This is a genomic window from Kitasatospora indigofera (assembly GCF_014655955.1).
Lineage (GTDB): Bacteria > Actinomycetota > Actinomycetes > Streptomycetales > Streptomycetaceae > Kitasatospora > Kitasatospora indigofera.
In genome coordinates this window covers 1-57671 of sequence record NZ_BNBO01000025.1, presented here as the reverse complement: position 1 = coordinate 57671, position 57671 = coordinate 1, and the positions used below count along the sequence as shown (strand labels likewise).

47 protein-coding genes and 1 pseudogene (1 of these 48 running past the window's edge) are annotated in these 57671 nt (G+C 75.5%); 25 read left to right on the top strand and 23 right to left on the bottom strand.

Translation table 11 applies throughout. The features are described 5' to 3' along the window. Window positions 1-514, bottom strand: partial view of a polysaccharide deacetylase family protein gene (locus IE329_RS40785; RefSeq protein ID WP_229927634.1) — the 5' portion only. It extends 431 nt beyond the left edge of the window; the window shows 514 of its 945 coding nt (coding positions 1-514); it begins with the start codon at window positions 512-514; the stop codon falls past the left edge of the window. Between the two features lie 504 nt (window positions 515-1018). On the opposite strand from IE329_RS40785, the gene IE329_RS21560 reads away from it, so the two are divergent. From IE329_RS21560 to IE329_RS21550, 3 genes are all read left to right on the top strand, one after another. Next, window positions 1019-1291: a hypothetical protein gene (locus tag IE329_RS21560; protein ID WP_190212579.1), complete on the top strand. Its 273-nt coding sequence runs from the start codon at window positions 1019-1021 to the stop codon at window positions 1289-1291. Window positions 1292-1841: 550 nt separating this feature from the next. Next, complete coding sequence (locus IE329_RS21555) at window positions 1842-2564, top strand: sugar transferase (protein ID WP_229927633.1); 723 nt, start codon at window positions 1842-1844, stop codon at window positions 2562-2564. A 206-nt stretch (window positions 2565-2770) separates the two neighbouring features. Then, a complete protein-coding gene (locus IE329_RS21550) occupies window positions 2771-3277 on the top strand; it encodes an NUDIX hydrolase (protein WP_190212578.1) in 507 nt (168 codons plus the stop codon). 428 nt (window positions 3278-3705) lie between these two features. On the opposite strand, the gene IE329_RS21545 is transcribed toward IE329_RS21550, so the two are convergent. Next, a complete protein-coding gene (locus IE329_RS21545) occupies window positions 3706-4095 on the bottom strand; it encodes a PTS-dependent dihydroxyacetone kinase phosphotransferase subunit DhaM (RefSeq protein ID WP_229927642.1) in 390 nt (129 codons plus the stop codon). Between the two features lie 529 nt (window positions 4096-4624). Between IE329_RS21545 and IE329_RS21540 the strand changes: the two genes are divergently transcribed. The 4 genes from IE329_RS21540 to IE329_RS21530 all read left to right on the top strand — a co-directional run bounded on the left by IE329_RS21540 (window position 4625) and on the right by IE329_RS21530 (window position 7792). Next, window positions 4625-4864 carry a DUF397 domain-containing protein gene (locus IE329_RS21540; protein WP_190212633.1) on the top strand — a complete coding sequence of 80 codons (240 nt, stop codon included), beginning with the start codon at window positions 4625-4627 and terminating at the stop codon, window positions 4862-4864. 901 nt (window positions 4865-5765) lie between these two features. Further along, window positions 5766-6260 (top strand): hypothetical protein, encoded by a 495-nt coding sequence (locus tag IE329_RS21535; RefSeq protein WP_190212576.1) that lies wholly within the window; start codon window positions 5766-5768, stop codon window positions 6258-6260. 80 nt (window positions 6261-6340) lie between these two features. Then, a complete protein-coding gene (locus tag IE329_RS42055) occupies window positions 6341-6424 on the top strand; it encodes a putative leader peptide (RefSeq protein WP_373311250.1) in 84 nt (27 codons plus the stop codon). A gap of 177 nt (window positions 6425-6601) precedes the next feature. Continuing rightward, a complete protein-coding gene (locus tag IE329_RS21530) occupies window positions 6602-7792 on the top strand; it encodes an acyl-CoA dehydrogenase family protein (protein WP_190212575.1) in 1191 nt (396 codons plus the stop codon). A 158-nt stretch (window positions 7793-7950) separates the two neighbouring features. On the opposite strand, the pseudogene IE329_RS21525 reads toward IE329_RS21530, so the two are convergent. Further along, window positions 7951-8995, bottom strand: a pseudogene (locus IE329_RS21525) (aminoglycoside phosphotransferase family protein); the annotation flags it as partial. 635 nt (window positions 8996-9630) lie between these two features. On the opposite strand from IE329_RS21525, the gene IE329_RS21520 reads away from it, so the two are divergent. Continuing rightward, entirely contained in the window at window positions 9631-11112 is a 1482-nt protein-coding gene (locus IE329_RS21520) for a DNA-binding protein NsdB (protein WP_190212574.1), read from the top strand. 195 nt (window positions 11113-11307) lie between these two features. Here IE329_RS21520 and IE329_RS21515 read toward each other — a convergent pair whose 3' ends face one another. After that, a complete protein-coding gene (locus tag IE329_RS21515) occupies window positions 11308-11670 on the bottom strand; it encodes a PAS domain-containing protein (RefSeq protein ID WP_190212573.1) in 363 nt (120 codons plus the stop codon). Window positions 11671-12196: 526 nt separating this feature from the next. Here IE329_RS21515 and IE329_RS21510 point away from each other — a divergent pair. Next, window positions 12197-13675 (top strand): HEAT repeat domain-containing protein, encoded by a 1479-nt coding sequence (locus IE329_RS21510; protein WP_190212572.1) that lies wholly within the window; start codon window positions 12197-12199, stop codon window positions 13673-13675. 220 nt (window positions 13676-13895) lie between these two features. Here the strand turns inward: IE329_RS21510 and IE329_RS21505 are convergent, their stop codons facing one another. Beyond that, window positions 13896-14744: an undecaprenyl-diphosphate phosphatase gene (locus IE329_RS21505; protein ID WP_229927641.1), complete on the bottom strand. Its 849-nt coding sequence runs from the start codon at window positions 14742-14744 to the stop codon at window positions 13896-13898. Window positions 14745-15095: 351 nt separating this feature from the next. After that, a complete protein-coding gene (locus IE329_RS21500; protein ID WP_190212570.1) occupies window positions 15096-15785 on the bottom strand; it encodes a class I SAM-dependent methyltransferase in 690 nt (229 codons plus the stop codon). Between the two features lie 397 nt (window positions 15786-16182). Here IE329_RS21500 and IE329_RS21495 point away from each other — a divergent pair, with 397 nt between their 5' ends. Next, a complete protein-coding gene (locus tag IE329_RS21495) occupies window positions 16183-16770 on the top strand; it encodes a DUF4396 domain-containing protein (RefSeq protein ID WP_190212569.1) in 588 nt (195 codons plus the stop codon). A gap of 147 nt (window positions 16771-16917) precedes the next feature. Here the strand turns inward: IE329_RS21495 and IE329_RS21490 are convergent, their stop codons facing one another. Further along, entirely contained in the window at window positions 16918-17469 is a 552-nt protein-coding gene (locus IE329_RS21490; RefSeq protein ID WP_190212568.1) for a PadR family transcriptional regulator, read from the bottom strand. Window positions 17470-17593: 124 nt separating this feature from the next. Between IE329_RS21490 and IE329_RS21485 the strand changes: the two genes are divergently transcribed. Further along, a complete protein-coding gene (locus tag IE329_RS21485) occupies window positions 17594-18349 on the top strand; it encodes an alpha/beta fold hydrolase (protein ID WP_190212567.1) in 756 nt (251 codons plus the stop codon). 27 nt (window positions 18350-18376) lie between these two features. On the opposite strand, the gene IE329_RS21480 is transcribed toward IE329_RS21485, so the two are convergent. The 5 genes from IE329_RS21480 to IE329_RS21460 form a co-directional block, all read right to left on the bottom strand. Continuing rightward, window positions 18377-19237: a 5-oxoprolinase subunit C family protein gene (locus IE329_RS21480; RefSeq protein WP_190212566.1), complete on the bottom strand. Its 861-nt coding sequence runs from the start codon at window positions 19235-19237 to the stop codon at window positions 18377-18379. Further along, the gene (gene pxpB, locus IE329_RS21475) at window positions 19234-19812 is read right to left on the bottom strand and encodes a 5-oxoprolinase subunit PxpB (protein WP_229927631.1); all 579 of its coding nucleotides are present in this window, start codon (window positions 19810-19812) and stop codon (window positions 19234-19236) included. The genes IE329_RS21480 and pxpB overlap by 4 nt, the downstream gene beginning before the upstream one ends. A gap of 89 nt (window positions 19813-19901) precedes the next feature. Beyond that, window positions 19902-20678, bottom strand: coding sequence for a LamB/YcsF family protein (locus IE329_RS21470; protein ID WP_229913083.1), 777 nt, complete (start codon window positions 20676-20678; stop codon window positions 19902-19904). A 150-nt stretch (window positions 20679-20828) separates the two neighbouring features. Continuing rightward, entirely contained in the window at window positions 20829-21440 is a 612-nt protein-coding gene (locus IE329_RS21465; protein ID WP_229927630.1) for a hypothetical protein, read from the bottom strand. Between the two features lie 169 nt (window positions 21441-21609). Continuing rightward, entirely contained in the window at window positions 21610-22641 is a 1032-nt protein-coding gene (locus IE329_RS21460; protein ID WP_190212565.1) for an IPT/TIG domain-containing protein, read from the bottom strand. 125 nt (window positions 22642-22766) lie between these two features. On the opposite strand from IE329_RS21460, the gene IE329_RS21455 reads away from it, so the two are divergent. Further along, window positions 22767-23120, top strand: a complete 354-nt coding sequence (locus tag IE329_RS21455; protein WP_190212564.1) for a hypothetical protein — start codon at window positions 22767-22769, stop codon at window positions 23118-23120. Here IE329_RS21455 and IE329_RS21450 read toward each other — a convergent pair. Beyond that, window positions 23095-24585: a pyridoxal-phosphate dependent enzyme gene (locus IE329_RS21450; protein WP_190212563.1), complete on the bottom strand. Its 1491-nt coding sequence runs from the start codon at window positions 24583-24585 to the stop codon at window positions 23095-23097. The genes IE329_RS21455 and IE329_RS21450 overlap by 26 nt on opposite strands. Before the next feature lie 396 nt (window positions 24586-24981). On the opposite strand from IE329_RS21450, the gene IE329_RS21445 reads away from it, so the two are divergent. The 4 genes from IE329_RS21445 (at window position 24982) to IE329_RS21430 (ending at window position 33110) form a co-directional block, all read left to right on the top strand. Further along, window positions 24982-26529, top strand: coding sequence for a hypothetical protein (locus IE329_RS21445; RefSeq protein WP_229927629.1), 1548 nt, complete (start codon window positions 24982-24984; stop codon window positions 26527-26529). A 43-nt stretch (window positions 26530-26572) separates the two neighbouring features. Continuing rightward, window positions 26573-27445 (top strand): hypothetical protein, encoded by an 873-nt coding sequence (locus tag IE329_RS21440; protein ID WP_190212562.1) that lies wholly within the window; start codon window positions 26573-26575, stop codon window positions 27443-27445. Between the two features lie 121 nt (window positions 27446-27566). Next, window positions 27567-32156: a coiled-coil domain-containing protein gene (locus IE329_RS21435; protein ID WP_190212561.1), complete on the top strand. Its 4590-nt coding sequence runs from the start codon at window positions 27567-27569 to the stop codon at window positions 32154-32156. A gap of 162 nt (window positions 32157-32318) precedes the next feature. Beyond that, window positions 32319-33110: a phosphodiesterase gene (locus tag IE329_RS21430; RefSeq protein WP_190212560.1), complete on the top strand. Its 792-nt coding sequence runs from the start codon at window positions 32319-32321 to the stop codon at window positions 33108-33110. Window positions 33111-33134: 24 nt separating this feature from the next. On the opposite strand, the gene IE329_RS21425 is transcribed toward IE329_RS21430, so the two are convergent. Further along, window positions 33135-33458, bottom strand: a complete 324-nt coding sequence (locus tag IE329_RS21425; protein ID WP_229927640.1) for an ArsR/SmtB family transcription factor — start codon at window positions 33456-33458, stop codon at window positions 33135-33137. Between the two features lie 253 nt (window positions 33459-33711). Between IE329_RS21425 and IE329_RS21420 the strand changes: the two genes are divergently transcribed. After that, on the top strand, window positions 33712-34803 hold the full coding sequence (locus IE329_RS21420; protein WP_190212558.1) for an NADH:flavin oxidoreductase/NADH oxidase: 1092 nt from the start codon (window positions 33712-33714) through the stop codon (window positions 34801-34803). Here the strand turns inward: IE329_RS21420 and IE329_RS21415 are convergent. Both IE329_RS21415 and IE329_RS21410 read right to left on the bottom strand, forming a co-directional pair. Then, on the bottom strand, window positions 34779-35201 hold the full coding sequence (locus IE329_RS21415; protein ID WP_190212557.1) for a hypothetical protein: 423 nt from the start codon (window positions 35199-35201) through the stop codon (window positions 34779-34781). The two genes, IE329_RS21420 and IE329_RS21415, sit on opposite strands and share 25 nt — an antisense overlap. 193 nt (window positions 35202-35394) lie before the next feature. Then, window positions 35395-36090: a FadR/GntR family transcriptional regulator gene (locus IE329_RS21410; RefSeq protein ID WP_190212556.1), complete on the bottom strand. Its 696-nt coding sequence runs from the start codon at window positions 36088-36090 to the stop codon at window positions 35395-35397. A gap of 286 nt (window positions 36091-36376) precedes the next feature. On the opposite strand from IE329_RS21410, the gene IE329_RS21405 reads away from it, so the two are divergent. The 3 genes from IE329_RS21405 to IE329_RS21395 all read left to right on the top strand — a co-directional run bounded on the left by IE329_RS21405 (window position 36377) and on the right by IE329_RS21395 (window position 39912). Continuing rightward, window positions 36377-36916, top strand: coding sequence for a gluconokinase (locus IE329_RS21405; protein WP_190212555.1), 540 nt, complete (start codon window positions 36377-36379; stop codon window positions 36914-36916). 2 nt (window positions 36917-36918) lie between these two features. Beyond that, entirely contained in the window at window positions 36919-38316 is a 1398-nt protein-coding gene (locus tag IE329_RS21400) for a GntP family permease (RefSeq protein WP_190212629.1), read from the top strand. Window positions 38317-38577: 261 nt separating this feature from the next. Beyond that, on the top strand, window positions 38578-39912 hold the full coding sequence (locus IE329_RS21395; RefSeq protein ID WP_190212554.1) for an MFS transporter: 1335 nt from the start codon (window positions 38578-38580) through the stop codon (window positions 39910-39912). A 66-nt stretch (window positions 39913-39978) separates the two neighbouring features. Here the strand turns inward: IE329_RS21395 and IE329_RS21390 are convergent, their stop codons facing one another. The 5 genes from IE329_RS21390 to mmuM form a co-directional block, all read right to left on the bottom strand. Next, on the bottom strand, window positions 39979-41574 hold the full coding sequence (locus IE329_RS21390) for a glycerol-3-phosphate dehydrogenase/oxidase (protein ID WP_190212553.1): 1596 nt from the start codon (window positions 41572-41574) through the stop codon (window positions 39979-39981). A 229-nt stretch (window positions 41575-41803) separates the two neighbouring features. Next, window positions 41804-43339, bottom strand: coding sequence for a glycerol kinase GlpK (gene glpK / locus IE329_RS21385; RefSeq protein WP_190212552.1), 1536 nt, complete (start codon window positions 43337-43339; stop codon window positions 41804-41806). Window positions 43340-43445: 106 nt separating this feature from the next. Further along, window positions 43446-44165 (bottom strand): MIP/aquaporin family protein, encoded by a 720-nt coding sequence (locus IE329_RS21380; RefSeq protein ID WP_190212551.1) that lies wholly within the window; start codon window positions 44163-44165, stop codon window positions 43446-43448. Between the two features lie 682 nt (window positions 44166-44847). Next, window positions 44848-45612, bottom strand: a complete 765-nt coding sequence (locus tag IE329_RS21375; RefSeq protein WP_190212550.1) for an IclR family transcriptional regulator — start codon at window positions 45610-45612, stop codon at window positions 44848-44850. A 292-nt stretch (window positions 45613-45904) separates the two neighbouring features. Beyond that, on the bottom strand, window positions 45905-46906 hold the full coding sequence (gene mmuM, locus IE329_RS21370) for a homocysteine S-methyltransferase (RefSeq protein WP_190212628.1): 1002 nt from the start codon (window positions 46904-46906) through the stop codon (window positions 45905-45907). Window positions 46907-47269: 363 nt separating this feature from the next. Here mmuM and IE329_RS21365 point away from each other — a divergent pair, with 363 nt between their 5' ends. The 5 genes from IE329_RS21365 (at window position 47270) to IE329_RS21340 (ending at window position 54659) form a co-directional block, all read left to right on the top strand. Next, on the top strand, window positions 47270-48199 hold the full coding sequence (locus tag IE329_RS21365; protein ID WP_190212549.1) for an NUDIX hydrolase: 930 nt from the start codon (window positions 47270-47272) through the stop codon (window positions 48197-48199). Beyond that, window positions 48196-49299, top strand: a complete 1104-nt coding sequence (locus IE329_RS21360) for a serine/threonine-protein kinase (protein ID WP_190212548.1) — start codon at window positions 48196-48198, stop codon at window positions 49297-49299. Before IE329_RS21365 ends, IE329_RS21360 begins: the two co-directional genes overlap by 4 nt. A gap of 100 nt (window positions 49300-49399) precedes the next feature. Then, the gene (locus tag IE329_RS21355) at window positions 49400-50392 is read left to right on the top strand and encodes a hypothetical protein (RefSeq protein WP_190212547.1); all 993 of its coding nucleotides are present in this window, start codon (window positions 49400-49402) and stop codon (window positions 50390-50392) included. Window positions 50393-50403: 11 nt separating this feature from the next. Beyond that, a complete protein-coding gene (locus IE329_RS40780; protein WP_229927628.1) occupies window positions 50404-52518 on the top strand; it encodes an adenylosuccinate synthetase in 2115 nt (704 codons plus the stop codon). A gap of 122 nt (window positions 52519-52640) precedes the next feature. Next, window positions 52641-54659 (top strand): acetoacetate--CoA ligase, encoded by a 2019-nt coding sequence (locus IE329_RS21340; RefSeq protein ID WP_190212546.1) that lies wholly within the window; start codon window positions 52641-52643, stop codon window positions 54657-54659. A gap of 155 nt (window positions 54660-54814) precedes the next feature. Here IE329_RS21340 and ptsP read toward each other — a convergent pair whose 3' ends face one another. Further along, entirely contained in the window at window positions 54815-56485 is a 1671-nt protein-coding gene (gene ptsP, locus IE329_RS21335; protein WP_190212545.1) for a phosphoenolpyruvate--protein phosphotransferase, read from the bottom strand. A gap of 191 nt (window positions 56486-56676) precedes the next feature. Then, window positions 56677-57126 (bottom strand): PTS sugar transporter subunit IIA, encoded by a 450-nt coding sequence (locus IE329_RS21330; protein WP_190212544.1) that lies wholly within the window; start codon window positions 57124-57126, stop codon window positions 56677-56679. Window positions 57127-57671 lie beyond the last annotated feature (545 nt).

Here is a 57671-nt window from a genome sequence, read left to right as displayed (position 1 = left end):
CCCGGAGCTCCTGGAGGCTGCGCCGGCGGTCCGGGTCGGGCAGCGACTTGAGCCGGGGGAGCAGCTGGGACGGCCGGTCGGTGCAGATCGAGCGGGCCCGGCCGCCGTGCCGGGCGAGGAAGGCCGCCTCGTGCCACCAGAACGGCCGGTCCGTGCCGATCAGCTCGGAGATCACGAACGCCGCGGCCGGGATGCCGCGCCGGGTCAGTTCGGGCAGGGCGTGGGTCAGCACACTGCGGTCGGCGTCGTCGAAGGTGATCAGCACGCTGCGGGGCGGCAGCGGCCGCTGCTCGGCCACGGCCCGCTGGACGGCCTCCAGCGACACCGGCACGGCGAGCCGGCGCAGCCGGTCCAGCTGGGCGCCGAAGGACCGCGGGTCCGTCACCCCGTGGTAGGCGAGGACGGCCAGCCGCTGGGCCGCCCGGGCCCGGTAGAGCGGCTGGACGGGTGCGAAGCGCAGCCAGTCGCCGGGCCGGCCGGGGTGCGGGCGGTGCCCGTCCGGGCGGTCGGGCACGGCGACGGGCCGGCCGGCCCCGGCGGGGCGCACCGGATCGGGGCCGGCCGGTTCGGGGCGCGTCGGAGCGCCGACCGTCGGGCCGGCCGGCCGTGACCGGCCCGGCGCCCCGGTCAGCCCGGTCAGCCCGGAGAGGCCGAGCGGCGCGAACGCCGACGGAAGGCCTCTGACCCTCGTGGTCTCGGAATACGACACGGTTCCCCCTCGATCGCCCACGCGGCGTGGCGGTACCGTCGGAGGACTGAGCCCGGCCTCCGACACCTGGGCGCGGCGGCTCCGCCCCCTGGTTCTCCGGTCCTCGGCGGGGACTCCCAACCCGTACCGCGGACGGCTCCTGGATCGCTCGATGTAGGGGAGACCGATACGGGCCGAGGATGGTTGTACCGTCCGGGGCCCGATTTTCGGACGGGTCCGGCGGGGCCGTCGTGACGCGGGCGGACCCGTGCGGGAGTGCCGCGCCCGCAGGGGCTGCTCCCGGGGCCGGGCGGATGTACCTTGGGTCTCATGGCAGACGCGGACCATGATCACTCCCTGACCCAGCCGCTCTCCCGGGCCGCCCGGCTCTGGAGCGGCGGGGCCCTGCACCGCCACCAGCTCCCGCTCACCGTGGTCGGCCTGGCCTGCCTCGCGGTCGGGATCGTGGTCGCCGTGGCCGTCCCCGACACCGACGGGCCGGCCTGGGTGATGGCCGTCGCCGGCTGCCTGGCCGCGGGCGTGCTGCTGCTCGGCCGGATCGCCTTCACGGTGCTCCGCCACGGGCGCGGCGTGACCCTCTGACCCCACTGCTCCGACGGCTCCCCGCGGGCCACTCCGACGGGGACGGCCGACGGCCGGCCGGGGACGTTCTGTTCGCACCAGGCGGGCGGGATCGCCGGGAAGGCAGCAGAACCGGCCGGATTCCGGACGGTCTCCGCCCTTCTGCCCTCTCCTTCGGCCTCGGCGCCGCGCCTCCCCCTACGGTGAAACCGCTCCCGCGCACCGACCACCGTCGGGCCGACCGGCCGACGGCGCGGGGGCGGGCACCGCGAAGGGGGAGCGCGATGGGCACGACCGGGCCGGACGGCCACCCGCTTCCCGGGCGCCGCCACCTCCGGACGGCCACCGCCACCGCTTCCGAGCCGGCGGGCCCCGTGTCTGACCGGCCGGGCCGGCGCCGGGCGCCGCAGCCCGGGCCCGTACCCCTGACCGCGCACCCCTCCCGGGCGTACGCCCCGGACCGCCGCGCGTACGCCCGCGCCGTCCGGCCCCGGGCTGTCCGGCCCCGCGCCGCCCGCCAGGCCGCCGCCCGCCCCCTGGCCGGGACGGCCCGCTCCGTCCGGACCGGCCGATGAGGCGGGCGGCGGACCTCGCGATCACCGCACTGGCCGGGATCACCGCCATCCCGTTGGGCCTGCTGATCGCCCTGCTGATCCGCTGCACCTGCGGCGGCCCGGTACTCGTGCGGCGGCCCGGGACGGGACGGCACGGCCGGCCGTTCGAGGTCCTGGCCTTCCGTACCACCCGTGCGGCGCGCGTCCCGGGCGGGCCGGCCGCCTCCGGCACCACCCGTCTCGGTGCCCTGCTGCGCCGCACCGGCCTGGAGCAGCTCCCGCAGCTCTGGAACGTCGTCCGGGGTGAGATGGGGGTGATCGGTCCCCGGCCCGACCCGCCGGGGCAGGCCCCGGGGCGGTCACCCGGCCCGTACGGCCGGTACGACGTCCGGCCCGGCCTCACCGGCTGGGCCCAGGTCAGCGGCCGCGCCGCGGTCAGCCGGTCGCAGCGTGCCGCCCTCGACCTTTGGTACGTCGAGCACCGCTCCCTGCGGCTCGACCTGCGGATCCTGGCCCGCACCGTGAAGCTGCTGCTGCGACCGGGCGGCGGCCCGGTGGTCGTCCCCGCGACCCCGCCGGCAGCCACTCCACCCGCAGCCACCCCACCGGCAGCCACCCCACCCGCAACGGCAACCGGGTCCGTCACCGTGCCACCGCTCCCGGGGGCGTCCCGGCAGGCCGCCGGGCCACGCGTGCCCCGGGCCGACCGGTCGGAGGAGAGCGCCGGTCCCCGCTGCTGACCCGGCCCGTTGCCGACCCGGTCCGACGCTGCCGGGCGGGCCGGCGCCGGCCCGCCGACGTCCGGCCGACGGGTGGCCCAGGCCGGTGGAACGGAGGGCCGGGCATGACGGCAGGTCAACCCGGCGCCGCCCGAGCACCCGGCCCGGCCCCTGCCCTCGAAGCGGCGCCGGGCCCTCGTGCGCCGGCCCGGGCGTAGGGTTCGGGCATGGCTATTCCTCAGTTTCTGGCGGACCTCCGCTCGGTGGTGGGCACCCGGCTGCTCTGGCTGAACGGCGTCGCGGCCGCGATCGTCGACGACGACGGGCGGATCCTGCTCGGTCAGCGCGCGGACGACGGCCGGTGGTCGATGATCGGGGGCATCCTCGACCCGGGCGAGCAGCCCGCCGACGGGCTGGTCCGGGAGGTGTTCGAGGAGGCCGGGGTGGTGGTCGTGCCCGAGGTGCTGGCCTCGGTCACCGTCTCGCCGGTGGTCGAGTACCCCAACGGCGACCACAGCCAGTACCTCGAACTCACCTTCCGCTGCCGGATGGTGGGCGGCGAGGCCCGGGTCAACGACGACGAGTCGCTGGACATCCGCTGGTTCGAGCCGGACGCCCTGCCCGAACTGGAGCCGCGGATCCTCAACCGGCTCCGGCACGCCCTGGACTGCAAGGGCGAGACGGCCTTCGTCCTGGACGGTGCCCCGGAGGTACTGGCGGGCCGGCTGGACTGACCCGCAGGGCCGTCGGGCGCGGCGAAGCGTCCGGCGGCCCGATCCCGCCCGCGGTCGGTGCCGCACGGTGAAGAACCGCGGTGGCGCCCCGAGCCCGGTGCCGTGGTGGCGCGGTCCGACCCGGCGGGGCCTGGGCCGGGTCGGTGCGGGTGGAGCCGGCTCTGCCGGTGACGACGACGCGCATGGCTGAGGAACCCCCCTCGACCGCCGGAGTCCGGCGGGGAGCCGGTCTCTGCAGCCGATAGTAGCCGCGCGGTCACCCTTGGTGGGGTGGTTCGCCGAGAACGACGGCTCATCGCCCCTGAGCGCCGGGGCCCGGCCCGGCCCCGCCGCGCCCGGCGCCGATCCCGTCCGCGGGCCGGACGTGACACCCGGCCGGACGTGACGGGCCCTCGCGAGCCGTCCGGGCCGGTCCGGGCCCGCCCGGGTCAGTCCTTGCGCTGCCGGTAGGCCTCCTCGGCCGCGTCGAGCACCGCCGAGAGGTCCCCGCCCGCCGTGGCGGTCGCCACCGCGGCGACCGCCCCCTCCACGAAGGGCGCGTCCGCGAACCGAACGGGGAAGGGCAGACCGTGCTCGTCCGCCGCCGCGAGCAGGGCGCGGACGGTGCCCACCGCGCCGCCCAGGTCGGCGAGCACCACCACCCCGTGGCCCTGGTCGACCCGCCGGGTGGCCGCGGCGACCAGCACCGCGCTGATCCCGGGGCCGTCCGCGAGGCCGCCGCCGGTGGTCGCCACCGGGGCCGGGTCGGCGGGCCCGGCCAGGGACCGTGCCAGCGCACCGGCCGCGGCGGCCAACTCCTCGCTGTGCGAGACCAGCACGACCCCGACCCTGCCGTGCGCCGGGGGGCGGCCGCCCGAGGGCTTGGGGAGTTTGGCGGGCGAGGACGGCGCGCGGGGGGCCGGGGTGTGGGCCGAGGGCGCGTCGGAAATGGGGATGACGTCGGCGCGGGTGCCGTCCCGGCGGCTCATCGGCTGCTCCTGGGGAAACGGGTGAGCGGGCTGGCGTGCGAGGGCGGGGAGCCGGGGCAGGTCCTGCCGGCCCCGGTCCGGTCTCACTCTGTCAGTCGGCCGGGCCGCGCGGGCTGAACCGGGCCCGTGTGTTCGCCTCGCCGAGGCACCCTGACGGCCCGTCGGCGCTCGTCCCCCCGGCCGCCGCACGGCTGCCGGCCGGCCGCGACCGGCGCCGGACGCCTAGCACAGTCGGTGCGCCGCCGTGGCCGGGTCGGGCCTGCGGCCCCCCGGCGGGGGCGTCCTGACCGGGAACCGCGTCCGGGCCGGGTGGTCTGGCTACGCTGGCCTCCGGACGACGTCGGGAGGAGACGCAGTGACAGCCAACAGCGGTACCAGCGTGGACACGGCCGGTTCGACGGAGGTCTTCGCGCAGGGGCAGAAGCCCCGGCCGGACCTGGCGGGGGCCGTCTGGCAGTCCAGCAGCCAGGGGGTCGGCGACGTGCAGATCGCCTTCGTGGACGGGTACATCGCGATGCGGGACGGCCGCCGGCCGGACGGGCCGGTGCTGGTCTTCACCCCGGGGGAGTGGCGGGCCTTCGTGCTCGGCGCCCGCGACGGCGAGTTCGACCTGACCTGAGGCCCCGCCCCCCACCTGGGCCCCGGCCGCTCGAAGGCCGGGGCTCCGCGGCGCGAGGGGTCCCGGGAGGCGCCAGGGGCCCAGGCCGGCCGGGTGGCGCGAACCGCCGGAGCGGCCGGTTCCGGAAGGGCCGTCGCCCGCCGGCTGCCCCGGAACGGACCGCTCCGGTCCGGCCGTCCCGCTCGGCGCGGCGCGCGAACACGTCGCAAAATCTCCCAAAACTGGCGGAGAACGGCGCCGGAACGGGGCCGTGACCGAGCTGCGGCCCGGTTGATGCCGACACGTCATATTTTCCGTTGACTGTTCGACAAAGTCGATTCAGAGTGAGAGCAGGCAGACGCCGTGCCCACCGCCCCCACGCGGCCAGACACGGCGCCTGCTGTGCTCCCCGGCGGCGACGCCGGGCTCCTCCCGATGAATCCCCATCACACCAAGGTGCGTCGGCCGGTCCCGACCCCGCTAAGGGTCGGCAGTCGCTGGGAGGATGGAACCGGACATCCGAGAGCTACTCGGAAGTACGGCTCCGGTTTGCCCGGGGCCCGCACGCCCCCACGCGGCGGAGTCCCGGGCAGATCCGCGAGTGCGACGGGCCTGGGCCCCGCGAACCTGGTTCGTGTGTTGTTCGAGCTGTTGGCTTGTGAGTGCAGCTGGTGTGTGCGGCGACCGGCGAAGCTGGATGCTCTGCTGTTCGGCACGACGGTGTGCACAGTGAGGGATACGCGTGTGGGGTCGCGTGGCGACATGCCGCCCCCCGGAGGATGGAACCCAGAACGGCTGTCGTGCTGAACCGAACGTAGCCCGGACGGTTGCTCAGAGTCAACATTGGTCTCTGAGCGTGGATCTCCACATGCTGTCCGACCCACCTCGTGAACGTGGTGTGCCGGGCACGTACGATGTTGCCATGTCTTTTCTCCGCCGTCGCTCCGGCCAGCCCGCAGGCCCGGACTTCGACGTGCTCGCGATGGATCCGGGCGACTGGCCCGGTGATTTCGGCGCCGCCATGATGGCCGGCCCCGACGGCTCCTGCCAGGGGATCTTCCTTCGCTACGACCTGTTCGGCGGCCGGGGCCCCGCAATGTTCATCGGGAATTTGCCGGAGAACTCGCCGGCCCGCGACACCGGGGACAGCGTGCCCTTCGAGGTCCGCCAGTTGCTCGCGGCCCTGGAGAACAACGAGCCGGTGGATTTCGTCTCGGCCGAGGACTTCCCGGTGATGCTCGGGGACGACCTGCTGATCGTGAAGAAGGTCAAGGTCAGCGAGGAGCGGGTGTTCTGCTCGCAGTTCGGGCGCAGCGACGGCGTGCAGGTCACCATCGCCTCCTGGGACCGGCCGATTTCGGACGATCTCTACCAGTTGCTCAAGCCGCTGCCCGCCGACATGTTCCAGCAGGGCTGACCGCGCGGGACGCCTCCGCGCCGGCCGGTGGGCCGGGGTGTGCTTGACGGTTTCGATCATCGCTTCGTACAGTCGCGAACATGTCGTGCCGTCCCCTGCTGCTGACCCGTCGCAGGCATCTCGACCTGCGGCGAACCGCCAGCGCGGCGTGTCCGGGCAGATGAGGGGGATTCGTCCCCCGTCGGCGGCTCAAGACCGGCTGGAATCGACCAGTCGGCCCTGACCTTCCGGGGATCCTCGTGCCGAGGCCGTCCCGGGCCGCCGCATCCGGTTCCCGCACGCGCGTAGAGCGTGCCGCCCGCATTCTGCCGAGCCACGCTGCCGCCCGGAGGCACCCCATCATGACCACCACGACCGCCGACCAGTCACCCGCCGACGGGCCCTCCCCGGTGGCCGAGGCCTTCGCCCGGCTGCCCCGGGTCGTCGACCTGCTGGCCGCCCGGGCCGAGGAGCACGACCGGGACGCGACCTTCCCCTACCAGGGCATCGAGGCGGTTCACGAGGCCGGGCTGCTCACCCTGACGGTCGGCCGGCGGTTCGGCGGCCCCGGCGGAAGCTTGGCCGAAATCGTCCGGGTGCTGGCCCAACTCGGGCGTGGCGACGCCTCGGTGGCGGTGGTCACCGCGTTCACCCTGCTCCAGCACGCCGAACAGGCCCGCAGCGGAGGCTGGCCGGCGGCCGGCTACCGGCGGCTGCTGACCGAATCCCGTCGCGGCCCGGCGCTGGTGAACACCCTGAGAGCGGAGCCCGGGCACCCGGCCGGGCTGCCGGCGACCGTCGCCCGGCGGGACGGCGACGGCTGGCTGATCACCGGCCGCAAGACCTACTGCACCGGCGCCGAGGCGCTCGCCTGGATGGCCGTGACGGCCCGCACCGACGAGCCGGTGCCCCGGATCGGCACCTTCCTGGTCCGCGGCGACAGCGCCGGCATCGAGGTGGACCCGACCTGGGACCAGCTCGGCCTACGGGCCAGCGCCAGCCACGACGTCCTGCTGGACGGCGTCCGGGTGCCCACCGACCTCGCGCTCGGCCTCGGCGGCCGGGAGAATCCGGCCGCCGGCGCCGAGGCGGCCCTCACCCGGGCCTGGCACGACCTGGCGCTCGCGGCGGTGTACCTGGGAGTGGCGCGCGCCGCCCAGGACTGGCTGGTGCGGTTCCTCAACCAGCGCACTCCGGCCAATCTCACCGAGCCGCTGGCCGCGCTGCCGCGCTACCGCGCGGCGCTGGGCGAGATAGAGGCGCTGCTGATCGGCGCGGAGGAGCTGGTGGGCGGCCTCGCCCCGCGCGTCGACCTCGCCGAGCCGGACGCCGTGGCCCGGACCGGGCCGGCCCAGCTGCTGGCCTCCCGCGCGGCGATCTCGGCGGTCCAGCAGGCCGTCTCGCTCACCGGCAACCCGGGTCTGAGCCGGCGTCACCCGCTGGAGCGCTACCTGCGCGACGTGCTCAGCGGGCGGGTGCACTTCGCCCCCGACGAGGCGGTGCTCGACGCTGCCGGCCGGTCCGCCCTGGACCGCGGCCCGGCCCGGGCCTGAGCACGGCCGGCCGGGCGGCGGGCGGCCCGACGAGGGCCCGCCCGGTGCGGACCGGCCCGGCGGCCGCCACGGCGACGGCCTGCCCGGTGCTCCGCCCGTCGCTCCGGCCCGCGGGTACGGGTCCGCCGGTGTCCGGCGCTTGGCCGGTCCGCCCGCGGTCAGCGGGTCCCCACCGCGGCGCGGACGGCCCGGCGGGCCAGCGCGGCGTCGTCGTACAGCCGGCGGATCATGATCCGCTGCTCCTCGCCGGCGCCCGGCACGTCGTAGAGCCTGATCTCCCGCATCAGCACCAGCACCAGGTTGACCAGGAACGCGTCCCGGGCGAGGGTCCCGCCGGACTGCGCGAGCTGGCTGATCTGACGCCGCGCCGCGGTGTCCCCGGACAGCACGCTCCACAGCACCGCGAGGTCGTAGCCGGGCAGGTACCAGCCGGCCTGCTCCCAGTCGACCAGCACCGGGCCGGACGGCGCCAGCAGCATGTTGCTGAGCAGCGCGTCGCCGTGGCAGAGCTGCAGCGGGGTGTGGCTGAGACCGTGCAGCAGCCCGCGGAGGTCCCCGGCGTCCCGGTCGGTCAGCTGGCCGACGGAGTGGAAGCGGGCGATCTCCATCTGGTAGTCCAGCGGCGTGTGGAAGACGTCGGTCGGCGGCCGCCACAGGTTGAGGGTGCGGACCGCGCCGAGGATCGCCCGGATCTCGCCCGGCGTGGGCGCGTTGACCGGGTGCCGCTCGCGGGCCGCGGGCCGGCCCGGCACCCGCTCCACGACCAGCACGCACCGGTCGTGGTCGGCGGCCACCAGCCGCGGCAGCCGGACCGGCGGGCGGTGCCGGACGAACGCCCGGTAGACCGCGACCTCGTGGTGGAAGTCCGCCACCAGCTGGTCGAACTGGTCACCCCGGACGGCCTGCGGGGCCAGGCACTTGGCCACCACCGGAGCGCGTCCGATGGTGCCCGCCACCAGGATGTGGCGGCTGCCCTCGCGCAGGACCTGCCGCGGGGTGAACGCGGGACATATCCGCGCGATGTTGGCCAGCGCGGCCCGGACCGCCGGGGTCTGCAGGGCGGCCGGGTCGATCCGCTCGGCGACCAGGGGCTGGACCGGCCGGCCGCGCAGCATCCGCTCGCCCGGCCGGACGGGGGCCTGCCGCGGGACCCCGCCGTTCAGGGCGGAGTCGGGGGCGCGCAGGCCCAGAGCCGTCCGGCCGGCCTGCCCCCGGGCGTCCGTGGAGCGGCCGTCGGTGCCGCGGGCGGCCGCGGGGCGGCTCTGCGGCACCGGCTTCGGGCCGGGACGGGTGCCGGCCGCGGTGGGGGGACGCAGCGCGGGGCGGGTGGCGGTCGGGGCGGGCGAGGTCGCTGAGGAGTACATGAGGGGTGGGTGATCCCTTCCTTGCCGTCGGCGGGCTGGCCCCCGCTCTCGCGGGGGAGGGCTGGCGGTGCGCTTCCTGGTGCGTCGCCTGCCCCGCTCGGTGCGGTCGTCTGGAGCGCGGGCGCCGGGCACGGACGGAGGGCCTGGACCCTTCCGGACGGCCGCCGGGGGTCCGTCCGCGTCCTGGGGAAACGTGGTCGGTCCGACTGCCGCTGCCGTGCCCGGCGCCCCCGCGCCACCCGGCCGCGCCACCCCCTCGGGAGAGGTCCCGGGGGCGCCGCCGGAGTGGTCGGGGGAGCGCCCCTGGCCTGCCGGCGGCGCCCCCGACCCCGAGGGCGGGGTGGCGCACCTCTACATCACACCGAGATGCCACTGGCACACCATGTGGCGGACCCTGGCGAAGCCTGGCGAATGCTCGCTTGGCACATGACACCGCACTAGGGTCGAACCAGCCGAGGAACCTGGGGGCTTCACGTGAGCAGGGAACCCAACACACGACTGGCCGACCTCTTCGCCCTGACCGGATGGTCCAAGGGCGAGCTGGCGCGGCTGGTGAACCGGCGGGGTGCGGCGATGGGACAGCAGCAACTGTCCACCGACACCTCGCGGGTGCGCCGCTGGATCGAGCAGGGGGAGATCCCCCGCGATCCGGTGCCGCGGGTGCTGGCAGCCGTGTTCACCGAGCGGCTCGGCCGTGTCGTCACCACTGAGGACCTCGGTCTGGAACGACACCGGCCCTCCAGGTCCACGACAGCGCAGTCGGCAGAACCCTGGGAGCCGGATCGAACGGCCGCGGTCCTTACCGAGTTCACGGGAATGGACCTCATGCTCAACCGACGCGGATTGGTGGGTGCGGGCGCCGCACTCACGGCGGGAGCGGTCGTCGCCGACTCCCTCCAGGGCTGGCTCACGGGGGAGGCGGTCGCGTACGCGGCCGGCCGGCCGGGGCCCAGGCAGGTGGTCACCCAGGCGGGCGCGCGGCCCGTCGTGGACGTGTACGAGTCCGGCCAGGTCGGCTTCGACGAGGTGGAGGCGCTGGAGCGCTCGGTGGAGGTGTTCCGCGCCTGGGACGCCTCGCGCGGCGGCGGCCTGCAGCGCAAGGCCGTGGTCGGCCAGCTGAACGAGGTCGGCGGGCTGCTGACGCACCGCCACGCCCCGGCGCTGGACCGCCGGCTGTGGATCGTCGCGGCCAACCTCGCGGTGCTGGCGGGCTGGATGTCGCACGACGTCGGCCTGGAGCCGACCGCGCAGAAGTACTTCGTGATCGCCGCCCAGGCGGCCAAGGAGGCGGAGGACCGCCCCCGGGCCGGCGAGGCCATCTCCCGGGCCGCCCGGCAGATGATGCACCTCGGCCGGGCCGACGACGCGCTCGACCTGATGCAGGCCGCCAACGCCAGCGGCGGCGGCGAGACGCTGCCCAGGACGCAGGCGATGCTGCACACCGTGGAGGCCTGGGCGCAGGCCGCGCTGGGCCGCTCGCAGGCGACCCGGCGGGTGCTGGGCGAGGCCGAGGACCTCTTCGTCCGGGACAACGGCGAGGCCCTGCCGTCCTGGATGCAGTTGTTCAACGAGGCCGAGCTGCACGGCATGCAGGCGCTGGTCTACCGGACCCTCGCCGAGCACGACCCGAGCGCGGCGCCGCTGGCCGTCCGGCACGCCAAGCTGGCGATCGACCTGCGCTCGCGCAACGGCCGGGAGCGCTCGGCGCTGCTGGACCGGATCACCCTGGCCTCCGTCCACTGGCTCTCCGGCGAGCCGGACGAGGCCCATGTGCAGGCCAAGATGGCGATGGCCTCGATCGGCCAGACCTCTTCGCACCGCACCTGGGACCGGCTGCGCGAGATGTACCGGCTGACCGGCCGCTACCAGGGCCTGCCGGAGGTGGACGAGCTGCGCGACGAGCTGCGCCAGGAGCTGCGGGTGGCGGACGCGAAGCAGCGGCCCCGGCTGGCCTGAGCGCGGCCGGTCCGCCCCGGCCCGGGGCGGGCGCCCGCGGTGGCCGGATCCCGACGGTCCGATCCCGAAGTCCGATCCCGGCGGGTGGCCCGGGTCGGCCGGTAGTCGCGGCGGGTCTCCCGAGGCCGGTCCGGTCGGCCGGTCAGGTCGCTGCGGTCCGGCCGGTCGCGGGAACGGGCGGTGGCCGCAGGGGCCTCAGACCGCTCGCAGCAGCATCCGCAGCGCCGTGACCTGCCCGTCCTCGTCGACCACCGGTACGCCCGCACAGTGCACGAGCACCCGGTGGCCGTCCGGGCACAGGATCCGGACGGTGCCGGCCGGCGTGCGCCCGTGCACCAGGGCGTCGGTCATCATCCGCCGGAGGGCGGGGCGGTCCTGCTCGGGGAGCCGGGCCGGGAGCTGGTCGAGGCTGAGCGGGCCGAGCCCCGGATCGCGGCCGAGCAGCCGGAAGGCTTCGGGGGACCAGCGGACCTGGTCGGTGAGCAGGTCCCACTCGGCGGCGCCGACGGCGGCGGCCGCCACGGCGGGCCCGGAGGCGGCGGGGGAGGGGAGGCTCATCCGAAGGTCCCACCTGGTCGGTGACGGTGAGGTTGTGAGACGACTGTCGCACAGCGGTACCGGCCCTGTGAGGGATTTGGGCAAATTCGCGGCAATGTCCCTGGCATATGCCGGAGCGGGCGGGCCCCGCAGGCGCCCGACCGCCGTCCGGGCCGGCCGGGCCGCGCGTCGCCGCAGGCGGCCCGGCCCGTACCCGCAGGCAGCGTCGCCCGCGGGCCGTCCGGCCGCGCCCGCCCGGCGGGAGCCGCCCGCCCGGTACCCCCGGGCAGCGGTCCGGCAGGCGCCCGTCGCCGGACGGACCGCCGCCCCGGGCCGCCCCGGGCCGCTCCGCGCCGCCGCCGGGCCGCCGCCGGGCCGCCGCGGGGCAGGGCCGGCCCCGCCGTCCCACGCCCTGTGTGCGCGGGGCCCGTACAAGGGGTAACCTTCGGTGATTCCGGCGCCCGGGCGCCCACCGCAAGACCGACAAATGACCCCCGGCGACGGAAATCCCGTTGCCACTACGACCGCCGCAACGGATGCTGACCTCATGTTCGAGCCAGTGATAGCGCCCAGTGCCAGCCTCCTCGGCCTCCTCCAGCGAGGCCGCGGTGACGGGCAGCTCCATGCGCTGGCGGCCGACCGTACCGAGGCGATCTCCGCCCTGGAGGAGTGCGTCACCAACGACCCCCGCGCCGACTGGCAGGTCGAGAACCGCTCCCTCTACTACGCACGCCTCTACATGGAGCTCGAAGCGCCGCTCGACGGCATCGAGGACCACCTGCACGCCCCGGACGACCTGCTCGACCACGAGGACAACCGCACCGGCCTGGCCCTCTCCGTGCTCGGCCACCTCGCCGCCTACGGGCGCCGGGACGCCCTGCTGATGCTGCGCGAGTACGCCGCGACCGGCACCAACTGGGCCTGGGCCCTGGACGAGCTCGCGATGCGCGACGACGACCTGGGCCTGCTGGTCCTCGGCCCGGCGATCCTCGACCGCTTCCCCGAGGGCCCCGAGGGCGACGCCGACCTGCGGGCCGCCGTCCGCGGCGCGTACGAGCCCCGGCCCTGGCGGCTGTGGGCCGCGCACCACCCCAGAATCGCCACCGCGAGCGAGCAGTCGCCCTTCGACCTGTGGCAGCGCCAGCTGAACCGCGGCGGGGTCACGCCCGGCTGGAGCGTGGCCGGCGTGCTCGCCTGGGCCGACGAGGGTGATCCGTTCGACGGCGCCGCCGCCTTCCACCGCTACGACCCCTCCGAGCCCTCCGAGCCGGACGCCGGCGCCCGCCGGGCCGCCGCGGCCGCCCGCTGCCTCAGCGCGGTGGTCCGCCCCGAGGACCGCGACACGCTGCTGGAAGCCGCCCGCTCCGGGCTGCCCGGCGCCCGCCGGGCCGCCCTGCGCCACCTGGTGGACGTGCGGGACCAGGCGGTCCCCGCACTGATCGAGGCCGCCGCCGCGGACGTCGACGAGCGCGTCGTGCGGGCCGCGCTGGAGGTCCTCGGCCGGATGCGCGGCCCGGAGGCACTGGCCCACGCCCGCCGCTGGGCCGACCCGGCCACCGGCGGCGCCGACAGCGCCCTCGGCGAGGCCGCCGTCCAGCTGCTGGCGGACGCCGGCGAACCGGCCGACGGCCCGGTCGTGGTCGATGCGCTGCGCCGCTGGATCTCCGTCCGCGGGGTGTCCGGCGTCGGGCTCGGCACGCTGGTCGACGGCGCGGGGCGGCTGGCCGCCGCCGCTGCCGTCCCGGCCCTGCGCCACGTCTACGGCGAGGCCGCCTCCTCCGAGCTGCGCGGTCGCGCGGCCCGGGCGCTGGCCGCCACCGACCGGCACTTCCCCGAGGGCCCGGCGGTCGAATGCCTCTGGGACTGCGAGGAGGCCACCCGCGAGCTGGCCGCCCGCCACGTCGCCACCACCGGGGACGCCCGGGTGCTGGAGCGGCTGCGCCGCCTCGCCGCCGACCCGGCCGAGGAGGCCGAGGTCCACGCCGCCGTCCGGGGCCGGCTGACCGCCCGCGAGCGCGGCCGCTAGCACCGCCGCGCCCGGCGCCCGCCGCGTCCGGTCCTCGGCGCCCGGCCGTACGGCGACGCGCCCCACCGGGGATCCGCGCCCTGGCGGGGTCCGCTCCGGTCGGGCCGTCGTCGCACACCGGCAGGAACGGCACCCGTACCGACGCCGTCGGCCCCGATCGTCTCGACGATCGGGGCCGACGGCGTCCGGCGGGCGTTCCGGGTCTGTTGCGGGAGCGCGACTACTTCGCCACGACCACGCCGGCGTCGGGTTCGAGCACGCCGAAGGTGACCAGGCCGATGATCAGGACGCCGAGCAGGATCCGGTACACCACGAACGGCGTGAAGCTGTGCGAGGAGATGTACTTCAGGAACCAGGCGACCGCCGCGTAGCCGACCACGAAGGCGATCAGGGTGGCCAGCAGGGTCGGGCCCCAGGCGGGCGCCGGGCCCTCACCGATCTTGAAGACCTCCAGCACGCCGGAGGCCAGCACCGCCGGGATGGCGAGCAGGAAGGAGTACCGGGCCGCGGCCTCCCGGCTGTAGCCGAGCAGCAGGCCCGCGCTGATGGTGCCGCCGGAGCGGGAGACCCCGGGGATCAGGGCGAGCGCCTGGGCGAAGCCGTAGCCGATCGCGTGCGGCAGCGTCAGGTCGCTGATCGGCCTGGCGTGCCGGACGGCCCGGGTGCGGTCGGCGACGGCCAGGATGACGCCGAAGAGGATCAGCGTGGTGCCGATCACCCGGAGGTCGCGCAGCGAGTTCTCGATGGTGTGCTGGAAGGTCGCGCCGAGGATGCCGATCGGCAGCGTGCCGATGATCACGAACCAGCCCATCCGCGCGTCCTGGTGCGAGCGCAGTGCGGGCCGGAACAGGGAGAGCGTCCAGGTCTTCACGATCGAGGCGATGTCGCGGCGGAAGTAGATCAGCACGGCGGACTCGGTGCCGAGCTGGGTCACCGCGGTGAACGCCGCTCCGGGGTCGTCCCAGCCCAGCAGGGCGGAGAAGACCCGCAGGTGGGCGCTGGAGGAGACCGGCAGGAACTCGGTCAGCCCCTGGATCAGGCCGAGCACGGCCCCGTGGAACCAGTCGATCACCGGCTACCCGCCCGGGGTATCAGTCGGTCGATGCGCATGAGCGGTCCGTTTCGTCGTGCTGAGAGGCGGGCGGGGGGCGTACCGGCGGACGGCGGCGCGTACGTGGTGCGTCTCCGCGCATGCCGGGGCCGGACCTGCCGCCCGGCGCAGGCGCCGCGCGCAGCCCGGCGCGGCCCGATAGTACGCGGTGAAGGTGTCGGGAGATCCTTCGCCCCCGGGGCGGCCCCGCCGTCCCCCCGGCGCCGCACGACCTGCGGCCGGCCGCCGGGCGGCGGCAGCCCCTCCACCCGGCCGGCCGGCCCCGGACGACCGGCCCGGTCGACCGGCGCCGACGGTCGGTCCGGCCGCTCAGCCCAGCGGCACCGCCCGGGCCCAGGTCCCGTCCGCCGTCAGGTAGCTGTCCACCCTGAGCCCGCACTCGGCGAGCGCCCGCTCGAAGGCCTCGGGCGTGAGCGGCCGGGAGAGGAAGGTCTGGGTCCACCGCGCGTCGGGGAAGACGTACTCGACGTGGACGGAGTTCACCCCGGGGCCGGCCGGCTCCGCGGACACCACCCGGGAGAGCCCGTCGCCGATCCTGCGCTCGCGGGGCAGCCCGCTGTGCCAGCCGGCGCCCTCGCGCTGGATCAGGACGGCACCGCCCGGGGCGACGTGGCGCAGGCAGCACCGCAGCAGGCCACGGCGGACCTCGGGATCGCCCGCGTGCACCAGGAAGGACCCGAGCAGCACCACGTCGAACCGCTCACCCAGGTCCAGCGCTTCGATCGGGCTGCGCACCGTCCGGGCGCCGCGGATCCGCGCCAGCATCTCGGCCGACTCGTCAACGGCGGTGACCGCGAAGCCGCGGCCGACCAGCGGGTGCGTCACCCGGCCCGCCCCGCAGCCCAGCTCCAGGATGCTCGCCCCGGCCGGCGCGGCCCGGGCGATCACCTCCGGCTCGTCCCCGACGGGCAGCCGCTCCCACACCTCCACCGCACAGCCGTCCGGCGTGATCGCCCCGGGGCCGGTCCCCCGATAGCCCTTGCGTCGCTCTTCGCTCATGGCCCCATCGGAGCACGGCGGCCGGCCGACGGGAAGTGCCCGGAGGGGTGCCGGGAAGGCGTGAGGATGCTTTCCGGTCGTACCCGGACGGCCGGTGCCGCCCGCGATGCTGACGGTATGTCAACCTGCGCGCTGTCGTAGGAGAGCTGGTTCAGGCCGATCGCCGTCCGCTGCGGCACGGGCCCGGCGCGGCCGGGGGCGGAGATCGACGGCGGGCGCTCGGGCCGGACGGGGTGGGCCTTACTGGCCGGGACGCCGCTGTCCTCGATCGGGGCGGCCGGGCCCGACGCGGGCGAATGACGATGCGGGAATACCCCCTGGGGGTATAACGTTGGCACCGACGAACCGCGGAACAGGCGGCGGATCGGCATCGGCATCAGTACCGGCGGAGGACGACATGGCAGACCCCGCGCACCACGCAACCGGCACCCACGGCGCCGGAGGACCTCACACCGCCCACGGCGGGCACGGCGCCCAGGGCGGCGGTCAAGCCCATGCCGGCCACAGTGCCCACGCCGGCCACGCCGGTCACGGTCCCGCCCGGGACGGCGGTTGGCGCACGGCGGTGCAGGCCACCCTGCACTGCCTCACCGGCTGCGCGATCGGTGAGGTGCTGGGCATGATCCTGGGCACGGCACTCGGCCTGCACAACGGCGCCACCGTGGTCCTGTCGGTCGCCCTGGCCTTCGTCTTCGGCTACGCGCTCACCATGCGCGGCGTGCTGCGGGCCGGCCTGCCGGTGCGCCGGGCCGTCAAGGTCGCGCTGGCCGCCGACACGGTGTCCATCCTGGTGATGGAGCTGATCGACAACACCGTGATGGTCACCGTCCCCGGTGCGATGGACGCCGGTCTCGGCAACGCGCTGTTCTGGGCCGCGCTGGCCGGCTCGCTGGCGCTCGCCTTCGTGCTGACCGTCCCGGTGAACCGCTGGATGATCGCCCGCGGCCGGGGTCACGCCGTGGTGCACGCCCATCACCGGCACTGACCCCCGGTGGCGCGTCCGGGAGTCCCCTGGCCCGACCCGACCCGGCCCGCCCGGGTCGGGTCGGACCCGTGCCGGGAGTGTCGGCCCGGGTCGGGCCGACGCGTCGGGCCCGCGCCCGGACGGCACGGCCCCGGCCGTGTGCCGGGCTCAGCCGGCCGGCCGCGCGCTCCCGGCCCCGGCGTCCAGTTCGGCGAGGGTCGATTCCAGCCAGGCCAGTTCGGCCTGGGTGGTGGTGCGGGCGATCAGGAGCAGGCCGCGCCGGAACGGGTCCTCGAACTCCTCGGCGCCGAGCGGGCGTTCGCCGTCGTAGAAGAAGCTGGCGGGCTGCTGGAGGAAGGCGAGCCGGCGGCGCAGCACGGCGGCCTGCTCGGCGGGCGCGTCCAGGTGGCGCAGGAAGGCCAGCACGGTGAACCAGCGGTTCTCGTCGCTGATGTCGAGGTCCTCGGGGGTGCGCAGGCGGTCGGCCAGGGCCGCCCGGCCGTCCTCGGTGAGGTGCAGGGTGTGCCGCGGGGCGGCGGTGGTGCCGGGCTCGGTCTCGCGGACGAGCAGCCCGTCGGCCTCCAGGCGCTTGATCGCGGGGTAGAGCGTGCCGTCGCTGATCGGCCGGACGTGGCCGGTGAGCGCGGCGAGGTGGCGCCGCAGCTCGTAGCCGTGCAGCGGCCGCTCGTGGAGGAGTCCGAGGATCGCGAGCTTCAGCATGGCTCCACTCTTCCAGATCACCGGATCCCATATATCGACTACGAGATACCTCGGCATCGATGTATGGTGCGGAGGCGGTCCCCACCACCGGACCCTCCGTCCCGCACCTGAAGGAGAGACGGCCATGCGGCACACCCCCGTGACCCCGAACGGCGACCGGCTGCGCTGGGTGGAACTCCCCGGCGCCGACCCGGCCCGGGTGTACGTCCACGGTCTCGGCGCCACCGCGCCCGCCTACTTCGCGGCCGTCGCCGCCCACCCGGTGCTGTCCGGCCGCCGCTCCCTGCTGGCCGACCTGCTCGGCTTCGGCCTCAGCGACCGCCCCACCGACTTCCCGTACACCATGGAGGCGCACGCGGACGCCCTGGCGGCCGCCCTGCGCGCCGCCGGTGTCGCCGGCGCCGAGGTGATCGGCCACAGCATGGGCGGCACCGTCGCCGTGCACCTCGCCGCCCGCCATCCGGACCTGGTCTCCGCCCTCGTCCTGGTGGACGCCAACCTCGACCCCGTGAGCCCGTCCCGCCGGTCCGGCAGCAGCGGCATCGCCACCTTCACGGAGGAGGAGTTCCTGAACGGGGGCCGGCGCGAGGTGCGGGAGTCGGTGAGCCCGTTCTGGTGGGCCACCATGCGGCTGGCCGGCCCGGAGGCGCTGCACCGCAGCGCCGTCCACCTGGCCCGGGGCAGCGTGCGCGAGCTGCTGCTGGACCTGCCGCTCCCGCGCACCTTCCTGCACCCGGCCGCGGACGGCGAGCCGGCCGGCGCCGCGCGGCTGCGGAGCGCGGGCGTGCAGGTGACCGCGGTGCCGGACTGCGGGCACAACATCATGATCGACAACCCCGAGGGCTTCGTCCGGGCGGTCGCCGGGGCGCTCGCCCACTGACGAACGGTCCGCCCCTCCGGGCGGGCTTCAGCCGCGCAGCAGCACGAAACGCAGCGGCGTGCCCGGCCGGGCCTGGGCGGCGGCCGCCAGGTCCGCGGGCGGCACCACGCCGACCACGGGGTAGCCGCCGGTGGTGGGGTGGTCGGCGAGGAAGACCACCGGGCGGCCGTCCGGCGGGACTTGGACGGCGCCCAGCACCATCCCCTCGCTCGGGAGCTCGCCGCTGCGCGCGCGGCCGACCGGCGGGCCGTCGGTCCGCAGCGCGATCCGGTTGCTGGCGGCGGCGACCCGGTACCGGTCGCGGGCCAGCCGGGCCACCGCCCCCGGTTCGAACCAGTCGGCCCGGGGGCCCAGGTGCAGGCGCAGCACCAGCCCGGCCGGGGGAGCGGGCAGCGGGACGAGTTCGGGGCGCGGCCGCAGGGCCGGCGGCGGGCCGACCGGCAGGACGGTGCCGACGGCCAGCGGCGGCGGGCCGAGGCCGGACAGCAGGTCGGCCGAGCGGCTGCCGAGCACCGGCGGGACGGCGATCCCGCCCGCGACGGCCAGATAGCTTCGGACCCCGTGGGTGGCCGGCCCGACCTCGACCAGCGCGTTCGCGGGGACGGCGACGGCGGCGCCCCAGGCGGCGGGCCGCCCGTCCACCCGGACCGGCGCGGGGGCTCCGGTGACCGCCAGCAGGACGGGCCCGAGCGTCCGCAGGGCGACCCCGCCGACGGTCGTCTCCAGTACGGCGGCGCCCGGGTCGTTGCCGGTCAGCCGGTTGGCCGCCCGCAGGGCGGGCTCGTCCAGGGCGCCGGCCCGTGGCACGCCGAGGTGGGCGACGCCGCGCCGCCCGAGGTCCTGAACCGTCGTCAGCGGCCCGGGGCGGACCACCGCCAGCGCGCTCATCCGGGCCGCACCGCGGTGAACCGCACCCGGACACCCGGCGCGAGCAGGGCGGCCGGCTCGCGCCCGGTGTCCCAGAGCGTCAGGGCGGTCCGGCCGAGCAACTGCCACCCGCCGGGGGAGGACCGCGGGTACACCCCGGTCCAGGGGCCGGCCAGCGCCACCGACCCGGCGGGCACCGCGGTGCGCGGCGTGGCCCGGCGGGGCACCTCGTACCGTTCGGGCAGGCCGGTGAGGTAGCCGAAGCCGGGTGCGAAACCGCAGAACGCCACCCGGTACAGCGGCTCGGTGTGGATCCGGACGGCCGCCTCGGGGGAGACGCCCCAGAGCGCCGCCACCTCGGCGAGGTCGGCGCCGTCGTAGACGGCCGGGACCTCCACCAGCGGGCCCTGCGGTCCGGTGCCGGCCGCCGGGCGCCAGGCCGTCAGCAGGGCGGTCAGCGCCGGGACGTCCTCGGCGCCGTCGAGCAGGACGGTCCGGGCGGCCGGCACGATCTCGGCCACCGCCGGCAGCTCCCCGGCGGCGCGCAGCGCGGACAGCCAGGCGTACAGGGCGCCGGCCTCCGCGGTGTCCGCCACCTCGGCGAGCAGGGCGCCCGGGCCGGCCCGGCGGACGGTAGGTCCCGGGCGGTCCGCGCCGCCGGGGAGCTGCCGGCGGTGGCCGGCGCTCAGCTGAACGCCTCCACCCGGATGCCGGCCGAGGCCAGCGCCCCGCGCACCCGCCAGGCGAGCTGGGCGGCGCCGGGGGTGTCCCCGTGCACGCACAGCGACCGGGCCTCGATGGCGACCGGCTCGCCGCCGATGGCGGTGACCAGGCCGTCGCGGGCCATGCCGACCGCGCGGGAGATCACGGCCTCCGGGTCGTGCACCACGGCGTCCGGGTCCCGGCGGGGGACGAGCGTGCCGGCCCAGGTGTAGGCGCGGTCGGCGAAGGCCTCGGCGACGACCGGCAGCCCGACGCCCTCCGCCACGGCGAGCAGCCGGGAGCCGGGCAGGCCGAGCACCGGCAGCGGGCCGTCGCACACCGCCCCGGCCCGCAGGATCCCGGCCACCACGGCCTCGGCCTGCTCCGAGTCGGCGACCACCCGGTTGTAGAGGGCGCCGTGCGGTTTGACGTACGAGACGCGTGAGCCGGCCGCCCGGGCGAACACCTGGAGGGCGCCGATCTGGTAGGCGATCTCGTCCGCCAGCTCCTCCGGCGGGACGTCCATCGCCCGCCGGCCGAATCCGGCCAGGTCGCGGTAGGAGACCTGGGCGCCGATCCGGACGCCGCGCTCGGCGGCCAGGGCGCAGACCCGGCGCATCGTCGACGGGTCCCCGGCGTGGAACCCGCAGGCGACGTTGGCACTGGTCACCACCGACAACAGGGCCTCGTCGTCGGTCAGTGTCCAGCGACCGAAGCCCTCCCCGAGGTCCGCATTGAGATCGATCACCGTATCGGCCACGCCCGTTCCGCCTCCCGTCAGCTCTTCAGGGCGATGGTAGGGCCTGCTCGTTACGCCGGGCGCACCTGACCCGGACGCCGGGAGGCGGCCGGGGCAGGCACTGGGGAGGTTCCCCCGGTTGGCTCAGCGGGACGCCCTCCGGCGGGCCGGTCAGGCGGTGGCGGCGGTGCCGGCGGCGCGCCGCCCGGTGCCGTGCACGGTGTCGTCACCGGTGTCGTGCCCCGCGTCCCGCCGGGTGCTGCGCCCGGCGGCGCCGCGCTCGATCGAGCGGATGCCGCGCAGCACGATCAGCAGCGGGACCACGCCGACCACACCGAACGACATGTCGACGAATCGCCAGTACAGCGGGATGCCGCGCAGCGGCCCGCAGATCAGCGCCAGCGGGATGATCGCGCCGCAGGCGATCGTCGCCCACCGGATCACCCAGACGTTGCGGACCGGGTCCTGGATCGGCCCCCAGAAGGCCACCGCGATCACCAGGTGGGCGAAGGCCAGCCAGTCGGTGCCGTAGGCGAGGAAGGGGTACCGGCGGTTGGTGTCGGCGATGCCGTCGCGGACCTGCAACAGCTTCGCCAGGAGTCCGGGGAAGTGCTCGCTGACCGGCGCGGCCGGACCGGTGGCGAGGTCGGCCAGCCAGCGGGTCTCGGTCTCCAGCGGGAAGGCGGTCAGGCCGCTGAGCACCAGGCAGACCACGAAGATCCAGAGCCAGCGGCGGACCGTGCGCAGTGCGGTCCGCTCGGTCTCGTTCGGCGTCCTGCTCATCTGCGTACCCCCAGGTGGAAGGACGGGTGACGATTCTCCTCACCCGTGCAGCGCTGACTCTAGACCTAGAATTGAACGTGTTCAACATTGCGGCGGGACGGGCCCGGACAGGCCGGTGCCCGGTCGGCGGGCGGCCGACCGGGCACCGGGGGGTGGAGAGCTTGAGACCTCAGGCGGTGTACGTGAACCGGTCGGCGGTGACCGGCGCGCTGGTGCCGCCGGGTGTCGTCACCGTCACGTCCACCGTGCCCGTCCCCGCCGGGGAGACGGCGGTGCAGGCGGTCGGGCCGCACGAGACGTGCGTCGCCGGGACGCCGCCGAACGCCACCGTGCCGTAGGTCAGGCCGGAGCCGAGGACGGTGAGGGCGGTGCCGCCGGCGGCCGGGCCACCGGTCGCGGTGCCGATCGAGGTCACCGCCGGCGCCGCCGGGACGGGCGGCGTGCCGACGTACCCGAAGGCGGCCGGTGCGTCGGCGTGCCCGCCCGGCGTGACCACGGTGACCGGCAGGCTGCCGGCGCCGGCCGGCGCCGTCACGGTGCACGAGGTGCTGGTGCAGCCACCCGTGGCGGGGCGGTCGCCGAAGAGCACGAAGCCGTTGTCGAGGGCCGTCCCGGTGACCGTCACGGCGGTGCCGCCGGCGGCCGGCCCGGTGGTGGTGTCGATGGCGGTGACGGCCGGCGCGGCCGGGGCCGCCGAGGCGATCGGGCCGACGCCGATCGCGTAGCTGCTGACGTTGTCGGACAGGTCGGCGTCGTCCCGGTTGGAGGCCGTCACCCGGATCGTCCCGGACGGGCGGACCGTGCCGTGGGTGCCCAGTTGCACCTTCATGAAGTCGCTGCGCCCGGGGCGGCGGGTGCCCACGAAGGTGGCCTCCAGCCGGCGCCGGTCCGCCGAGACGGTCTGGGTGAAGGTGAAGTCCGGCGGTACGGAGTACATCAGCGCGCCGTCGGTGGTCACGCCGGGCGGCAGCTCGACCGTCAGGTGGGTGGCGCCGGTGACGTCGGCGGTGCCCGCCGAACTCCAGGTGACGCCCATGTTGGTGTTGTCGATCGGGAAGATCGGGTAGTTGCCGCTCTGGGAGACCGCCAGGTCGGGGCCCTGCACGGGGCCCGCGGCCGAGGCGGTGGTGGCTCCGGCGGCGCTGAGGGAGGTGAGGGCCAGCGCCGCGGCGAGACCTGCCTTTGCCAGTTTGATGATCATATCGACATCATGGTGACGGCCGGAGTGACGGGCTGCCGCTTCGCGCAAGCTGGCCGGGATAGGACCTGCGCCCCCTGGGCGAAGCTCCCTAGGATGGCCGGAAGTCGTCGAACGGGGGAGAACTGATGAGGCGTCCGATCGTAGGAACCGCCGCAGCCGGACTGCTGCTGGCCCTGGCGGCCTGCCAGTCGGGGGCGGCTACCGGCAAAGTCCAGGGCACCGACGCCGAGTTGGCCTGTGCGGCCGTGCACCGGCTGCCGGATCCGATGCCCGACAGCAAGGCGGACGGCGAGCAGGCCTTCGACATCGCGCTGGCCCGGCTCGCCGGGGCCGAGGAGCTGGCCAGGGCGGCGGCCCTGGCGGACGCCAAGTTCCAGCCGCTCGCCGACGCCCTGCGAGAGGCGCAGCAGCAGATCTCCGTGACCTTCGACGCCCACCAGGCCGAACCCGCCGTCAAGAAGGCCCGGACGTACTGCTGACCGGCTCCCCGGCCACCGGCCGGGTGCCGGCGGGCGCGTCACCGGCCGCCGGCCCTCCGGCGCCCGCCCCGGCCAGCTCGGAGCGGTGGACCAGGCCGACGGCCCGCCCGTCCAGCAGCACCACCGCGGCCTCGTGCCCGGCCCCCAGCGCCGCCGAGGCGGCCCGGACGGACTCGCCGACGCCCACCGTCGGCAGCGCCGGGCCGGGCCGGTCGCCGGCCAGGTCCGCCGGGAGCGCCCGGCCCTCGGCGATCGCGCGCCCGACCGCCGCGGCCGAGAGCGAGCCCAGCACCTCGGTGGCGCTGATCCCGTACGGCCGGGCCCGCCGGGCCGTGACCACCGGCGCGACCCCGCCCGGGGCCCCGCGCAGCAGGACCAGCGCCTCGGCCAGCGAGGCGTCGGACGGGACGGTGACCAGCCGGCGGCCGGACGGGTCCGGCGCGGCGCCGAGCGCGGCCCGGACGGTCGGGCCGTCGTCCTGCGGCTCCTCCAGGAAGCCCCACCGGCGCAGCCAGTCGTCGCTGAACACCTTGGACAGGTAGGAGCGCCCCGAGTCGGGGAGGAGCACCACGACCAGGTCCTCCGGGCCGAGACCCCGGGCCAGCCGCAGGGCGGCCGCCACCGCCGTGCCCGAGGACGGGCCGGCCAGCAGCCCCTCCTCGCGGGCCAGCCGGCGGGCGGTGAGCAGCGACTCCCGGTCCGGGATCCGCTCGAAGCGGTCCACCACCTCGCGCCGGTAGGACTCCGGCCAGCGGTCCTCCGCCGTGCCGGGGTGGACGAAGTGGCCGATGCTCTCCACGAAGTACGGGCTGCCGTCCCCGCCGCCGTAGACCGACGCCTCCGGATCCGCCCCGACCACGGTGACGGCTCCGCCGGAGACCTGCTTCAGGAAGGCCCCGGTGCCGCTGATCGTGCCGCCGGTGCCGACGCCGGCCACGAAGTGCGTCACCCGCCCGCCGGTCTGCTCCCAGATCTCCGGGCCGGTGGTCCGCAGATGGGCCTCAGGATTGGCCGGATTGTCGTACTGGTTGGCGAGCCAGGCGCCGGGAATCTCCTCGGTGAGCCGCCGCACCACGTTGAACAGGTGGTCCGGGTGCTCGACCGGCAGCGCCGTCGGGGCGGTCACCACCTCCGCGCCGTAGGCCCGCAGGATGTCCGACTTCTCCCGCGCCGACCGGTCGGACACCCCGGCGATCACCCGGTAGCCGCGCCCGCGGCCGACGATCGCCAGCCCGATCCCGGTGTTGCCGGAGGTGGCCTCGACGATCGTGCCGCCGGGCCGGAGCAGGCCGTCCCGTTCGGCCGCCTCGATCATCGACAGCGCGGCGCGGTCCTTCACGCTCCCGCCGATGTTCAGGAACTCCGCCTTGGCGTACACCGGTGCGGCGATCCCGGCCCCCAGCCGGGCCAGCCGGAACAGCGGCGTCCCGCCGATCGCGTCGACGACCGATTCGTGGACCGCCATGGCGGCCTCCTTCCCTGCGGAACGGGCGGAATAGGCCCGGAGCCGGACGGAGGAGCGGACCGCACCGGCCGGGCCGTCGGCCGTCTGCCGGCCGGTGGGCCCACCGTATGCGCGGCACGGCCCGTCGCGGGGGCGAACGGGGCCGCTCGCGGGCATCGACGCGGGCGGACCGGCCCGCGGCCCCCTCCCGGCACCCGCCCGGCCCCCTCCCGGAGCCCCGTGCGGCGCGGCCGGGCCCGGTCGACGGGCCCGTCGCGGGCGCTCCGCCGCCGGCCGGCCGTCCGCCCTCCGACCGCCCCGCCGCCCGCCGCCGGACCGCCCCGCCGCAGGCCGTCCGACTCCTCCCGGAAGGCCCGTTTCGGTCGTTGTCGGTGCGAACCCCTAATCTTGTCCTCCGTGACCGCCATCGCAGACCAGCCCACCGACTACGGGCTCCGGCCGCCCGCCGGAGCCGCCCGGCCCGCGCCCGGCCCCGCCGCCGACGAGGGCCTCGCCCGCCGGCTCAAGGCGCTGGCCTGCACCGCGCCGCTGCACGACCTCGACAACCGCAAGGTGAACCTGGCCGGCGAGTACGGCGGGTACGCGATGGCGGAGGTCGGCCTGGCCGCGATCGACCTGGTCACCCTCCACATGGACTTCGACACCGGCGCCGACCGCGACATAGTGCTGGGCCGGATGCTGCCCAGGGTGGCCGCGCAGAACCCGCCCCGGCCGGCCGCCGAGCACGAGCGGGTGGCCCGCTGGGTGCTGGAGTCGCTGATCAACGTCGGCAGCGTCGACCGGGGCTTCCGGGCCGTCTACGGCACCTTCGGCCCGGACGGCGAGTACGTCCGGCGGGACTACGACTTCAAGCTGATCGAGGAGGTGCCGGGCCCCGACGGCGGCGTCTACCTGCGCACCACCGACGAGGCCGTGAACGTCCTGGTCGGGGCGCTGGACACGGACGTCACCTCGGCCCAGATCGCCGCCGAGGTCAAGCTGGAGGTGCTGATCCGCCGCGGCCGCCTCGCCGACGCCCAGCTCGCCGCCGAGCAGGCCCGCTACCGCACCGTCCAGTACGCCGAGACGCTGCGCCGGGCGCTCGACGCCACCCGCCGCAACGTCCGCGCCGTCGACTGGATGCAGGCCGTCCCCGACCTGATCGACGAGGCGCTCGACCACATCGCCGACCGCTACCGGCACGAGAACGCGATCCTCACCAACATCCGCAAGGTCCGCGACGAGAGCGAGCCGCACACCCCCGAGGGCGCCGAGCACAAGCGCCGGGCGGCCGAGCTGGTCGACATCGTCAAGGACTGCATCCGCCGCCACACCCAGCTGCAGACCCGCCTGCTGGAGGCCGGGCCGCTGTTCCGCGCCGAGCAGGACCGCCAGGCCTTCGCCTCCCCGGGCGTCCGCACCGGCATCGACCTGTACGGGCAGCTGCTCGCCCCGCTGCTGCGGCTGCCGGTCGAGCAGGCCGTCCGCCCGACCGACGCCTTCTTCGCCCGGGGCACCGGCCTGCGCACCCCGACCGCGGTCCGGGTCACCGACCTGGTCGACCTGCTGCTCACCCCGCCGGTCGAGCGCGAGCACCTCGGCGCCGAGCTCCCCGACCCCGACCTCGTCGCCACCCCCGACGACAGCCGCTTCTCGGAGGCCCAGCTGGAGGCCGCCCTGGAGCTGCTCGACCTGCCCAGCGACGCCCCGCGCCGGCTCTCCGGCCTGCTCGCCGACGCCCGCAGGCAGGACCCGGAACTCCCGTACCTGGTCGCCCTGCTCGCCGTGCACGCGGCCAGCCCCCCGGTCGGCACCGCCTACCGGCAGGGCGAGGAGCGCCTGCTCTTCGCCGTCGACGACGGCACCCCGCTGCGGGACGTCGAGTTCGGCGGCGCCGACCTGATCGTCGGCAACGCCCTGCTCGACGCCGCGGGCATGGCCGCCGACCGCAAGGACGCCGGCTGATGACGGACCGCCAGTCGCAGAACCACCCCGAGGAGCACCGCCCGTGACGACCCACCACGACGCACCCTGGGCGCCCGAGGCCGAACCCGCCCCGGCCGCGCTCACCCCGGCCGACGTCGCGGACGCCGCCCGGCTGGTCTCCTTCGGACTGCAGGCCAAGCTGCTCCCGGCGCGCGACGCCGAGTACGCCGAGCTGGTCCGCCGCCACCGGGAGGACCCGCCGTTCGCCCGGCTCGCCGACGCCGTCGCCACCGGGATGGGCCTGGTGGTGCTGGAGGTGTCCGCGCGGGCCGGCATGGCGGTCGCCGCCGCCGAGGACTCGGTGTTCGCCGTCCGGATGGGCGACTACTCGCGCCGGGCCGCCTCCGAGTCCACCGACCGGTTCCTGCACGGCCTGGCGCACCTCGCCGTCGCCGCGATGGCCTTCCCCCGCCCCGAGGACCTCGCCGACGACGGCTACCTCGGCCGGATCACCGTCAACGGCGTCGACGCCTTCGTCCGGCAGGCCTGCCGCCGGCTGGAGGAGCAGGCCGACGCCGCCGGCGACAACACCGACCCGCAGAGCGACGCCCCCGGCCTGGAGGCCGCCTGGCGGGTCTGGGCCCGGCGCACCGCCACCGGCGCCACCAAGGACGCCCGCCGGCTCTCCGGCTCGACCATCGGCATCACCGGCAAGGCGGTGCTCTTCCTGGTCGACTCCGGCTTCCTGCAGAAGACCGCCGACGACGCCGGCGGCACCTACCGCACCACCGCCCGCTACCAGCTCCAGGTGCGGGACCTCGCGGCCAGCGGTGCGATGGCCGAACTGCTGGACCTCGGGGTCGTCCCGGTCAGCGACGGCAGCGCCACCCTGCTGCCCGCCGACCACAGCGAGGAGCTGGTGGCCGACGCCGGCCTGCCCTTCCACTCGCTCTGACCCCACCGGCCCGGCAGCCGCCCGGCCCCTGCGAACCGCCCGCCCCCGGCACCTCGAAACCCGCCGTCACCCGCGAACCGCCCGCACCTCCCGATCCGCCCGCACTGGAGAACCGCCGCACATGTACGAGCTCAACCGGGTCCGCCTGTACTCCATCGGACCGGCCGGCGCCCGCTACGCCGACACGGTGCTCGACCTGCGCGGCGTCGGCGAGCCGGTCGCCGACCCCGCACCCCTGCAGCCCGGCCTCTTCGGCGAGGAGCCGGAGGGCCCGCAGCGCCGCCCCGCGCCCGCCGGCGTGCTCTTCCTGGAGAACGGCGGCGGCAAGTCCGTCCTGCTCAAGCTGATCTTCTCGGTGATGCTCCCCGGCCACCGCAACACCCTCGGCGGCGCCAGTTCCGGCGTGCTGCGCAAGTTCCTGCTCGCCGACGACTGCGGGCACGTCGCCCTGGAGTGGCAGCACACCGTCACCGGCGAGCTGATCGTGGTCGGCAAGGTCAGCGAATGGCGCGGCCGGCAGGTCTCCTCCGACCCCCGCAAGTTCGCCGAGACCTGGTACTCCTTCCGCCCCGGCCCCGGCCTCACCCTGGACTCGCTCCCCGTCGCCGAACGCGTCAGCCTGGGCGGCGACCAGCGCGCCCGAGGCCGCCGCCGCACCATGAAGGGCTTCCGCGACGCCCTCACCGAGGCCGGCAAGGCCCACCCGTACCTCGACCTCACCTTCGAGGACGGGCACGACCGCTGGACCGAACACCTCGGCGACCTCGGCCTCGACCCCGAACTGTTCCGCTACCAGCGCGAGATGAACGCCGACGAGGGCGAGGCCGCCGGCCTCTTCGCGGTCAAGCACGACTCGGACTTCACCGACCTGCTGCTGCGCGCCGTCACCGACACCCGCGACACCGACGGCCTCGCCGACCTGGTGCACGGCTTCGCCGCCAAGCTCGGCCGCCGCTCCGAACTCACCGCCGAACGCGACTTCACGGCCGGCTCGCTCGACCTGCTCCAGCGCATCGTCGACGCCACCGCCGCCCGCGAATCCGTCCGCGAGACCCACCGGGGCGCCGAGCGCCGCACCCGCCGCCTCGCCCACGCCCTCACCTCCCGCGGCGCCGCCGAACGCGACCGCGCCCAGGACCTCGCCGTCGAGGTCGCCGCCGCCGCGAGCGCCGTCACCGCCGCCGAGAGCGACCGCACCCGGCACAGCCTGATCACCGCCGAACTGACCCACCGGCACGCCACCCTCGGGCTCGCCGCCGCCACCACCGAGGCCGCCGCCCTGCGCCGCGAACTCATCGAGGCCCGCACCCTGCACTCCGCCTGGCAGGCCGCCGAGGCGGTGCTGCGCCACCGCGCCGCCGCCGACCGCGCGGCCCGGGTCGCCGCCGCCATCCGCGAGGCCGAACTCGACGCCGCCCCCGCCCTCGCCGCCCGGGCCCGCGCCGCCGGCGCCCTCGCCCGCGCCCTGGAGAGCGCCGCCCTCGCCGCCGAGGAGCGCGCCGACCAGGAGGAGCTGCGGGCCGGCGAGCTCCAGGACGACGGCGCCAAGGCGCAGGCCGCCGCGACCGCCGCCGCCACCGCCGCCCAGAAGGCCCGCAGCGAGGTCGACCACCTGCGCCAGCGCCTCGCCGAGGTCGAGCAGGAGACCCAGGCCGCCGTCGCCTCCGGCTGGATCGACGCGGACACCGACACGATGGCCGACGGCGAGGCCGACCCGGCCCGCGCCGCCCTGAACGCCGCCGACGCCGAGAAGGCCGCCACCGCCGCCCTGGCCAAGGCCAGGACGGCCGCCGAGCAGGCCGCCGCGCTGGTCCGCGAGACGGCCGCCGCCGAGGCCCGCGCCGACCTCGCCGCCTCCCGGGCCGGCGACGCCCGCAAGGCCGCCGCCGCCGCGCTCGCCACCGAGCGCCGCACCGCCGCCCTGCTCGCCGCCGAACCCCGGCTCGCCGAGCTGCTCTCCCTGCAGCCCTACCAGGAGGGCGCCGAGGAGGCCGACGGCTTCCTCACCCCCGCCGTCCTGGACCGCTCCGCCGAGGCGCTGCGCGAGCTGCTCGACCAGTCCGTCGCCACCGCCGAACGCACCCTGTTCGACCTGCGCACCGCCGCCGCCGACGACTCCCGGATCCTCGCCGCCCTCGGCGACGGCGGGCTGCTGCCGCCCGGCCCGGACGTCCTCGCCACCGTCGAGTTCCTGGCCGAGCACGGCGTCCCGGCGCTGCCCGGCTGGCGCTACCTGGCCCAGTCCGTCGACCCGGCCGACCACGACGACATCCTCGCCGCCCGCCCCGAACTCGTCGACGGCGTCGTCGTCACCGACCCGGGCGCCCTCGACCGCGCCCGCGAGGCCCTGCAGGCCGCCGCCCTGCTGCCGCGCTCCACCGTCGCCGTCGGCACCGCCGCCGCGCTGATCGCCCCGATCACCGGCGAGCCGGCCTTCTTCCTGGTGCCGCCGAACCCCGCCATGCACGACGAGAGCGCGGCCGACGGCGAGCGCCGCGAACTGCGCGCCCGCGCCACCGCCCGCGAGGAGCACATCCGCGAACTCGCCGCCCGCCTCGGCGGCGACCGCGCGCTGGCCGCCCGCCTGGCCTCCTGGCACGCCCAGTGCCCGCCCGGCACCCTCGCCGAACTCGCGGCCGCCGCCGAGGAGTCCGCCTTCAGGGCCGAGGCCGCCGCCGCCGAACTCGCCACCCTGCGCGCCGAGCACGCCGAGGCCGAGAACGACCACGCGGCCGCCGCCGCCACCCACGAGGAGCACCGCGAGGCCGCCCAGCGGACCCGCCGCCGCGCCGACGCGCTGTCCGGCCTCGCCTTCCGGCTGCGCGAACGCGCCAACTGGACCAGGAGCCTGCGCGAACTCGCCGAGGACGCCACCGAGTGCGACCGCCGCCAGGCCGTCTGCGCCGAGCGCGCCCGCACCTGCGACGAGGACCGCCGCGCCGCCCAGCGCGCCGCCGACGACGCCCGCCGCACCACCCGCACCCTGCGCGCCGAACGCGCCGAACTCTCCACCACCGACGCCGCCGAGGCCGGCGACCGCGCCGACCGCGCGCCCGCCTCGCTGCCCGCGCTGCGCGAGGCCTACCGCGCCGCCTCCCAGCTGTACGAGAAGGTCGGCGTCGGCGCCGACCTGCGCGCCGAGCAGGCCCGCGCCGAGAGCGACGAGGCCGCCTCCGCCAAGGAACTCGACCGCCTCACCAACAAGGTCCGCACCCGCGCCGAGGAGCTGCTCGCCAGCCCCGACGGCGCCGACGGCCCGGCCCGGCAGGCCGCCGCCGCCCGCGCCGAGGAGCTGGTCGCCACCATCGAGGCCCGCTCCGCCACCGCCAGCGAGCAGCTCGGCCGCCTGCGCGGCGAGGCCGAACGCTCCGCCCCCGCCACCGGCGAGGCCCACACCGAGCTGCCCGAGGACCTCGTCCCCACCGACCCCGAGCACGCCCAGACGCTGCTGCGCACCGCCACCACCCGCCTCGCCGAGCGCCGCGAGCGGCTGGAGAGCGCCCGCACCGGACTCGCCGACCTGCAGCGCACCCACCAGGCCTCGCAGACCGGAGCCGCCGACTTCGAGGAGGCCGCCGCCCAGCTCCGGGACGGCCTGCGCGAGCACCCGGACGAGCCCGAGCAGCACGCCGAGCCCTACCTCGGCAGCCTCGCCGAGGCCCGCGCCGCCGCCGCCGAGACCCGCCGGACGCTGCGCACCGCCGCCACCGAGCTGTCCGCCGCCGAACTCGCCGTCCGCGACGCCTCGGACGGCCTGATCCGGCACGCCAACGCCGCCCGCTACGAGGCCGTCCGCACCCCGGCCCGCCAGCAGATCCGCGAGCTGCCCGCGGCCGCCCTGCCCGACCACGCCGCCGCCTGGGCCACCGCCTTCGCGCCCCGCCTGCGGGTGCTCACCGACGAGCTGCAGCAGCTGGAGCGCAACCGCGGCAGCATCGTCGACCGGCTGCGCGGCCTGGTCGAGAGCGCCCTCGCCACCCTGCGCGCCGCCCAGCGGCTCTCCCGGCTGCCCGAGGGCCTGGGGGAGTGGTCCGGCCAGGAGTTCCTCCGGATCCGCTTCGAGGACCCGGACCAGAGCGTCCTGGCCGAGCGCCTCGGCGAGGTCATCGACGAGGCCACCAGCGCCGCCGTCCGCAAGAACAGCGACCTGCGCCGGGACGGCATGTCCCTGCTGCTGCGCGGCGTCGCGGCCGCGATCGGCCCCAAGGGCGTCAGCGTCGAGATCCTCAAGCCGGACGCGGTGCTGCGCGCCGAGCGGGTCAGCGTCGGCCAGATGTCCGACGTCTTCTCCGGCGGCCAGCTGCTCACCGCCGCCATCGCGCTCTACTGCACGATGGCCGCGCTGCGCGCCAACGACCGGGGCCAGTCGCAGCTGCGGCACGCCGGGACGCTCTTCCTGGACAACCCGATCGGCCGGGCCAACGCGACGTACCTGCTGGAGCTCCAGCGGGCGGTGGCGGACGCGCTCGGCGTCCAGCTGATCTACACCACCGGCCTGTTCGACACCACGGCGCTGGCCGAGTTCCCGCTGGTGATCCGGCTGCGCAACGACGCCGACCTGCGGGCCGGGCTGAAGTACATCTCGGTCGAGGAGCACCTGCGTCCCGGCCTGCCCGCCCCGCAGGACCCGGACGGCCCCGCCATCCACGGCGAGATCACCGCCACCCGGATGTTCAAGCGCCCGGCCGAGGTTCCGGCCTCCCCGTCCTGACCACCGCCGTCGGCCGCGCTGCCCGTCGGCCGCCCTGTCCGCCGCCTCGCCGGCCGCCGGTCTCCAGCGGGCGTGCCGTGCCGTGCGGGGCGGCCGGCGGGCAGGGCCCCGTGCCTCCCGGACGCCTTCCCGGGATCCGCGTCCCGTCCTAGGGTGGCGGCCATGCTGACCATCGCTCACCTCAGCGACATCCACATCGGCCAGGAGCGGGCGGGACGGCTCGGCCGCCGGGACGGCGGAGCCATGGCGCTCGTCCGGGCCGAACGCGTCATGGAGTACCTGAACGGCCTGCCGGGGCCGCTCGACGCCGTCCTGGTGACCGGCGACATCGCCGACCACGGCACTCCGGCCGAGTACGAGAAGGCGGCGAAGCTGCTGGTCTCGCCGCACCCGGTGCTGACCTGCCCGGGCAACCACGACCGGCGGGCCGCCTTCCGGCGGGGCCTGCTCGGCCCGGCGGCCGGCGACGACGGCCAGGACCCGGACCGGCCGGTCAACCAGGTCCGCCGGCTCCCCGGCGTGACCTTCCTGCTCTGCGACTCCTCGATCCCGGGCCGGGACGACGGCCTGCTGGACGACGGGACCCTCGACTGGCTGGACCGGACGCTGGGCGAGGGCCCGCAGGACGAGCCGGCCCTGGTGGCCTTCCACCACCCGCCGGTGGCGCTGCACCTGCCGTGGGTGGACCGGATCCGGCAGCAGGGCGAGGAGCGGCTGGCGGAGGTGCTGTCCCGCCATGCGAGGGTCGCCGCACTGCTCTGCGGGCACGCCCACACCGGGGCCGCGACCACCTTCGCCGGCCGGCCGCTGCTGGTGGCGCCCGGTGTGGTCTCCACCGTGACGCTGCCCTGCGAGGGCGGCAGCGGGATCGCGTTCGACCAGCCGCCGATGGTCGCCTTCCACGTGCTGGACGACGCGAACCGGCTCACCACGCACTACCGGGTGGTGGTCTGACGCCGTTCCGGCGGCCGGGCGCGGTCAGGCCGGCGGCGGGCCCGCCGGCTGCCGGCCGACCGCGGCCAGCACGCTGTCCAGCAGCCCGGGGAAGAGCGCGGCGAGGTCCTCCCGCCGCAGGGCGCTCATCCGTGAGGTCCCGCGCCGGTGCTGGCGGATCACCCCGGCCTCGCGCAGCACCCGGAAGTGATGCGTACTGGTGGACTTGGTGACCGGCAGGCCGAAGGCGATGCAGGACATCTCGCTGTGGCCGGCGGCGAGTTCGCCGACGATCCGCAGCCGGACCGGGTCGGCGAGGGCGTGCAGGACGGCCTCCAGCCGGATCTCGTCGAGCGCCGGCTCGGGCAGCGCCGGGGAGGGTGCCGCGGTCGGCCCGTCGGCGACGGCGGTACCCGTCGTCGGTGCGGGAGCGTCGGCCCGGGGCGCGGTGGTCTCCGTCGTCGGTGCGGGGGCGGGCCGTTCTCGGGTCGGCAGCTCGGTTCCTCCGGTCATGCGGCCATCGTACGACGACTTTCGTAGTTCGACATTTCTCGTAGTACGGTGAATCTCGTACAACGATGCCCGGTGCCCGAGGCCGGCCGTTACGTCGAAGGAGTCGCCCGTGTCCGCCCTGTTCGAGCCGATCACCCTGCGTTCGCTCACCGTGCCCAACCGGGTCTGGATGGCTCCGATGTGCACCTATTCGGCACAGCCGGTCGGTCCGGAGGCCGGCGTGGCGACCGACTTCCACCTGACCCACCTCGCCTCCCGCGCCGCCGGCGGCGCCGGCCTGGTGATGGTCGAGGCGACGGCGATCAGCCCCGAGGGGCGGATCTCCCCCTACGACCTGGGCCTGTGGAACGAGCGCCAGCAGGAGAGCCTGGCCCGGATCGCCGCCCAGGTCGAGCAGTTCGGCGCCGTCCCGGCGATCCAGCTCGGCCACGCCGGCCGCAAGGCCAGCACCGACCGCCCCTGGCTCGGCGGCGCACCCGTCCCGGCGGGGGAGAACGGCTGGCAGCCGAGCGGCCCGTCCACCGTCCCCTTCGGCACCAACCCGCAGCCGCTGGAACTCACCGTCGAGGAGATCCAGGACATCGTCCGCGCCTTCGTGGCGGCCGCCGAGCGCGCGCTCGCGGCGGGTTTCAAGGTGGTCGAGATCCACGGCGCCCACGGCTACCTGATCCACGCCTTCCTGTCCCCGGTCGCCAACCACCGGACCGACGAGTACGGCGGCTCCTTCGCCAACCGCACCCGGTTCGCCCTGGAGGTGGCCACCGCCGTCCGCGCGGTCTGGCCCGAGGGCCTGCCGCTGTTCTTCCGGGTCTCGGCCACCGACTGGCTGGACGGCCAGGAGAGCTGGACGCCCGAGGACACCGTGCTGCTGGCCAAGCAGCTCAAGGACGTCGGCGTCGACCTGGTCGACGTCTCCACCGGCGGCACCGCGAAGGACGCCGTCATCCCGGTCGCCCCCGGCTTCCAGGTGCCGTTCGCCGAGCAGGTCCGCGCCGCCACCGGCCTCGCCACCGCCGCCGTCGGCCTGATCACCGAGCCGGAGCAGGCCGAGCGGATCGTCGTGGACGGTCAGGCGGACGCCGTCCTGCTCGGCCGCGAGCTGCTCCGCAACCCGTACTGGCCGCAGCAGGCCGCCCGGGAGCTGGGCGCCGAGCGCCGCTGGCCGGTGCAGTACGGCTACGCGGTGGGCAGCCGGGGCTGACGGCCGGGGCCGCCAGGCCCGGGCACGCCGCCGGACGCCCCGGTCTGCGGGTACGGGTACGGGCCGGGGTGTCCGGCGCGTACCGGGGGCGTGCGGGCCTGCGACTGAGCCGGGGGCAGCGCGGCGGGCCCGCGCCCGCCGGCCATCGGCGAGGCGGAATGCGGCCCGCGGGCCCGCTGTGCGGCGATCTGACGGGAGATCAGGATCTCCAGCAGGCACCAGGCGGTGCCGAACACCCCGAGCCCCATCGCCATCAGGGCCGGCGTCAGCGCCCCGCTGTGGGCGTAGGAGGCCAGCACCGCCACGATCAGGCCGACGAGCGTGCAGGCGAGACAGACCACGGCCCGGACGGCGGCGGAACGCACCTCGTCGGGCAGTCGGCGGCGCTTGGCGGACATCGGCGACCCCCGGGGCGGGAACAGGGCGGCGTGCGCGGGCGCACCCTGCGCCCGTACGCACCACCCTGCCCCGGCCGACCGGAAGTATGCGTCCGATTCCCCTGGTCTGTCAGGAATTCGGGTGATGTGCGGCTGATGCGCCCCTGCTGGGCCCCGCGACGCCGGCCCGGCCGCCGCGCCCGCCCCTGGCGGGTCAGGCCAGCTGCTTGTCGAGCTCGTCGAGCGCCCCGGTCACGATCGTCCGCATGGCCCGCTCCGCGCGCTCCGGGTCCCCGGCGCAGATCGCCTCCGCCACCTCGCGGTGCAGCCTGATCGCGTACGACTCCGGCTGATGCGGCATCAGATGATACTCCGTCCGCCCGGTCAGCACCGCGCCGACGGTGTCGCCCAGGTGCGCGAACATCTCGTTGCCGGAGGCCTTCAGGACGGTCGCGTGGAACGCGATGTCGTGCTGCAGGAACGTCTCCAGGTCCGCGGCCCGCGCGGTGACGGTCAGTTCGACGGCGAGGGCGCTGAGCGCGCGGCAGTCGTCGTCGGTGGCGTGGGTGGCCGCCAGGGCCGCCGCCGCGGGCTCCACCGCCACCCGCAGCGAGCCGAGCGAGCGCAGCTGCGCCGGGCGGTCCGCGCCGGCCAGCCGCCAGCGGATCACCAGCGGGTCGAAGACGTCCCAGTCCGACTTGGGCTGCACGGTGATGCCCACCCGCCGGCGCGACTCCACCATCCGCATCGACTCCAGGATCCGGACGGCCTCGCGGACCACCGTGCGGGACACCCCGAAGCGCTCCTCCAGCTCCTCGCCCCGGAGCACCGCGCCCTCCGGGATCTCACCGGAGGCGATGGCCGGTCCCAGATCGGCGAGGAGTCGGCCGGGCAGGCCCTGGATGTCCATCGGGCCAGCCTAGTCGCCGGTGCCGGTCCGGCTCCGTACCGCCCCGCTCGCCGTGCACCGATCCGGCCACCGCGGTGCGGGTGCGGGTGCGGGAGCAGGCCGGAGGCTCGCCGAACGGTCGAAGGCCGTCCTGCGCACCGCCGGGCATAAAAGTATGACGATTTGGTTTCCTCCCCTTGAATAGGTCATACCTTTGGGGAGATAGTTGCCAGCGACCGCAGGCCCTGGCCCCGCCCACAGGCATCCCCACAGGCATCAGTGGCCTGGCAGAGAAGGAGCACCACCCATGGCTCTCAGCGTCGAGAACCAGCCGCCCACCATCGTGGTGATGGGCGTCTCGGGCGTCGGCAAGACCACCGTCGCCCGCCTGCTGGCCGAGCGCCTCGCGCTTCCCTACGCCGAGGCGGACGACTTCCACCCGCCCGCCAACATCGCCAAGATGTCGGCCGGCACCCCCCTGGACGACCAGGACCGGGCCCCGTGGCTCCGCGCCCTGGGCGGCTGGCTCGGCGAACGCGCCGAGGCCGGCACCGGGGGAGTGGTGACCTGCTCGGCGCTGAAGCGGCACTACCGCGACATCCTGCGCGCGAGCTGCCCGGGTGCCTTCTTCCTGCACCTCAGCGGCGGGCACGAGCTGGTCGAGGACCGGCTCGCCCACCGCACCGGTCACTTCATGCCGGCGTCCCTGCTCGGATCCCAGTACGCCGCCCTGGAGCCCCTCCAGGGTGACGAGCGCGGCGCCGTGCTGGACGTCGGTCCTGCCCCCGAACAACTCGTCGAGATGGCCGTGGAGCTCCTGCGGCCTGTCAATGGAGACCTCGCGTGAGCCTGTCCCCCACTCTCCTCGCGGCCGCGCCGACGGCGCTCCCGCACACCAGCAGCGACGGCCGGCTGCTGCTGGCGGTGCTGCTCAGCATCGGCGCCATCGTGCTGCTGATCACCAAGCTGAAGCTGCACCCCTTCCTGGCCCTCACGATCGGCTCCGGCCTGCTCGCCGTGGTGGCCGGCGCCCCCTTCGACAAGCTGCTGACCAGCTTCTCCACCGGTTTCGGCGCCACCGTCGCCGGCGTCGGACTGCTGATCGGCCTGGGCGCGATGCTCGGCAAGCTGCTCGCGGACTCCGGCGGGGCGAACATCATCGCCGACACCGTCCTCGCGCGCACCGGCCGCAAGGCCCTGCCGTGGGCGATGGCGCTGATCGCGGCCGTGCTCGGCCTGCCGCTCTTCTTCGAGGTCGGCGTGGTGCTGCTGATCCCGATCGTGCTGCTGGTGGCCCGCCGCGGCAACCTGCCGCTGATGCGGGTGGGCATCCCGGCGCTGGCCGGCCTGTCGGTGCTGCACGGCCTGGTGCCGCCGCACCCGGGCCCGCTGGTGGCCGTCGACGCCCTGAAGGCGGACCTCGGCGTCACGCTGGCCCTCGGCCTGCTGATCGCCGTCCCCACCCTGATCGTCGCCGGCCCGCTGTTCGCCCGGGTCGCCGAGCGCTGGGTCGGGCCGTTGAGCGTCCCCGAGGCGATCGCCCCGGCCGCGACGGAGGAGAGCGAGAAGCGGGAGCACACCCCGAGCTTCGGCGCCGTCCTGGTGACGATCCTGCTCCCGGTCATCCTGATGCTCGGCAAGGCCCTGGTCGACGTGGTGATCGACGACCCCAAGGCGATGCCCCAGCGGGTCTTCGACTTCATCGGCTCGCCGCTGATCGCCCTGCTCGCCGCCGTCCTGCTCGGCATGCTGACGCTCGGCCGGGCGGCCGGCTTCAGCAAGGCCCGGATCTCGTCCACCGTCGAGAAGTCGCTCGGCCCGATCGCCGGCATCGTCTTCATCGTCGGCGCCGGCGGTGGTTTCAAGCAGACCCTGATCGACGTCGGGGTCGGCAACGCCGTCAGCGAGTGGTCGAGCAAGTGGCACATCTCGGCCCTGCTGCTCGGCTGGCTGATCGCCGTCCTGATCCGGCTGGCCACCGGCTCGGCCACCGTCGCCACCATCACGGCGGCCGGCATCGTGGCCCCGCTGGCGGCCGAGATGTCGACCACCCACGCCTCGCTGCTGGTGCTGGCCATCGGCGCCGGGTCGCTGTTCTTCTCGCACGTCAACGACGCCGGCTTCTGGCTGGTCAAGGAGTACTTCGGGATGAGCGTCGGCCAGACGCTGAAGTCCTGGTCGGTGATGGAGACCGTGATCTCGGTCGTCGCGATCGCGCTGATCATGCCGCTCAGCCTGGTGATCTAGCCGACCCGGTGAACCGCAGCCGGCGGGCCGTACGGCGCACGGCGCGAGGAGGGGCGGTACCCGGGGTCCGGGTGCCGCCCCTCCGCCGTTCCCGGCCGGGCGGCGTCCGCCGAACGGCCGTGCGGCCCGCCGGCCCGGGGACGGCCGTACGGTGCCCGGGGGACGGCCCGGCGGCGCGGGCCCGGACAAACTCGGGCGACAACGGGCGGTGGGATCCCTAGCATCGGGCTGCCTCCAGTCCCCGCTGCCGATCGGTTCACCATGAAGGCCCTGATCCCCGCGGTCCTGCGCGAGGAACCGCAGTTCGCCCGCCTGTTCGCCGGTCAGTCGCTGTCCGTGCTGGGGGACCGGGTGTCCTTCGTCGCCGTGCCCTTCGCGGTACTGGCGGTCGGCGGCTCCGCCTCCGACGTCGGCCTGGTGGCGGCCGCGGGGCTCGTTCCCATGCTGGTCTTCACCCTGGTCGGCGGGGTCTGGGCGGACCGCTTCCGCCGCCACCGGATCATGCTCGCCTCCGACCTGGCGCGGTTCGTGGTGCAGGGCGCGGCGGCCGGGCTGCTGCTCGCCGGGCTCGCCGGGGTGCCGGAACTGGCCCTGCTGATGCTGCTGTTCGGCACGGCGGACGCCTTCTTCATGCCGGCCTCCACCGGGCTGCTCCCGCTGGTGGTGGCACCCGAGCGGCTGCGCGAGGCCAACGCGCTGCGCGGACTCGTGCAGTCCGCGGGCCTGGTGGTGGGGCCGGCCGTGGCCGGCCTCCTGGTGGCGCTGGCCGGCCCGGGCGGGGCGCTGGCCTTCGACGCCCTGACCTTCGCGGCCAGTGCGGCCTTCCTGCTGCGGCTGCGGCCGCGGGAGAAGGCGGTGACCGGCGGCGCGGGCGGCACCTTCCTCGGCGAACTGCGGGCCGGCTGGGCGCAGGTGCGGTCGCGGACCTGGGTCTGGTCCGGGATGGCGGCGATGGCGGTGTACCACGTGGTGGTCCTGCCCTCGGTGTTCGTCCTCGGGCCGGTCATCGCCGACCGCGAGTGGGGCGGCGCCGCGAGCTGGTCCCTGGTGACGGCGGCGTTCGGCGTCGGCGCCGTCGCGGGCGACGTCTGCGCGTACCGCCTGAAACCGGCCCGCCCGATGGCGCTGGCGGCCGCCGCCCTGGCGGTGGCCTCCTGCCAGGCGCTGATCATCGGCTCCGGCGGCCCGGTCGTCCTGATCGCCGCCCTCGAAGCGGTCACCGGTGTGGGCGTGTCCCTCTTCTTCGTCCTCTGGGAGACCTCGCTGCAGACGCACGTCCCGGAGGACTCCCTCTCCCGGGTCAGCTCCTACGACCACCTGCTGTCGGCCGGTCTGATGCCGCTCGGCCTCGTCCTGGCCGGCCCGGTCTCCGCCGCCCTCGGGCTCCGGCCCACCCTGTTCGCGATGACGGTGCTCGGTGTCCCCGCCGCCCTCGCACTGCTCTGCCTCCCGTCCGTCCGGCAGCTCCCGGCGGACCGCCCGGTCGCCGACGGGTCCGGCCCCCCGCCCGCCGACGTCCCCCCGCCCGCCGACGTCCGCCGGCCCGGCCTCGCCGACGACCCGGCCCACGACCGGGGTCTGGACGTGCCGGCCTGACGTGCCGGCCGGGAGCGCGAAGGGCGGGCACCCCCTTCCCCGGGGTGCCCGCCCTGTCCGGCGCCGCTACTTCTCGCCGCGCTTCGCCAGGAAGGCCTCGACCTCCTGCTCGATCTCCGGCGTGGCCAGCCCGCGCACGGTCATCGTGGTGCGGCGGCGCAGCACGTCGTCCGTGGTGTACGCCCACTCGTTGTCGGCGGCGTAGGCGACCTGGGCCCAGACGTCCGGGCCGTCCGGGTGGATCGGCCGGCCCAGCTCGGGGTTCTCGTCGATCATGCGGGCGATGTCGAAGGAGAGCGTGCCGTAGTGGCTCGCCAGGTGCTTGGCGACCAGCGGCTCCATCCGGGAGCCGGGCTCACGGTCGATCAGCAGGCGGTGCGCCACCGCGTTCGGGGCGCCGACGCCCGGGAGCGGCACGGTGTTGGCGATCGGCGACATGTCCTCGCCGAGGGTGGTGCCGGGGACGTGCGCGAGCTTCTCCAGCACGGTCCGGCCGATGTGCCGGTAGGTGGTCCACTTGCCGCCGGCCACCGAGAGCATGCCGCCCCGGCCCTCGGTCACCACGGTCTCGCGCTTGGCGGCGGAGGTGTCGCCGGGGCCGCCGGGGAGGACCCGCAGGCCGGCGAAGGCGTAGGTGATCAGGTCACGGTCGATGTGCTCGTCGCGGATCGCGTGGCCGGCCTCGCCCATGATCTGGTCGATGTCGGCCTCGGTGGCGCGGACGTCCTGCGGGTCGCCGGTGTACTCCTCGTCGGTGGTGCCGAGCAGGACGTGGTCCTCCCACGGGATGGCGAAGGAGACGCGGTACTTGTCGATCGGGATGGTCAGCGCGGCGCGCCACGGGGAGCGGCGCTTGACCACCACGTGCGCGCCCTTGGAGAGCCGGATGCTGGGCGCGGCGCCCGCGTCCTCCATCTTGCGCAGGTGGTCGACCCAGGGGCCGGTGGCGTTGAGCACCAGGCGGGCGCTGACGCCGAACTCGGTGCCGTCCAGCCGGTCCTTGAGCTCCGCGCCGGTGACCCGGCTGCCGGTGAAGCGCAGGCCGGTGACCTCGGCGTGGTTGAGCACCACGGCACCGGCGTCGACGGCCGCGCGGACGGTCATCACGGCGACCCGCGAGTCGTTCATCTGGTGGTCGCCGTAGACGGCGACCGAGCGCAGGCCCTCGGTGCGCAGGGCGGGCACCTGCTGGGCGGCGTGCGCGGCGGTGGAGACCCGGCCCATGCCGTCGCGGAACGCGGACAGCGCGGAGTACAGGAAGACGCCGGCGCCGAGCTTGGTGGCGCCGTGCGGGCCGCCCTTGTAGACGGGGACGAAGAAGGTCAGCGGGTTGACCAGGTGCGGGGCCACGTCGGTGGCGAGGACCCGGCGCTCCTTGTGGTTCTCGGCGACGAGCTTGACCGCGCCGGTCTGCAGGTATCGCAGGCCGCCGTGGACCAGCTTGGAGGAGGCACTGGAGGTGGCGCCGGCGAAGTCGCCGGCGTCGACCATGGCGACCTTGAGGCCGGCCTGGGAGGCGGTCCACGCCACGGCGGTGCCGAGGATGCCGCCCCCGATCACCAGCAGGTCGTAGGTGGCCTTGCCCAGCAGCTCGCGGGTCTCGGCGCGGGAGGCGGTGTGGCCGGCGGTGCGCTCGGCACCCAGGGTCGGGATGGTTGCCATGGTGTTGTTTACGGCGTCCGGTGCGGGCGGCGCGCCGTTTCTCCTCTCGGTGTGCGGTCCGGCCTCGCGGGGGAGGCCGGGTGGGCCCTGGTCGTGGCCCGGGAACAGCGGGGCCGGTCGTGGCCCGATGGTGCCGTGGGCCGGTCGCGGCCCGCTGGTGCGGAGCCGGTGGTGGCCCGGGGAACGCGAGGTGCCGGTCGGGGCCGGTGCGGCCCCGACCGGCCTCCGGTCAGCTCTGCTCTTCCTCCTCCACCCAGCCCATGGTGCGCTCGACGGCCTTGAGCCACTTCTTGTACTCGCGGTCCCGGGTGGCCTCGTCCATCCGGGGAGTCCACTCGGCGGCGCGGTGCCAGTTGGCCCGCAGGGTGTCCAGGTCGGGCCAGAAGCCGACCGCGAGGCCGGCCGCGTAGGCGGCGCCCAGCGCGGTGGTCTCGGCCACGTAGGGGCGCTCCACCGGGGCGTCCAGGACGTCGGCGATGTTCTGCATGAGCAGGTTGTTGGAGGTCATCCCGCCGTCGACCTTGAGGGCCGTCAGCTCGACGCCGGAGTCCTTCTGCATGGCGTCGACGACCTCGCGGGTCTGCCAGGCGGTGGCCTCCAGGACGGCGCGGGCCAGGTGGCCCTTGGTGACGTACCGGGTGAGGCCGGCGATCACACCGCGGGCGTCGGAGCGCCAGTACGGGGCGAACAGGCCGGAGAAGGCCGGCACGAAGTAGGCGCCGCCGTTGTCCTCGACGGTGTTGGCCAGGGTCTCGATCTCGGCGGCGGTCGAGATGATCCCGAGTTGGTCCCGCAGCCACTGCACCAGCGAACCGGTGACGGCGATCGAGCCTTCCAGGGCGTAGACCGGGGCCTGGTCGCCGATCCGGTAGCCGACCGTGGTCAGCAGGCCGTGGTAGGAGTTGACGATCTTCTCGCCGGTGTTCAGCAGCAGGAAGGTGCCGGTGCCGTAGGTGCTCTTGGCCTCGCCCTCGTCGAAGCAGGTCTGGCCGAACAGGGCCGCCTGCTGGTCGCCGAGCGCGGAGGCGACGGGCACGCCCTCCAGGTCGCCGACGGCGGTGCCGTACACCTCGGCGGAGGAGCGGATCTCCGGCAGGACGGTGAGCGGCACGCCCATCGACTCGGCGATCTTCTCGTCCCACTCCAGGGTGGCGAGGTTCATCAGCATGGTGCGCGAGGCGTTGGTGACGTCGGTGATGTGGTGGCCGCCGTCGACGCCGCCGGTGAGGTTCCAGATCACCCAGGTGTCCATGGTGCCGAACAGGATGTCGCCGGCCTCGGCGCGCTCGCGCAGGCCCTCGACGTTGTCCAGCAGCCAGCGGATCTTCGGGCCGGCGAAGTAGCTGGCCAGCGGGAGGCCGGTCTCGCGGCGGAAGCGGTCCTGGCCGACGTTGCGGCCGAGCTCGCGGCAGAGCGCCTCGGTGCGGGTGTCCTGCCAGACCAGCGCGTTGTGGACGGGCTCGCCGGTGTTCTTGTCCCAGAGGACGGTGGTCTCGCGCTGGTTGGTGATGCCGATCGCGCGGATGTCGTCCTTGGTCAGGCCGGCCTTCTCCAGAGCGCCGCGGACCACGGACTGGACGCGGGTCCAGATCTCGGCGGCGTCGTGCTCGACCCAGCCCGGCTGGGGGAAGATCTGCCGGTGCTCCTGCTGGTCGACGGCGACGATGCGGCCGTCCGCGCCGAAGATGATGCACCGGCTGGAGGTGGTGCCCTGGTCGATCGCGGCGATGTAGCTGCCGGTGGTGGAGACGGGAGCTGTGGTCATGTCTGGGGCCTCGGCTCTGAGGAGGGGATTGGGGGTCGGGGCTACCGGTTTGCCTGACGCTGTCTCAGTCCCCGGGGGGACGCGGCAGGCAAACCAGCTGGGTGGATCAGAACGCGACGTTGAAGAGCACGCCGGCCAGCAGGCCGCCGATGGCGGGACCGGCGACCGGAATCCAGGCGTAGCCCCAGTCGGAGCCGCCCTTGTTCGGGATCGGCAGCAGCGAGTGCACGATGCGCGGGCCGAGGTCGCGGACCGGGTTGATGGCGTAGCCGGTCGGGCCGCCGAGCGAGAGGCCGATGCCGACGACGGTGAAGGCGACGATCAGGATGCCGACGCCGGACATGCCGAGATCCTTGTTGAGGCCCTGGGTGAGGATCGCCAGGCAGAGCACCATGGTGCCGATGATCTCGGTGAGCAGGTTCTGGATCGGGTTCCGGATCTCGGGACCGGTCGAGAAGATGCCCAGGGTCGGCTCCTCGTTGGCCTGGAACTGGCCGAGGTAGGTGGCCCAGACCAGGACGGCGCCGATCATCGCGCCGAGCAGCTGGGAGCCGAGGTAGACCGGGACCTTGCTCCAGTCGCCGGTGTCGACGGCGATGGCGAGGGTGACGGCCGGGTTCAGGTGCGCACCGGACTTCGAGGCGGACATGTACGCGGCGATCATCACCGCGAAGCCCCAGCCGAAGGTGATCGCGAGCCAGCCGGCGTTGAGGGCCTTCGACTTCTTGAGCGTGACGGCGGCGCAGACGCCACCGCCGAGGAGTATCAGGGCGGCGGTGCCGAGGGTTTCGCCGACGAAGATGTCGCCGTTGGAGAACGCGGACACAAAGACTCCTTTGTCCGTAAGGCCCGGAGCAGGTGGGGGAGGGGCACGGTGGTGGGTCACCGTGTGCGGCCGCTTCCCCGTCCCGAGGTCGCGGCCTGACGATGGCGACCGTTTGGCTGCGGCCACCGTTCGACAATGTCGACCGTCATGCGGAAGCTTCCCTCCCTGCTCGGGTTCGCGTCAAGGCAGGTGACACACCTGTGACCCAGGACTCTCGGTGATCAGGAACCTTCGGCGAAGCTAACACTCAAATGGCGCAAAAACCTGACAAAACGCCAGGCTGCGAGCCGGTCGAGGCCCGCCCGTGTGACGGGAGCGTGTCCACGGGGCGCAGGTGCGCGAGGGGCTCGGCGGGGTGCGGGACGCCGTCGTGGAGCTGCTGCCGCGGGCCCGCCGTCGCGGGGCCGCTGCCGGACGCCGGGGCAGGCCGCCACCGCGGCGGACGGGGCCGGCCGGAGTGGGAGGGCGTACGGGGGCCTGCGCGCGCCTGTGCGGGCCCGCGGGCCGGTGCGGGCGCCTACGGGGCCGTGCGGGCGGGGCGGGGCCCGCGGGGGCCCGCCGAAGCCGGAGGGCCCGGCCCCGGCGGTGCCGGAGCCGGGCCCTGGGTGCTCGTCGTGCTCGGTGCTGCGGTGCGCTGTGCCGAGGCCTCCGGCGCCGGGGTGCCCGTGCCGCGGTGCCCGGCTCAGAACCGCCCGGCGCCGAGGTCCCGGGAGATCGCCCGGGCAGCGCTGCGCACCGAGGCCACCAGCGAGGGCCGGACGAAGCCGTCCTCGCAGACCCGCTCCACCGGGCCGCTGATGCAGACCGCGCCGACCGGGTTGCGCCGCCGGTCCTGGATCAGCGCGCCGATCGAGGCCACGCCCTCCCAGGTCTCCTCGACCGCGTCCGCCCAGCCGCGCTCGCGGGTCAGGGCCGCCTCGGTGTCGACGTCGGCGAGGCCGGTGAGGGTGCGTGAGGTGTAGGACTCCAGCGGCTCCTCGCCCAGCTCGCCGCGCGCCACCGGGTCGTAGGCCAGCAGCACCTTGCCCAGCGCGGTGCTGTGCAGCGGCTGCATCGAGCCGACCTCCAGCACCTGGCGGGTGTCGTCCGGGCGGAAGACGTGATGCACGATCAGCACGCCCCGCTGGTGCAGGACGCCGAGGTAGACCGTCTCGCCGGCCGCCCGGGCCAGGTCGTCGGCCCAGACCAGCGCGCGCGCCCGGAGCTCGTGGACGTCCAGGTAGCTCTGGCCCAGCCGCAGCAGCTCCGCGCCCAGTTGGTACTTCCCGCTCTCCGGGTCCTGCTCGACGAAGCCCTCCTGCTGGAGGGTGCGCAGGATGCCGTGCGCGGTGCCCTTGGCGAGGTCGAGGGCGGTCGCGACCTCCGAGAGTCCCAGGCGGCGTTCGCCGCCGGCCAGCAGGCGCATGATCGCGGCGGCCCGGGAGAGCGACTGGATCGGGCCGGGCATTCAGTACCTCCACGGACAGGCGGTCGACATTGTCGACCGCAGTGGTAACGGCAAGAGTCTGCCAGGCCGGAGCCGTGATGTGCACCTTCCCCGGCACCGATCACCTGCCGGGGGTGGCCCTCGGTCTCGCCCTCTCCCGGGGCCGGCCCGGTCCGGCGGGGCCTTCGGCGGCCGGATCCGGTCCGTCCCGGGGGCCGCCCGTGATCCTCGGCACGGTTCCCGCGGTGGCCGGGTCCGGCCCCTTCGGCGGGTCCGTACGGGCAGGGGCCGATCCCCCCGGTGGCGGCCGCCGCTACCCGCCCGTTACCCGCCACCCGATGGCGGCCGGCCCGGCGGGCGGCCGGCCGGCGCTGCGGGTGCCGGCGTCCGCCCCCGTGGCACGGGCCACCGCGTCCGCCAGTTCGGCGATCTCGCGCGGACCGACCCGGCAGCAACCGCCGAGCAGTCGCGCGCCGTCCGCCAGCCACCCGGCCACCCGTCCCCTCTCCTCTCCCTGCTCGCCCGCCGCGGCCCGGTCGCCGCCCGCGGCCCGGTCCTCGGCGGGCGCCCCGGACCGCCCGAAGGCGGGCTCCCCGCGCCAGTCGCGGGCGGCCGGGTCCCACCGCTCGCCGCTGTTCGGGTACACCACCACGGGCTTGCCGGTCACCCGCGCCGCCAGGGCGACCGCCGCGTCGGCGTCCGCCGGCGAGCAGCAGTTCACGCCCACCGCGACCACCTCCTCGGCGTCGGCCGCCAACGCGAAGGCATCCGCCAGCGGCTGCCCGGCCCTGGTCCGGCCGCCCTCGACGCTGTAGGAGAGCCAGGCCGGCAGGCCGAGCCCCCGCACCGCCCGCAGCAGCGCCGCGGCCTCGTCGGTGTCCGGGACGGTCTCCAGCGCCAGCACGTCCGGGCCGGCCCCGGCCAGCACCTCCAGCCTGGGCCGGTGGAACGCCTCCAGTTCGGCCACGCTCAGCCCGTACCGGCCCCGGTACTCCGAGCCGTCCGCCAGGACCGCGCCGTACGGGCCGACCGAGGCGGCCACCCAGCGCCGCCGGTCCGTCCCGGCCCGCCGCACCGCCTCGCGCGCCAGCTCCACGCTCAGCCGCAGCAGCCGTTCCGCCCCGGCCCGGTCGATGCCGCGCCGGGCGAAGCCCTCGAAGCTCGCCTGGTACCCGGCGGTGATCGCGACCTCCGCCCCGGCCGCGAAGTACGCCCGGTGCGCCCCGACGATCGCCTCCGGGTCGTCCGCGAGCAGCCGGGCCGACCAGAGCGCGTCCGACAGGTCGTGGCCGGCCGCGGCCAGTTGGTTGGACATCCCGCCGTCGAGCACCAGCGGACCGGCCGACAGCGCCCCGGCGAAGCCGGAGCGGCGGCCGGAGGGGTCGGCGGGGCCGGTGGGGTCGGTGGCCGGCACGGACGTCTCCTCGGGCTGACGGCTGACGGCGGGTGGGGGTGGCCGCCGCCGAGGGCCGATGTCCTTCACGGCCCAGTGTCGCGCGCCCGTCGCCGGGCCGGGGGCGTCCCTCGCGCCGTCCCTTGCGGCCCGCCGCAGAGGGCCGGCGAAATTCGCTGGCCGCTGTCAGCGCCGTGCGCTACGTTGTTCTCAGTCCGAGAATGACTCGGGGTGGAGGGGGCGGGCGGGGCCCGAGCGGCCCGCCCGGAGGGAGAGGAGCCGGCCATGCCCGCACCACAGCCGTACGACCAGGCGGCCGAGCAGGAGTGGCTCGCCTCCTACGACCCGCACGCCTACACCCCGGTCGCGGTCACCGTGGACGTGGTCGCCCTCACCCTGCGGCAGGGCAGCCTGCACGTCCTGCTGGTGGAGCGCGCCGCCCCGCCGTACCAGGGGTACTGGGCCCTGCCGGGCGGGTTCCTGCGCGCCGGGCAGGAGGGGCTCGCCGAGGCCGCCGCCCGCGAGCTGGCCGAGGAGACGGGCCTGCTCGGCACCGCCGACGCCGAGGCCGCCCTCTCCCGGGTGCACCTGGAGCAGCTCGGCAGCTACGGCGCCCCGGAGCGCGACCCGAGGATGCATGTCGTCTCGGTCGCCTACCTCGCCTTCGCCCCGGACCTGCCCGACCCGCAGGCCGGTACCGACGCGGCGGCCGCCGCCTGGCACCCGGTGTCCTCGCTCGACCTCCGGCCCGCGGCCGGTCAGCGGCCGGCCGGCGCGCCCGACGAAACCCACGGGGGTGGATTCGACGGGCACGCCGGCGGCGAGGTCCCGCCCGGCTCCGACGGCACCGCGCCGCCGGAGCCGGCCAGGCCCAGGACGGCCCTGGCCTTCGACCACGCCACGATCCTCGCCGACGGTCTGGACCGCGCCCGCGCCAAGATCGAGTACAGCCCGCTGGCGACGGCCTTCCTCCGGCACGACTTCACCATCCCGGAGCTGCGAGCCGTCTACGAGGCGGTCTGGGACGAGAAGCTCCACCCCGGCAACTTCCACCGCAAGGTGCTGTCCGTCCCGGGCTTCGTCGAGAGCACCGGCACCACCGCCGAGCGCGGCGGCAGCCGAGGCGGCCCGCGGGCCCGCAACTACCGCTCGGGGGACGCGGCCCTGCTGCACCCCGCCCTGCTGCGGCCCGCCCACGAGGACGAGATCCGGTGAGCGGCCCGCGCGCGGCCCGTCCGCCGGCCGGCGCGCGGACCTTCGCCGAGGCGCTCGCCGCGGTCGGGGCGGCCCGTGGCCCGGAGGACGTCTTCCCCGCCGAGCAGACGGCCGCGGCCCGCCGCTACCGCCGCCTGGCCCGGCTGCTCCACCCGGACACCGCGCCCGAGGCCCACCGCGACGAGGCGGGCGTGGCCTTCGCCGCCCTCGCCCTGCTCTGGCAACTGCACCAGGGCGGCGGGGCGCCCACCGCCGATCCCGTCCTGACCACCACCCGCCACCTGTACCGGCTGGGTCCCACCGTGGCCACCGGGGACATCGCCGTCCTGCGGGCCGCCCGCTGCGAGCCCAGGCCCGCCTACCGGGGCCCCTCGCTCGACGCCGTGCTCAAGATTCCCCGGGCCGCCGCCGACAACGACCTGCTGGAGCGCGAGGCCACCGCCCTCACCCGGCTCACCACCCACGGGGACGGCCGCCACCACGCCTACGCCCCCACCCTGCTGGAGAGCTTCCGCCACCACGACGAGGCCGACCCCGGCGCCGAGCCGCGCCGGGTCAACGCCCTGGTCCGGCTCGACGGCTTCCACCCGCTGACCGACGTCCACCACGCCCACCCCGAGGGGCTGGACCCGCGCGACGCCGCCTGGATCTGGCGCCGGCTGCTGGTCGCCCTCGGCTACGCCCACCGTGCCGGCGTCCGCCACGGCGCCGTGCTGCCCGAGCACGTGCTGATCCACCCGGCGCAGCACGGCCTGGTCCTGGTCGACTGGTGCTACGCCGGCACCGGCGAGCACAGCCCGGCCCCGGCCCTGGTCGAGCGCCACCGCGCCTGGTACCCGCCCGAGGTACCGGCCCGTCGGCCGGTCACCGAGGCCACCGACATCCACCTGGCGAGCCGCTGCGTGGAGCAGCTGATGGGGGAGCGGGCCCCCAAGGCGTTGTGCGCCTTCATCGCCGGCTGCACCCTCCCGGCCGAGGCCCGCCGCCCGCACGACGCCTGGCGGCTGCTGGCCGAGCTGGACGACGTGCTGGAGCGGCTGTACGGCCCCCGCACCTTCCGGCCGTTCCGTCTGCCACCGCGTCCGCCCACGCCCGGGTAGCCCGCCCGTCCGAGCACCCATTCGTCCGTCCCGGCCGGCCCGCCGCGCCACCGGCCCGCCGTACCGTCATCCGCCGCACCGCGATCCGAGGAGCACAGCCATGGGCAGTGGAAGCTGGTCCACCAACGTCTACGACGCCGCCGCGCACTACCGCGCCGCCACCGGCGCCGGAGCCTTCGACTACAGCGACCGCGCCACCCGCGGCGCCCGCGACACCTGGCAGGCCCATCCCTCGCTCGCCCCCAAGGGCCTGAGCGTCCGCGAGAGCCGGGACTCCGCCGAGCACCCCGCCTCGCTCCCCATCGCCGTCCTCTTCGACGTCACGGGCTCCATGCAGTCCGTCCCGCGCGTCCTGCAGACCAAGCTCCCCGAGCTCTTCGGCCTGCTGCTGCGCAAGGGGTACACCGAGCACCCGCAGATCCTCTTCGGCGCCGTCGGCGACGCCACCTGTGACCGGGTCCCGCTCCAGCTCGGCCAGTTCGAGTCCGACAACCGGATGGACGACGACCTGGGCAACATCCTGCTGGAGGGCGGTGGCGGCGGCCAGATGACCGAGTCGTACGAGCTCGCCATGTACGCCATGGCCCGGCACACCGCACTCGACAGCATCGAGCGCCGCGGCCGCCGGGGCTACCTCTTCCTGATCGGCGACGAGAAGCCCTACGGCAAGGTCAAGGCCCGCGAGGTACGGGAAGTGCTGGGTGACGAGATCACCGAGGACATCCCGATCACCACCGTCCTGGCCGAGTTGCGCCGCCTCTACGACGTCTACTTCATCCTCCCGGCCGGCACCGCCCACGCCGGCAGCGCCGACGTGCTGGGCACCTGGCGCAAGCTGCTCGGCCAGAACGTCATCGAGCTGGACGACCTCGGCGCCGTCTGCGAGACCATCGCCCTCACCGTCGGCCTCGGCGAGGAGGCCATCGACCTGGAGGAGGGCCTGGACGACCTCGCCGACATCGGCTCCGCCTCCGCGGCCAGCGTCGGACGGGCCCTCGGCGCCCTGGCCCGCCGCAGCACCGAGGCCGCCGTCCCCGGGGCGCCGCTGCTCGACGCGGGCGACCGCGCCGCCACCGGCACCAGCCGGCTCTGACGGCCGCCCGGATGACCCGCCACCCCTCGGCCGCCCACGACGGCCCCGACGGGCCCCGGCACGCCGAGGGGCCCCGGCCCGTCGACGGGACGACCCCCGACGCGCGCCGGCCCGTCGACGGGCGCCACCCGGCGCCCGGACACCGGCCGTCCGGCGCACCCGCCGCCATACCCTCCACCGTCGTACCCTCCGCCGCCGCACGTTCCGCCGGTGCACCCGCCAGGGCTTCCGCGGTCCCGCCCGAGCACGCCCTCGACCGGCAGGCCGAGCACGTGATCGTCTGCGACCTCGGCTTCGGGGACGCCGGCAAGGGCACCGTCGTCGACCGGCTCTGCCGGGGCCCCGTCGGCCCCGGCAGCCGGCCGGTGCACGCCGTGGTCCGCCACAACGGCGGAGCGCAGGCCGCCCACAACGTGGTCACCCGGGACGGCCGGCACCACACCTTCGCCCAGTTCGGCTCCGGCACCCTGGCCGGCGTCCCCACCCACCTCTCCCGCTTCATGCTGGTGGACCCGCTCGCCCTCGCCGCCGAGGCCGCCCACCTCGCGCACCTCGGCGTCCCCGACCCGCTGGCCCTGCTGACCGTCGACCGCCGGGCCCTGCTCACCACCCCGTACCACGCGGCCGCCAACCGGCTCCGCGAGCAACGCCGCGGCGAGGCCCGGCACGGCTCCTGCGGGCTCGGCATCGGCGAGACCGCCCGCTACGCCCTGCTGCACCCCGAGGACGCCCCGACCGCCGCCGACTGCACCAGCCCGGCCCTACTGCTCGCCAAACTCACCCGTCTGCGTGAACACCTCGCCGCCGAACTCGGCCTCACCCCGGCCGACCTTCCCGCCCCGCCGCCCGCCGACTGCCTGCCCGCCCTCCAGGCCTTCGCCGAACGCGTCCGGCAGACCGACGCCGCCCACCTCGGCCGCCTGCTGCGCACCGGCCCGGTCGTCTTCGAGGGCGCCCAGGGCGTCCTGCTCGACGAACGGCACGGCTTCCACCCCTACACCACCTGGTCCACCACCACCTTCGCCAACGCCGAGACCCTGCTCGCGGAGTCCGGCGCACCCGGCGCTGCGCTGCGCCTCGGCGTCCTGCGCAGCTACACCACCCGGCACGGCCCCGGCCCGCTCCCCACCGAGGACACCGCTCTCGACGTCCCCGAGCCGCACAACACCACCGGGAGCTGGCAGGGCGCCTTCCGCCTCGGCCACTTCGACGCCGTCGCCCACCGGTACGCGCTGACCGCCGCGGGCGGCGCCGACGCCCTCGCCCTCACCCACCTCGACGCCCCGGCCCGCCACCCCGGCCTGCGCCTGTCCGAGTCCTACCAGCTGGACGGCGCCCGCCTGACCGAACTCACCACCGGCCGGCCGGGCGGCCTCACCGCCCAGGCGCAGCTCACCGCCGCGCTGTTCCGGGCCCGCCCCGGCCCTCTCACCGACCCGGGGCCCGACCCCGACTCCTGGGCCGAGGCCATCGCCCACACCTTGCGGACGCCCGTCCTGATGGAGTCCTACGGCCCGACGGCCGATCACAAACTCCTCCGGGCGCTGCCCACCCCGGCCGCTACCATCCACTCCATGACCACTCACGAAGCCGCGGCCAAGGCGACGTTCGGGCCCCACTCCCACTGCCACTGGTGCGGGACGGCCTACCCGCCCGGCACGGTCGCCTGGCCCCGGACCTGCCCGGGCTGCGCCGAGATCAGCTACCGCAACCCGCTGCCCGTGGTGGTCACCCTGCTCCCCGTCAACCTCCCGGACGGCGACCGGCAACTGGTCGTCATCCGCCGCACCATCGAGCCCGGCTACGGCCGGCTCGCCTTCCCCGGCGGCTACATCGACTACGGCGAGAGCTGGCAGCAGGCCTGCGTCCGCGAGCTGCGCGAGGAGACCGGCATCGAGGCGAAGGCCTCCGACATCACCCTGGTGTCCACCGACTCCGACGCCTCCGGCGGCTTCCTCTGCCTCTTCGGACTGCTGCCCGCCCGCGATCTGGCGGAGCTCCCGCCCTCCGTGCCCACCGACGAGACCGAGGGCTGGGAGCTCGCCACCGCCGGTACCCAGCTCGCCTTCCCCTTCCACACCCGGGTCTCGAACTCCTGGTTCACCGGGGAGTACGCGCACCTCTGACCCGCCGGCCCGGCCCTGGCGCCGGCGACGATCACGTGGCAGGGTCTGCACCGTCAGTGCCACCCGGACGGGCCCTGCCACCAGCACTCCCGTCCCCATCCTTCGGCCGGGAGACCACCACCGTGAGCACCCCACCCCAGGACCAGCCGCTCTGGCGGCCCAACCCCGCAAGCGCCGCCGCCACCAAGATCGTCGCTTTCCAGAACTGGGCCGCCGAGCACCACGGCGCCCCCGCCGCCCCGCTCGCCCCCTGCACCGACGACGAGCAGGCGGCCGCCCGCTACGCGGCCTTGCACGCCTGGTCCACCGCGGACCTCGACCGCTTCTGGACGGCCGTCACCCAGTGGTTCGACGTCCGCTTCTCCGCCGCGCCCGACGCCGTCCTCGCCGACCCGGCGATGCCCGGCGCCCGCTGGTTCCCCGGCGCCCGCCTGAACTACGCCGAGCACGCCCTCCGCTTCGGCGAGGAGCCGGCCAACGCCGACAAGCCGGCCGTCCTCCACCTGGACGAGACCGCCGAGCGCCCGCTCACCGTCACCTGGTCGGAGCTGCGCCGCCAGGTCGGTTCGCTGGCCGCGGCGCTCCGCGCCCGGGGCGTCGGCCCCGGCGACCGGGTCGGCGCCTACCTGCCCAACATCCCGCAGGCCGTGGTGGCCCTCCTGGCCACCGCCGCGGTCGGCGCGGTCTGGACGTCCTGCGCGCCGGACTTCGGCGCCCGCAGCGTGCTGGACCGCCTCCAGCAGATCGAGCCGGTCGTCCTGTTCGCCGTCGACGGCTGCCACTACGGCGGCAAGGACCACGACCGGACGGACGTCGTCGCCGAGCTGCGCCGGGAGCTCCCGACCCTGCGCGCGGTCGTGCACGTCCCGCTGCTCGGCGGGCCGGCCCCCGAGGGCGCCCTGCACTGGGACGACCTGGTCGCCGCCGACGTCGAGCCGGTCTTCGAGCAGGTCCCGTTCGACCACCCGCTCTGGGTGCTCTACTCCTCCGGCACCACGGGCCTGCCGAAGGCCATCGTCCAGAGCCAGGGCGGCATCCTGGTCGAACACCTCAAGCAGGCCGCGCTGCACCTCGACCTGGGGCCGGAGGACCGCTTCCTCTGGTACACCTCCACCGGCTGGATGATGTGGAACTTCCTGGTCGCCGGCCTGCTGGTGGGTTCCACCGTCGTCACCTACGACGGCAGCCCCGGCCACCCCGACACCGGCGCGTTCTGGTCGGTCGCCGCCCGCACCCGGGCCACCGTCCTCGGCACCTCCGCCGCGTACGTGATGGCCGGCCGCAAGGCCGAGCTGCACCCGGGCCGCGACCTCGACCTGTCCGCCGTCCGCTGCATCGGCACCACCGGCTCGCCGCTCCCGCCGGACGGCTTCCGCTGGATCTACCAGGAGGTGAAGGAGGACGTCTGGCTCGCCTCGGTCAGCGGTGGCACGGACGTCTGCAGCTGCTTCGTCGGCGGCGTCCCCACCCTCCCGGTCCACCTCGGCGAGATCCAGGCGCCCTGTCTGGGCGCGGCCGTCGAGTCCTGGGACGTCCAGGGCCGCCCGCTGACCGACGCCGTGGGCGAGCTGGTCGTCACCAAGCCGCTGCCGTCCATGCCCACCGGGTTCTGGAACGACCCGGACGGCGAGCGCTACCGGGACAGCTACTTCGACATGTTCCCGGGCACCTGGCGGCACGGGGACTGGATCACCGTCACCGGGCGCGGCACCGTGGTCATCCACGGCCGGTCGGACTCCACGCTCAACCGCCAGGGCGTCCGGATGGGCTCCTCCGACATCTACGAGGTGGTCGAGCGCCTCCCCGAGATCGCCGAGTCACTGGTCATCGGCCTGGAGGAGCCGGACGGCGGCTACTGGATGCCGCTCTTCGTGGTCCTCGCGCCGGGCGCCGCCCTGGACGACGAGCTGCGCGGCCGGATCCGCAGCTCGCTGCGCGAACAGCTCTCCCCGCGCCACGTCCCGGACGAGGTCATCGCCGTCACCGGCCTGCCGCACACCCTCACCGGCAAGCGGATCGAGGTCCCGGTGAAGCGCCTGCTCTCCGGCACCCCGCTGGAGCGCGCCGTCAACCCCGGCTCGGTCGACAACCTGGAGCACCTGCGCTTCTTCGAGCAGCTCGGCCAGGACCGCCGCGCCTGAGCGTCCGGACGCCCGACCGGGTGACACCGGCGTCCTGCCGGGGCAGGCGCACAGGTACGGCCGGGGACCGGCGCACATGCACGGAGGGGCGCCGCCACCGTTGCCCGGTGGCGGCGCCCCTCCCTGTTCCCTGCTGCTTCTGCCCCTGGGCCGGGCTACTCGCCGGACAGCACCTGGTGCGCGGCGGCCCGCGCCTCCTCGGCGGTGTCGGTCGCCCGGGCCGCCTCGGCGGCCCGCTTGCACTGCGCCAGCGTGTACTTGGCCAGCGCCGTCCGCACGTAGGGGATGGACGCCGCGCCCATCGACAGGCTGGTGACGCCCAGCCCGGTGAGCACGCAGGCGAGCATCGGATCGGCTGCCGCCTCACCGCAGACGCCGCAGCTCTTGCCGGCGGCCTTCGCCGCGTCCGCGGAGAACGCGATCAGGTCCAGCAGGGCCGGCTGCCACGGGTCCTGCAGCCGGGCGAGCGCCCCGACCTGCCGGTCCGCCGCGAAGGTGTACTGCGCCAGGTCGTTCGTCCCCAGCGACAGGAACTCCACCTCGTGCAGGATCGAGCGCGCCCGCAGGGCGGCCGACGGGATCTCCACCATCGCCCCGAACTTCGCCTGCAGCCCCGCCTCGCGACACGCGTCCGCGAAGGCCTTGGCGTCCACCCGGTCGGCCACCATCGGGGCCATCACCTCCAGGTGGACGGGCAGGCCCTCGGCCGCCTTGGCGAGCGCCCGCAGCTGGGTCTGCATGACCTCGGGGTTCTCCAGCAGCGTCCGCAGACCGCGCACGCCCAGCGCCGGGTTCGGCTCGTCGGCCGGCGTCAGGAAGTCCAGCGGCTTGTCGGCCCCCGCGTCCAGGGCCCGGACGACCACCCGGCCCTCCGGGAAGGCCTCCAGCACCTTCCGGTACGCCTCGATCTGCTTCTCCTCGGTCGGCGCCTTCGCCGAGTCGTCGAGGAAGAGGAACTCGGTCCGGAACAGGCCCACGCCCTCGGCGCCGTTCTCCAGCGCCGCCGGCAGGTCCGCCGGACCGCCCACGTTCGCCAGCAGCGGCACCCGGTGTCCGTCCGAGGTCTGCCCGGGCCCGGAGGAGGCGGACAGCGCGGCCTTGCGCTCGGCGGCCACCCGCCGCAGCTGGTCCTGCTTCTCCTGGGTCGGCTCCACCAGCACGTCACCGGTGCTGCCGTCGACGGCCACCACGACCCCCTCGGCGAGATCGGTCGCCCCCGGCAGCGCCACCACGGCCGGCACCCCCATCGCCCGCGCGAGGATCGCGCTGTGGCTGGTCGGCCCGCCCTCCTCGGTCACGAAGCCGAGCACCAGGGTCGGGTCGAGCAGCGCCGTGTCGGCCGGCGCGAGGTCCCGCGCGAACAGCACGTACGGCTCGTCGCTGTCCGGCACCCCGGGCATCGGCACGCCGAGCAGCCGCGCCACGATCCGGTTCCGTACGTCGTCCAGGTCCGCCACCCGGCCGGCCAGGTACTCACCCGCGGCGGCCAGCAGCGCCCGGTACGCCGCGAATGCGTCGTAGACACCGCGCTCGGCGCTGCTGCCCACGGTGATCCTGCGCCGGACGTCGGCCATCAGCTCCGGGTCCTGGGCCATCAGGGCCTGCGCCTCCAGTACCGCCTGCGCCTCACCGCCCGCCAGGTTGCCGCGGGCGATCAGGTCGGCGGCCACCGCGTCCACGGCCGCCTGCGCGCGGGCCTGCTCGCGCGGCGCGTCCTCGGTCGGGATCTGGGTGGCGGGGGGTTCGAGGACGGCCGTCCCCATGTGCCGCACCTGGCCGATGGCGACTCCGTGGCTGACACCCACGCCGCGCAGGGTCTGTTCCATGTCCAAATTCCTTTCACCCGGTCCAGTACGGACCGCTGCGCTCGGCCGGTCCTTCACCGCCGGGCAGGGCGTGTCCCTCATGAGTCAGTCCGGCGTCCGGCTCCCCGGACGCCCGGCAGCGCCGCCCCGTCCCGCCCTGGGCGGAGGGGACGGAGTAGCGCTGCCCGTGTCGTGCTCGGCCGCGGCCGTGCTCAGTTCCAGACGAAGAGGTCGCCACCCGTGGCGACCTCGCCGCTCTCGGCCACCGTGCTCAGCGCGTCGGCGGAAGCCTCCAGCGCGACGATCGGCGAGATCGGCGACTTGCCGGCCGCCTCGACGGCGGCCGGGTTCCACTTGATGACCGGCTGTCCGCGCCGCACCTGGTCACCCTTGCTCACCAGCAGCTCGAAGCCCTCGCCGTTCAGCTGGACGGTGTCGATGCCGAGGTGGGTCAGCACACCGTGCCCGTCGGCGTCCATCACGACGAACGCGTGCGGGTGCATGGAGACGACGAGGCCGTCCACCGGGGCGACCGCCTCGGTCGGCTCACGCACCGGGTCGATGGCGGTGCCAGGACCGACCATGGCGCCGGAGAAAACAGGGTCGGGCACGGCGGCGAGCCCGACGGCGCGGCCGGCCAGCGGCGACGTCACAGTGGTCATGGTGGAGCCTCCCAAATGCGCAGAACAGCGTGCGGCCGCCGCAGCGGCAGGACATCGACTGAAGCCTAAATCATGTCAACTTCGGACATCTCATGACATACCAGCACACGATCGGCGGACCCGGGATCCCGGCCTCCCCGCGATCACCACCACGGAGGGTGAGGCTCGGAGGGCGGTGGGAGACGGGCTCCGCGGCCGCAAGTGGTCTAGTCCTCTTGCTCGACGCGCCGCACTCTACGGCATTCGAGCGAGCCCGGACCATCGCTCTGAGCAGGGCCGAGTGCCTCCGGACTGAGCCACTCGGGTGACGCTCGGTGCGGCTCGATTAGGAGCTGGCCGTCCGAAGGGCTATCGTTGCTCAGGTCGCCGCGAGGTGATGGTGAACTTCAGGTTTCAGGCACGAAACACTCCGGTTAAAGCCGAGTAAACGAGTCTGCTAAGCTGAGAACACGAAAGAGCGAAACGCCCGGAGGGTTCACGAAAGTGACCTGAAGGAAGTGTCCGTTCCTTGAGAACTCAACAGCGTGCCAAAAGTCAACGCCAGA

Bases quoted from the DNA above. Each gene is read 5' to 3' on its own strand.
- IE329_RS21560 (WP_190212579.1), top strand. From the start codon at position 1,019: ATGGCAGACGCGGACCATGATCACTCCCTGACCCAGCCGCTCTCCCGG.
- IE329_RS21555 (WP_229927633.1), top strand. From the start codon at position 1,842: ATGAGGCGGGCGGCGGACCTCGCGATCACCGCACTGGCCGGGATCACC.
- IE329_RS21550 (WP_190212578.1), top strand. From the start codon at position 2,771: ATGGCTATTCCTCAGTTTCTGGCGGACCTCCGCTCGGTGGTGGGCACC.
- IE329_RS21535 (WP_190212576.1), top strand. From the start codon at position 5,766: ATGTCTTTTCTCCGCCGTCGCTCCGGCCAGCCCGCAGGCCCGGACTTC.
- IE329_RS42055 (WP_373311250.1), top strand. From the start codon at position 6,341: ATGTCGTGCCGTCCCCTGCTGCTGACCCGTCGCAGGCATCTCGACCTG.
- IE329_RS21530 (WP_190212575.1), top strand. From the start codon at position 6,602: ATGACCACCACGACCGCCGACCAGTCACCCGCCGACGGGCCCTCCCCG.
- IE329_RS21515 (WP_190212573.1), bottom strand. From the start codon at position 11,670: ATGAGCCTCCCCTCCCCCGCCGCCTCCGGGCCCGCCGTGGCGGCCGCC.
- IE329_RS21510 (WP_190212572.1), top strand. From the start codon at position 12,197: ATGTTCGAGCCAGTGATAGCGCCCAGTGCCAGCCTCCTCGGCCTCCTC.
- IE329_RS21500 (WP_190212570.1), bottom strand. From the start codon at position 15,785: ATGAGCGAAGAGCGACGCAAGGGCTATCGGGGGACCGGCCCCGGGGCG.
- IE329_RS21495 (WP_190212569.1), top strand. From the start codon at position 16,183: ATGGCAGACCCCGCGCACCACGCAACCGGCACCCACGGCGCCGGAGGA.
- IE329_RS21490 (WP_190212568.1), bottom strand. From the start codon at position 17,469: ATGCTGAAGCTCGCGATCCTCGGACTCCTCCACGAGCGGCCGCTGCAC.
- IE329_RS21485 (WP_190212567.1), top strand. From the start codon at position 17,594: ATGCGGCACACCCCCGTGACCCCGAACGGCGACCGGCTGCGCTGGGTG.
- IE329_RS21480 (WP_190212566.1), bottom strand. From the start codon at position 19,237: ATGAGCGCGCTGGCGGTGGTCCGCCCCGGGCCGCTGACGACGGTTCAG.
- IE329_RS21465 (WP_229927630.1), bottom strand. From the start codon at position 21,440: ATGAGCAGGACGCCGAACGAGACCGAGCGGACCGCACTGCGCACGGTC.
- IE329_RS21460 (WP_190212565.1), bottom strand. From the start codon at position 22,641: ATGATCATCAAACTGGCAAAGGCAGGTCTCGCCGCGGCGCTGGCCCTC.
- IE329_RS21455 (WP_190212564.1), top strand. From the start codon at position 22,767: ATGAGGCGTCCGATCGTAGGAACCGCCGCAGCCGGACTGCTGCTGGCC.
- IE329_RS21450 (WP_190212563.1), bottom strand. From the start codon at position 24,585: ATGGCGGTCCACGAATCGGTCGTCGACGCGATCGGCGGGACGCCGCTG.
- IE329_RS21435 (WP_190212561.1), top strand. From the start codon at position 27,567: ATGTACGAGCTCAACCGGGTCCGCCTGTACTCCATCGGACCGGCCGGC.
- IE329_RS21430 (WP_190212560.1), top strand. From the start codon at position 32,319: ATGCTGACCATCGCTCACCTCAGCGACATCCACATCGGCCAGGAGCGG.
- IE329_RS21415 (WP_190212557.1), bottom strand. From the start codon at position 35,201: ATGTCCGCCAAGCGCCGCCGACTGCCCGACGAGGTGCGTTCCGCCGCC.
- IE329_RS21410 (WP_190212556.1), bottom strand. From the start codon at position 36,090: ATGGACATCCAGGGCCTGCCCGGCCGACTCCTCGCCGATCTGGGACCG.
- IE329_RS21405 (WP_190212555.1), top strand. From the start codon at position 36,377: ATGGCTCTCAGCGTCGAGAACCAGCCGCCCACCATCGTGGTGATGGGC.
- IE329_RS21395 (WP_190212554.1), top strand. From the start codon at position 38,578: ATGAAGGCCCTGATCCCCGCGGTCCTGCGCGAGGAACCGCAGTTCGCC.
- IE329_RS21390 (WP_190212553.1), bottom strand. From the start codon at position 41,574: ATGGCAACCATCCCGACCCTGGGTGCCGAGCGCACCGCCGGCCACACC.
- glpK (WP_190212552.1), bottom strand. From the start codon at position 43,339: ATGACCACAGCTCCCGTCTCCACCACCGGCAGCTACATCGCCGCGATC.
- IE329_RS21375 (WP_190212550.1), bottom strand. From the start codon at position 45,612: ATGCCCGGCCCGATCCAGTCGCTCTCCCGGGCCGCCGCGATCATGCGC.
- mmuM (WP_190212628.1), bottom strand. From the start codon at position 46,906: ATGTCCAACCAACTGGCCGCGGCCGGCCACGACCTGTCGGACGCGCTC.
- IE329_RS21365 (WP_190212549.1), top strand. From the start codon at position 47,270: ATGCCCGCACCACAGCCGTACGACCAGGCGGCCGAGCAGGAGTGGCTC.
- IE329_RS21355 (WP_190212547.1), top strand. From the start codon at position 49,400: ATGGGCAGTGGAAGCTGGTCCACCAACGTCTACGACGCCGCCGCGCAC.
- IE329_RS40780 (WP_229927628.1), top strand. From the start codon at position 50,404: ATGACCCGCCACCCCTCGGCCGCCCACGACGGCCCCGACGGGCCCCGG.
- ptsP (WP_190212545.1), bottom strand. From the start codon at position 56,485: ATGGAACAGACCCTGCGCGGCGTGGGTGTCAGCCACGGAGTCGCCATC.
- IE329_RS21330 (WP_190212544.1), bottom strand. From the start codon at position 57,126: ATGACCACTGTGACGTCGCCGCTGGCCGGCCGCGCCGTCGGGCTCGCC.